This window comes from Actinobacillus equuli, assembly GCF_900636745.1.
GTDB classification, from domain to species: Bacteria; Pseudomonadota; Gammaproteobacteria; order Enterobacterales; family Pasteurellaceae; genus Actinobacillus; species Actinobacillus equuli.
In genome coordinates this window covers 1,866,887-1,924,557 of sequence record NZ_LR134310.1, presented here as the reverse complement: position 1 = coordinate 1,924,557, position 57,671 = coordinate 1,866,887, and the positions used below count along the sequence as shown (strand labels likewise).

Below are 57,671 nucleotides of genomic sequence, written 5' to 3'. Positions count from 1 at the left end.
AAGCCGAACTGATCGCCCAAGGTGTTAATGCACAACAAATCATTCATATCAACTTTGAGAGCTTTGCCTTTAGCGAGTACAAAACCGCCGATAAACTCTATGCATTCGTGAAGGAAAAAATTCAAACTACCGAGAAATACTATCTGTTGCTTGATGAAATTCAGGAAGTGGCTGATTGGGAAAAGGCGGTCAATGCGTTTATGGTGGATTTCCATTTGGATTTGTACATCACTGGTTCTAATTCGCACTTGTTGTCGTCCGAGCTTTCTACTTATCTTGCGGGGCGTTATGTGGAAATCCCGATTTTTACGCTTTCCTACAAGGAATTTTTGGATTTTAAAGCTGGCTATTCGCAAACAAATATTGAAAATTCAACCGCACTTTTCAATGAATATTTGCAAAAAGGTGGCTTTCCAATGGTGCATACAGCGGACTATCCACAAGAAGTTGCCTATAAAATCGTGCAAGATATTTATGCGTCCGTAATTTTACGCGATACCGTGCAACGCCATAAAATCCGTGATGTGGAGCTATTGGAGCGGATTGTGAAATATGCGTTTGACAACATCGGCAACACGTTTTCGGGCAAAAATGTCGCCGATTATTTCAAAAGCCAACAACGTAAAGTGGACTTAAACACCGTTTATAACTATTTGAAAGCCTTAGAAAGCGCATTTATTTTGCACCGAGTAGAACGCTTTGATGTGAAAGGTAAAGAAATTCTGAAAACCCAAGAAAAATTCTATTTGGGCGATGTCTCTTTGCTCTACGCCACTATGGGCTTTCGTACCAGTCTGATTGCAGGCATTTTGGAAAATTTGGTTTATCTTGAACTCAAACGCCGTGGCTATCAGGTTTACATCGGCAAACTCGGCACAAAAGAAATTGATTTTGTCGCCCAAAAACAGAACGAAAAGCTCTACATTCAAGTTGCCTATAAACTAGAAAGCGAACAAACCGTCCAACGAGAATTTTCGCCCCTGCAAGCCATTGCTGATAACCACCCAAAATATGTGATCACAATGGACGATTTTTGGCAGGAAAATATAGATGGTATTGTACATCAGCATATTGGGGCGTTTTTGTTGGAAAGAAATGAGTAAAGACTATATTCCATATTTTACCTGTGAGATAATTAGGTAATGTACATTTTTGAAGAATACTAAGGAAAGATAAATGACAATTCACATTCAAGCTGGGGTTATCCACCAAATAAAAAAACAACAAAATGCACCGTCAGCAAACGCTAGCCTACAATTGCAAGGACAGCTACATACAGCAAATCATCATTTATCTACTTTTGTTGATTACGCTGAGCAACAATTGCAGAAATCAGGAAAAAATAGTTCTATTAGTGGTGGTTTTGGTATTCAACACACCTTATCTAAGGTATTAGCAAGTAGCTATTTTTCATCACAAGTGCAGATAGATTATCTTCAATTATCGAAAGATTTAGCGCAAGGGCTATATCATTTTGTTACACAGAAAACAGCTACTACAGGTGAATATGTACCAATGGTCTTTTATCGTAAAGATGAGGTAGATTATTTACTAATTTCTCTAATCAGTTTGAATAAATACATCAATATTGATTCTCAAGGAGAATTTTCTGATACAAATGTAATTGATAATGATGCTCTAAAAATAGGAATTAAAATTAATCTAACCCAAATGGCAGCTCATTATGCTATGCCAAATGGTGATCAGCCAGATAATTATTATATTCAATGGATCCAAAGAGGAAATTCTAAACTGCCTGAATATATTCAAGAATTTATCCCAGTAGGTGAAAAAATTGATAATGGTAGAACAACATCTTCGTTATTAAAAAATGTAAAAAATTACACATCAGAAGTATTTAAAGATCCTAAAATTCGTCATAAAGTAGAAACGGATATTGTAACGTTAATGCGTAATAAATTTGAAAATGGCGAATCTGTACATATTGAAGAAGATATTGATGTATTACTTAATAGTGCATTAACTACTTATGGTTTAGATAATCAGCTTAAGTTCTCTGAGTATCGTCAAGAACATAATGTTGTATTAGATTCATCTTTTAAAGTAGATGCTGCCAAATTAAAGCCTTACGAAAAATTTGATTTATCTCTTTCCAATAAAGGCATTTTGATTAAAGGTGAAATGAAAGAATTAGGTAAAACAGTTTTTGTTGAAACAGATGAAACTAACGAGAAGAAATATCTGAAAATAGAACTAGAGCAAGATGAATTTAGTCAGATAACTCAACGTTATGAGAGTTTATTACAATGAATTTAAATGAGTTTTTTAGTTTAGTTACAGAAATGTCTGTCGGTTCAAATAAGCTGACAGGCTTTGTTACACCTAAAAAACAGCAAGATATTGATGAGTTGCAAGAATGGTCTGAGATCAGTGCTGAATTTGAGCTAGGAAATTCAGGATTAAATATTGGGGCGAAAACGTCATTTACTTTATTGCCACAACTACAAGATGGGTTGGGCTACGCAAGCTACCAACAATATTTCGATAGAAAACGAGAATGGTGGCAAAATCCAAATCTTGAAAATGTTGTTGAACACCAATGGTTGTTATATCAATCTTCAAGCAAACAAATTACATTAAATAATTTAGATAAAGTATCAACTCTATTAAAGCTCTTAACTGATAAAAAGCGTTTTTATGTAACTAATAATATCGTCGTCTTTTTTAGTAAAAAACCTTCTGAAGTAGCGTTAAAAGCACAAAATAGCACATTACTTGTTAAACTTATTCGAGAACTTAGTGAAGCCCAAATTCAGGCCATTAACGATATTTGTGAATGGTTTGGAACTGACACAGAAAATGAACATTTTCATTCGAAGAAGAATGCATTTTCCACTGCTTTAACTGATTATTTAACAGAAAAAGAAGGTAGAACTCAACACGATATTTGTGATCTTCTTGAAGATATTGTAAATATTAAAAATCAAGCATTAACACAGCATGATCTTTATCTTGAAGATTTTTCTTATGGTAAATTTGTTAAAAAAATTGAAGAAAATGCTTCTAAATTTACAACTAGAATAAATGATGCATTAGGTAAATCAGTAACTCAAGTTTTGGGATTACCTATAGCCACTGCTGTGTTTAACTTAGCTAAAATAGATTTACATTGGGGAAGTACACTTTCTCTAATGGTTTATACTTTGCTATGTGCATTAGTATTATGGATTCAGCAACGTAACTTATTCTATATTGAAGAAGAATTTAGATTATTTGAAGAAAAACTTCCTAAACAGTTAAAGAACGATTTATGGATTAAAAACAAAAATACAATTGTAAATCAACTTAAAAATCAGAAACTATTAACTAGATTTTTATGGGTTATCATTATTTGTACACTTTGGTATTCTTCTGGTTTGATTGGATATTTATTGGCTAAAACAGATTTTCAGTGGATTAGAGAATCATATTCTCTATTATTAGAGTAGATATTTTAAGAAATATTTCCCCCAAAGCGCAGTCAAAAATCTGCAAATTTTTCCCAAAATCCTACCGCTTGTAATTTCTCATTTTCTCTATCAAGTCAAACAAAAACAGCCTGAGAACATCACTTCTCAGGCTGTTTGCTATTTTACGATTTCGTTGTTTAATAATACCCACACAACAGGGTGCCTCTTATGCCGATAAGATCAGCGACAACATTCCTCCATTTAAAAATAATTAGTTCTATATCTCACACCATTTTGTTTTGACGGTGGGAAGAAATCCGTGCCAGCCATTGTGCCTTGTAGCATTGCTGGGGTGTAGCGGTAGTAATCCGCTTTTTCCCAGTCGAAGGTGCTTTCAATTTCTGCTTCTCGTCCAGTCTGGATCAGTTCCACGAGATTCGGGTTGAGCATAATGCTTTTACCGATTGAAACACTTTCCACCCAGCCTGTTTGGTAGGCATTAAGCATATCGTCTGCGGTGTACAAATTGCCCGAGGCAAAGAACGGCATTCGTCCATTGATACGGTCGTGTACCACTTGCACTCGGGTAAGATTGCTATCAGCCCCACGGCGAACTTTTTTGTAGAAATCCCACAATGAAATGTGCAGATATTGCAACGGTTTTTCCAATAATGCGTCCACTAATGCGAGCGTTTCTTTCATCGTAATGCCGTCTTCACCCGGTTCTTCAGGCGAGAAACGGTAACCAATGATGAAATCAGGGCGGTTATATTTTTTACGCATTTCATCAATTTTATCCACAATCGCGAGCGGAAAACGCATTCGTTTTTCCAAATTTCCGCCCCAGTAATCCGTGCGTAGATTGGTTGCTGCCGACATAAATTGTTGAATAAGCCAGCCATTTGCACCGTGGATTTCCACACCGTCAAAGCCTGCTTTCATCACTAATTCTGCGGCATAAGCGAAACTGTCCACCATTTCCCACACTTCCTGTTCTGTCATCGTGCGGAATCGTCCGTACAGATCACCGGTTGGAGCGATCACATCGTATCCTTGGGTCATCGAACGTTCGGCACGACTGCCAGAATGGGCAATCTGTACCACCGCTTTTGCCCCTTGTGCGTGGGCGATTTCAGAATATTCACGCAAGGTAGGTAAATGGCGTTCATCAAAAGCATTGGGGCTTTCAAAGCCAATGCCACTTGGGTGAACGTTGGTAAAGGGCATAATAAACAAGCCAAAACCTTCAAAACGATTTTGCCAAAAACGGCGACCCGCTTCCGTTATCTCGCCGTCTTCGCCAGAGTCGTAAATGGTTAAAGGCGCAACAGTTAGGCGATTTTTGATCTCTACGCCATTGTTAAGTGTGTAAGGGGTAAATAATGGACTATATTTAGGATTCATGTTAGTTCTCCATATATGATTGCTTTGTGGAGAACTATTTTATGGATTTATTTTTGATGAAAAAGCAACGAGAAATCAAATGAGTTTTGCTAAATTGGAAAATATGGCGTGACAAAAAAGCGGTCAAATTCTGCAAAACTTTTGCAAAAAATGACCGCTTTTAACGTACTAAATAATTAGTGTCGGAACACTTTTACATTACTAAAGCCATTCTCTTTGAGATAAAGCGCTTGTAATTTGCTCATTACCCCACGTTGGCAGTAAAGTAAGTAGTTTTTCGATTGATCCAACGAAGCGAACTGGCTTGAAAGTTTATAGAACGGCATTAATTTTACTTCTACACCGTCCAAACTAAACGGTGCTTCATCGGTTTCTTCCGGGCTACGAATATCTAAAATAATATCGTTTTCCGTTAATTCAGAAGTAGTTTCAACCGACACAACCTCTTGTTCCGTTTGTTGAGCAATCTCACGAATATCGAGGAACTGTGCGTTTGCCACTGCTTGTTCCAACACTTCAAAATTGAAATGCCCCTCTTCTTCCACAATTTTGCTTTCAATCGCTTTCACCGTCGGATTTTTCGAGATGACACCACAAAATTCCGGCATAGATTTAGCAATATCATCGGTGCCGATTTCTTTTGCCATGGCAATAATTTGCTCTTTATCATGGGTGATTAACGGACGTAATACCAATGTATCGGACGCTTTATCGATTAAACGTAAATTGGTTAAAGTTTGGCTTGAAACCTGACCTAGCGCTTCGCCGGTCACGATCGCTTGAATATCGAAACGCTCGGCGATTTTACTTGCGGCACGCACCATCATACGTTTTAACACCACGCCCATTTGACCGTTATCGACTTTCTCTAAAATTTCGCCGACCACATTTTCAAAATTAATCGCCACAAAACGGACTTTGTGTGAAGTGCTGTAACGGCTCCAAATATGGTACGCCATTTGTTTTACACCGATTTCGTGCGCTGCTCCGCCTAAATTAAAGAAGCAGTAATGTACACGTGAGCCACGACGAATCAGCATATAACTCGATACGCCCGAATCAAAGCCACCGGAAATAAGCGATAACACATCTTCTTGCGTTCCTATCGGATAACCGCCTAAACCCTCGTGACGAGCATTGATTAGCAACATTTTGTCACCGTCAATATCAATACGCACAGTTACATCCGGCTTGGTTAATTTCACCCGAGCCGATTCAATATGTTGATTTAAACCGCCACCGACATATTTTTCTACGTCTAACGAACGGAATTCGTGCTTACCTTTACGGCGTACACGCACGCAGAATGTTTTACCTTCCAATTCATCACGTACTTTTGCCAATGTATTTTCAAAAATATCGTGCATGGTAACAAAAGGCATTTCTTCCACTTCTAAAATGTGGTGAATACCCGGCGTACGTTTTAGTAATTCCAACACTATTGGTGCTTCTTCCGCCACTTTGGCACGTACTTCAATGAAGTCCCAGTTACGAATAACCGCCACATTTTCAGTTTCACGCAATAAAACATTGCGGATATTTGAGGTCAGAATTTTGATAAAGCGTTTACGAACCGAATCGCTTTTAATCATAATTTCAGGGAAAAGTTTAATAATAAATTTCATTTTTCGGTTTCACTACGGAAAATAAGTTGCCCAAACAAGCGGTTAAATTTCGCTAAAAATTTGCAAATTTAACTGCTTTTCAGACAAGTATCAAAAAAACAATTACCACGGAAAGCACAGAATACACAGAAAATTCCGTGAACTCCGTGTTTTCCGTGGTAAGAAAACAACTTAAAATTTAAACGAAATTACGCCGCAAATGGGTCACGTAAGATCATTGTTTCCACACGATCCGGACCAGTTGAAAGAATATCAACCGGCACACCAACAAGCTCTTCAATACGTTTGATGTAATCTAATGCCGCTTGTGGTAACTCTTCACGCTTAGTGACACGGAAGGTGTTTTCAGACCAGCCCGGCATTGTTTCGTAAATCGGCTCAACACCTTCCCAATCTTTCGCTGCCATCGGTGCGTATTCTACGATTTCACCGTTTGGCATTTTGTATGCGGTACAGATTTTTAACTCTTCAAAGCCGTCTAATACGTCTAATTTAGTCATACAGAAGCCAGAAATCGAGTTAATTTGTACTGCACGGCGCACTGCTACCGCATCAAACCAACCACAACGGCGTGGACGACCGGTTACTGCACCGAATTCATTACCTTTACGTGCGATTTCCGCACCAACTTCATCAAATAATTCTGTTGTGAACGGACCACTACCAACACGAGTACAGTATGCTTTGATGATACCTAATACATAATCAAGATTACGAGGACCAAAACCTGAACCGGTTGCAACACCACCTGCAGTAGTATTTGAACTAGTTACAAACGGGTATGTACCGTGGTCGATATCTAACATTGTGCCTTGCGCACCTTCAAATAAGATATTCACGCCTTCTTTACGTGCTTCGTGAAGTAAAGTTGTTACGTCCGCAACCATACCTTTAATCACATCAGCTACCGCAAATACATCGTCTAAAGTTTTTTGGAAATCTACCGGCTCAACTTTATAGTAATGTACTAATTGGAAGTTGTAGTAATCCAAAATATCTTTTAATTTTTCAGCAAACGCTTCTTTGTCAAATAAATCGCTTACACGTAAACCACGGCGAGCAACTTTATCTTCGTATGCCGGACCGATACCACGACCGGTTGTACCGATTTTATTTTTACCTAATGCCGCTTCACGCGCATGATCCATTGCAACATGGTAAGGAAGAATTAATGGGCAAGCTTCTGAAATTTTTAAACGCTCACGAACGTTAATACCACGTGCTTCTAATTCACCCATTTCTTTCATTAATGCTTCCGGAGAAAGCACTACACCGTTACCGATTAAGCAGGTTACATTATCACGTAAAATACCGCTTGGAATAAGACGAAGAACAGTTTTTTCACCATTGATAATTAAGGTATGGCCTGCATTGTGACCACCTTGATAACGAACCACGTATTTTACACGGTCAGTTAATAAATCTACGATTTTACCTTTCCCTTCATCGCCCCACTGAGCGCCGAGAATAGCAACACTTTTACCCATAGGAATTGCCTCTTTTTGTTAATATGAATGGATTTTCTACTACCGAATACACAAAAAACACTAAACAAGCGGTCTAATTTTTTGCAAAATTTGCAAATTTAACCGCTTGCACACTATGTCTCCTTCGGTGTTTTCGCTGTAGTAAATGAAAAATTAAAGACCCGATATAGATCGGGCCTTATAGATACAATTATTTTGTCGGTGCTTTCATAAAGCGGAAGAACTCGCTATCCGATTTAAGTAGCATCATATTGCTTTGATCTTTCGCAAAACTATTTTCGTATGCTTTTAAGCTACGAACGAAGCTATAAAACTCCGGCTCTTGGCTGAATGCGTCTGCATAAATTTTTGCAGCCTGTGCGTCACCTTCACCGCGTAAAGTTTCGGCAGTTTTCTTCGCTTGCGCTTCAATAAGAACCACTTTCTTATCTACTTCGGCACGAATAATTTCAGCTTTTTCTTCACCTTGCGAGCGATGTTCGCTTGCAACTGCAGCACGTTCCGCACGCATACGTTGATAAATTGAAGATGAAACTTCATTCGGTAAGTTGATCTGCTTCACACGTACGTCAACCACTTCGATACCAAGTTTCTCAGCACCGTCATCACCGTCATTTAATGCTTTTTGTGCGCCCGCCATCAATTCACCACGAGAACCCGATACGATATCTTTAATCGTACGCGAACCGATTTCAGAACGTAAACGGTCGCCCACTTTACGTTTTAAAAGATCCGAAGCACGTTGTGCATCACCGCCGGTTGCCGTATAGAATTGACCGAAGTCACTGATGCGCCATTTTACGTAAGAATCAACTAATAAGTCTTTTTTCTCAACCGTTACAAAACGATCTTCTTGACCATCTAAAATTTGAATGCGCGCATCCAACACTTTTAAGCTATCAATAAACGGCGCTTTAAAGTGTAAACCCGGTGCATAAACCACCACTTTTTGGTCTGCGTCACGATGCACTTTATTAAAACGTAACATAATGCCACGATAGCCTTCCGGCACAATCGTTACACAAGAAAGTACGATAAATCCCACAAATGCTAAAACAGGTAATAATAATTTACGCATTATTAAAATCTCCCTTTACGTACCGGTTCTGCATTTTGCGTACTAGTTTGTGAACTAGGTACAGAATGTGTTTGAGCCGGCGTAACAACTTGCGGTTGCTGAATAACGATAGGCGCGACCTGTCTTACTGATTCAGAAGCAGCCGGTTTAGCCAATAATTTATCCATTGGTAACACATTTAGATTATTGCCATTACCGTCCATAATCACTTTAGGCGTGTTTTTCATCACTGTTTCCATCGTTTCAATATATAAACGCTCACGCATTACTTTCGGCGATGATTTATATTCCGGTAAAAGTTTAGAGAAACGCTCTACCTCACCTTTTGCTTCTAATACAACTTGATCTTTATATGCAGTTGCTTGTTCTACGATACGCTGTGCTTGACCACGTGCAATCGGCTCACGACCACGTGCATAAGCCTCCGCTTCACGGATTAAACGTTGTTCGTCTTCTTGCGCTTTGATCGCATCATCAAATGCGTCTTTTACTTCTTCCGGCGGACGAGCAGATTGGAAGTTTACGTCAGTGACTAATAACCCCATATCATAAGTCTTGATGATATCACGCAAGGTTTGCCAAGTTTTCTCACGTACTGTCGCACGACCAGTGGTTAAAATATCGTCCATCGACATATGCCCGATCACATAACGTAACGCACTGTCGGTCGCTTGTTTTAAGCTATCATCCGCATCACGCACGCTAAACAGATATTTAGCCGGATCTTCAACGCGGTACTGAACGGTCATTTCAACCTGTACCATATTTTCATCTTGTGTCAGCATTGAGCCACTGGTTTTCAATTCGGAAACTCGCTCGATATTTACCGGCGTCACTTCATCAACTAAGGTTGGTTTCCAGTTTAAACCCGGCATTACGATGTTATGAAGTTTACCGAAACGGGTTACTACGCCACGCTCGGCTTCTTTAACCGTATAAAAGCCTGATACGCCCCATACAATGGCAGCGAAAATCAAAGCAAGCGGTAGAAATTTACCAAAATTTTGCGAAGGGGCAGAATTATTATCTTTATTACCACCCATTTTCTTTAATAAAGAACTAAAAGCTTCCTCTAAATCCGGCGGCTCTTGGCGATTATTTTGCTTATTTGGCTCTTGTTGTGAACCTTGCTGCTCAGGCTTCTTTTGACCCGGCTTACCCCATGGGTCTTGTTGATTGCCTGGTTCATTCCACGACATAAATTTCTCCAAAGAATGGGGCTAAGCCCTCGAATCTACTCTTACCAATTGTAAAAAAGTGTAACTTATGGATTGTACCTATTTGTGCTTGATATTGCTAGGCTTTATTAGCCTAAAGCGGTCTTTTTTAACAATTTTTTTGCAAATGAAAAAGGGCGAACCAAATTCGCCCTTTCTCGAAATAAAAATTAAAGCGCTTGCTCAACAAATGCACTTAATTGTGATTTTGGTAATGCACCAACTTGCGTTGCAACCACTTCACCATTTTTGAAAAGAATTAATGTCGGGATTGAACGAATACCGAATTGTGCAGGGATTTGTTGGTTCTCATCCACATTTACTTTAGCAATTTTTGCACGACCGGCAAACTCTTCTGATAATTCATCTAAAATTGGCGCAACCATACGGCAAGGACCACACCATGGAGCCCAGAAATCTAATAATACCGGAACGTCCGATTTTAAAACTTCTTGTTCAAAAGTTGCGTCAGTAACTTGTAATGTCATAATTTGTTTCCTTAATTGATAATCTAAAAAGAAAACGCCACTTGACCGTGGCGTTAAGTTATTTCGTAAGATAAGGCTTCACTTACCCAATTTCAAGTAAGTTTTTCCAATTACACTAATTATTTATTCCTTATCCTCAGGAAGAATCAGATTTAGCACTAATGCAAGTAGTGATCCGACCGTAATGCCCGAACCGAATACCTCTTTAAAGAAGCTCGGTAACTTATCTAATAATTCTGGACGAGTCGTCACCGCTAAACCGCAACCGATTGAAATGGCAATAATTAAACCATTACGTTTTGAACGTTCCACTTTATCCAACATTTGGATACCGGCGGCAATAATCATGGCAAACATCATTAAGCCCGCACCGCCTAATACCGGGCTAGGAATCGAAACGATTAATGCCCCTAACCATGGGAACACACCGGCTAAAACCAGTAATACGCCCATAATCGTTACCACATAGCGGCTTGCCACACCGGTCAACGAAATGACCCCGATATTTTGTGCAAACGATGAGAATGGCGTGGTTGACATAATTGCCGCAAATGCAGAACCTAAACCGTCACATAATACCCCGCCACGTAAATGCTTACCGGTAATTTCGGTTTGCGTAGCATTACCTAAAGCTAAGAAGTTACCGCTTGATTCAACAATCGTCACTAAATAAGCAATCGACATCCCGATAATACCTGAAATCGGAAATGCTAATCCGAAATGCAATGGCTGCGGAATGGCAAAAGTTTCTGCATTTTTAACCGCATCAAAGTTGATCCAACCTAATGCTAACGCCACTACATAACCGACCATCATACCGATCACAATCGCTGCCGCTGAGAAAATACCTTTACCCCATTGTACTAAAATCACAACCAGCACAAGTACAAAAGTCGCCATTGCAAGATTTGCCGGATCCGCATAATGTGCATCGCCTTTTTGACCGCCAGCGAACCAATCCACCGCAACTGGAATTAAGCTTAAACCGATCATCATAACCACCACACCGGTAACGACAGGCGGGAATAATTTACGCACATACGGCATAAAGAAACTACCGATAATCATCACTAATGAGCCGACTAACGAAGCGCCCATAATGCCAGCAACACCATGTTCGCTAAAACCAATCGCTAAAGCTGCCGCCACGAAAGTAAAGCTGGTTCCCATCACGCTCGGTAAACGTAAGCCAATCGGGCCGATACCTTGGCATTGAATGATGGTTACGATCCCTGAAACCAATAATGCCGCATTCACTAATACAATCGTATCTGGAGTCGGAAGTTTAAGTACATTACCGATAACAAGTGGCACGGCGATAATACCGCCAAGCGCCGCTAAAAGATGTTGTGCAGCAAGAAGAAGGGTTAATCCGAAAGGAGGTTTGGAATCAACAGGATAACGTAAATTTTGCATAAATGCCTCAAAGTAAAAAAATTGGGGCGAATTATACGCTTTTGCAAACGCTTGCGCAAACGTTTGCTTTGAATAAATGTAGTAAAAACAAGCGGTTAAATTTGCAAAAAATTCTGAAAATTCAACCGCTTGCTACTTAGTTATTTTGTAACGTATCAAAAATCACTTCGGCAAGTTGTTTTGAAATGCCGGGCACGGATTGAATTTCTTCTAACGTGGCGGATTTCACACCCTGCATACCACCGAGATATTTCAGTAACGCTTGGCGACGTTTTGCTCCCACTCCGGCAATTGACTCCAATCCACTCTCCGTAAAAGCTTTTTGGCGTTTTTTGCGGTGTCCGGAAATCGCATGATTATGAGATTCATCACGAATATGTTGAATCAAATGCAAAGCAGGACTGTCCGGCGGTAAGTGTATTTCTTTATCCCATTTGCTGATCAATAAGGTTTCTAAACCGGCTTTCCGCTCTACCCCTTTCGCCACGCCGATTAATAACGGTTTACGCTTATCCCAACTGACATTTAACGAAGCAAAGGTTTCTAACGCTCGATTAAGCTGCCCTTTACCACCGTCAATAAAAATAATATCCGGGATTTTTTCTTCTTCTAAATTACGGTCATAACGTTTTAATAAGGCTTGTTCCATTGCCGCATAATCATCGCCGCCGGTAATGCCTTCAATATTAAAACGACGGTAATCCGATTTTAACGGTCCGTTTTCATCAAACACCACACAAGACGCGACCGTCTGATTGCCCATTGTGTGAGAAATATCGAAACACTCCATCCGCTTGATTTCCGCTAAATTGAGCAATGCTTTGAGCGAGTCATAACGCTGGCGAATATGCGTATCTTGTTTCAGTTGTAAGGTCAGTGCCGCTTCCGCATTGGTTTTCGCTAGTGCCAAATAGCGGCTTTTATCGCCACGAATAGTTTTATCGACAATACTGACTTTATGTCCCGCTTGTTCCGACAGTACATTAGCTAATGCCGCCGCTTCACTTAACGGCTGATCAATAATAATTTGATTCGGTATCGTGCGATGTTGGTTCATTTGTAAATAAAACTGACCGACAAAAGTATCTGCCAATTCGGTTAAATCGGTATTGTTCGGTACTTTAGGAAAATAGGAACGATTGCCCAATACCTTACCGTGGCGCACAAATAAAATATGTACGCAAGCAATGCCGTGCTGATAAGCGATCGAAATAATATCCAGATCATCCAAACGCTCGTTAGACACAAATTGTTTTTCTTGTACCGCTCGCACCGATTGAATCTGATCGCGAAAACGAGCTGCTGCTTCAAAATCCAGCTCTTGTGCAGCACTTTCCATTTTTTGTACCAAATGCTCTATCACTTGCCCGTCTTTGCCTTGTAAAAATAAACGGACTAGATTTACTTGGTTATCATATTCCGCTTGTGAGTAATAACCTTCTACACAAGGGGCAAGACAACGCCCGATTTGGTATTGCAAACAAGGGCGAGAACGATTTTTATAGTAACTGTCTTCACATTGGCGAATCGGAAACAGTTTTTGCAGCAAGTTTAGCGTTTCACGCACTGCCCCTGCATTCGGATACGGACCGAAATATTCGCCGGCAATTTTTTTACTACCGCGAAACGAAGTAATTCGAGGGTGCTGATGCTTTGTGAGTAAAATATACGGATAGGATTTATCATCACGCAAAAGCACGTTGTACTTCGGCTGATTCTCTTTAATGTAATTATGTTCAAGCAGTAACGCTTCCGTTTCCGAATGGGTAATTGTGGTTTCAATATGATGAATGTTAGCAACTAACGCTTCGGTTTTCTTACTGGCGAGTTGGCTACGAAAATAACTGGATAAGCGTTTTTTAAGATCTTTGGCTTTACCGACATAGATAATGGTATTTTTCGCATCATACATGCGGTAAACACCGGGAAGATGAGGTACATCGGCAAGAAAGGATTTGGCATCAAACATAAACAAAATTGAGTATCGAGTTAAATAAGAATTTAAGTCTATGATAACCAATATTTGGCGATTAGGGTACTTGCTTATAAAGTACACTAGATAGAAACAAAAAAGCGGTTATATTTATAACCGCTTTTGCAAATGGATTTAGCCAAACACTAATTTCTTAGAAGCTATAGTTCATACCCAATTTAAATTCACGCCCTGGGCTTGGCGGTGTCACAGCATTATTTCTTTGGCTATGGCTACGATAGAACTTGTTACCAATGTTTTTAACCGTGAAATTCACATTAAAGTTATCTTGGTTAAGTGGCTGCCAGTTAACAAAAATATCATGTACACCGTATCCGATACGTTTTTTCGTTTCTGCTTTTGCACCTGAGCCAGTTTGATATTCTTTAGATTGCGCATAACGACCCAACCATCCAAGTTCTAAACTTGGCTCCGCAAATTTATAAGACACGCCTGTACTCCATTGGCGACCTTGAGGAATAACATTTAGCGGATCGTTAGAAAGTGCAAAATCTGCCTTAGGATCCGCATAAGCTACGCCGGCGGTTAATTTTAAAGCATTCCATTGATAATCTAATTCCGCTTCATAACCTTTAGTGTTTAACGTTCCCGCATTGCTAATGATGCTGTCTTTCGATTGATAGAAGTTTTTCACTCTTTGTTCAAACACACTGCCTTTCACATTAAAGTCAGCATATTTCCATTCAAAACCGACTTCCGCTAAACGTGCATCCTCAGTCTTCAAATTAGGATCCACAAAGCGTAATCCTCTTGCTTTATCTAATGAACCTCGGTTATCAGTAACTGTATAAGCGGAAGCTAAAATAGGGCTACGACTTGCATAATTTAATTTTGCATTTAAAGCAAAATTCGGCGTAACGTCCCAAATTAATCCCAAACTTGGGTTGAGTTTACTATCGGATACCGACTTCTTACCGGCAATTGGTGCCCCTTTTTTATCTACTTTACCTGCCGTATCTAAAGTATAGTGATCATAACGTAAGCCCGTTGTTAAAGTGAGCGCTTTGCCTAAAGACCAAATACCTTCAGCATATAACCCATATTCAGATTTTTGTTCACCTTTAATATTACCGAATGAGTTTTGACTACTCGTCTGCTCTTTACGAAGATTCACACCATACTTCAGCAGATGTTCATTATTTAACTCACTGGTAAGTGCTAAATTAGCACCACTAGTTTCTGTTTTAGAATGGCGTTGATAACCCGTCAATTTATCTTTTTGATAATCTTCACGTTGGTCTCTTCCATCAATATAAAACGCATTCGCCTGAATATCTCTCACTAAGCCGAAATCTTTCCCCGTATACTCTAAATTATAAGTACGCTTTGTCGTATTCGCATTGACAGGACGCCCATTAAAAATCATTTCAAAACGATCTTGTCCATTACCATAGAAGGTTTCCTGACGGAAGCTTGCTCCAATTCGGTGTTTTTCCGTAAGATCATAACCAAACTTGGCTAAATAATTACCTTGGCGGCGAGCGGTATTATTTACAACACGACTATTTGTATTCACCTTATCGGAATAACCTCGCCCGGCTTTATAATTTTTATCATTTCCCCAGCTTCCTAATAACAAGATATCTAGGTTATCCGCTTGTCCATATAGCGAAAGAGAGCCGTTAACCCCTCGGTTACTATTATATTCCGAACCGATTCTTGCCCCAAAAGTGTTGCCGTTTTTGAGTAAATCCTTAGCTGAAACGGTTTCAGCACGAATAACGCCATCCGTCATACCAATACCGGCACTCGCAGCCCCCGCACCTTTATCCACTTTAATTGATTTCACCATAGAAGGATCTAATTGGAAACGACCTTGGTGATACCACTGTTGAGTATTGGTTGAGGTATTATCAACGACCATACCAATACGATCTTGTCCGGCTCCTCGAATCGAAATATATTGTGCGGAAACACTACCGCCACCGATATTAACATCGGTGCGATTAGCTAATAATTCACGCAAATTACTAATATTTCGAGTATGGTTTACGGTAGGTTGTGCTTGAACTTCTACGGTATCTAAATTCGCTTGATTAGCCGATGCATAGCCACTAACAGCTAAGCTGATTAAGCTTAATTGAAAGATTGTTTTTTTATGTTTATGCATTATTTGTCTCCTTTAAAATAAAAATTTCAATTTTATTTTAAATGAAAATAATTATCATTTCAATTAATAACACATATAAACAAAAAGGCAGGATATTATCCTGCCTCAATTTCTCTAAATTATTATTATGACTTCAACAGACTACCCTTAGCCGCTTTCAGATATTGAATCATAGACCAAAGTGTAAGCCCAGCAGCAATATAAAGAAGAATCCAAGCGAGTATTTCCATCGCTAAATTAAACCTCCATAACATTCCGCCAAGCGCTAACATTTGTGCTGTTGTCTTAAATTTGCCCCACACTGAAACCGCTACACTCGCCCGCTCTCCGAGCTCCGCCATCCACTCTCTTAATGCGGAAATAATAATTTCTCGAGCAATCATAATCGCAGCCGGAATGGTAATCCACCACGTATGATAATATTCCACTACACAAACCAATGCCACTGCAACTAACACTTTATCCGCAACAGGATCTAAAAATGCCCCTAAGCGTGTAGTCTGGTTCCATTTACGAGCTAAATAACCGTCAAAGGCATCCGTAATAGAAGCAATAAAGAAAATAAGCGTTGAAATTTCAGGCGCATACCAACCGGCTGGTAAATAAAAAGCAATCACAAATAAAGGGATTAGAATTACCCGAAATAAGGTTAAATAGGTAGGAAAATTTAGTTTCATATAGAAGTGCTTGCAAAGTAAATGTTTGGTCTTTCAAGTGTACCACACTCATGAGAAAATTTTTAACTATTGCACAGATAAAGTCAATTGACTTTAGGCAAAATTGCCGCTAATTTACACTTGATTTATGGAAGTTTGTCCATACATAAATTGCAATTTTGTTCAACTTAAAGGAAACAATATGGAAAATCGTGTAATTAGCGGTGCAGCAAGCGGTGAATCGTTACTCAGCACTCACAAAGTATTACGTAATACTTATTTATTACTTTCAATGACATTAGCCTTTTCAGCAGTAATTGCTTTTGTGGCAATGTCAATGAATGCACCGGCATTACCATGGTGGGGATTATTAATCGGCTTCTACGGTTTATTATTCCTAACTAATGCGACTGCGAATAGCGGTGCAGGTATTTTAAGCGTATTTGCTTTAACCGGCTTCTTAGGTTACACCTTAGGACCGATTTTAAATCGTTATATCGGTGCAGGTTTAGGTGATGTGATTGCACTTGCATTAGGAGCGACTGCATTAGTATTTTTCGCTTGTTCGGCTTATGTACTTACAACTAAGAAAGATATGTCATTCTTATCAGGTATGATGATGGCATTATTTGTTGTCTTACTTGTTGGCATCATCGCAAATATTTTCTTAGCAATTCCGGCATTAAGCCTTGCAATGAGTGCATTATTTGTGGTGTTCTCAAGCGGTGCGATTTTACTTGGTACAAGCAATATTATTCACGGTGGCGAAACGAATTATATCCGTGCGACAGTGGATTTATACGTATCTCTATACAACCTATTCTTAAGCCTATTACAAATCTTCGGTGTATTAGGTAGTGACGATTAATCTAAAATAAATTTGAGAGAGTAAGTGCCACACCTGTGGCACTTTTTATTTTTTTATGTATTACATTGAATTAAACGAACAAAAATATCCGACAGATGCTTCAGGTTACTTAACTAACCTTGATGATTGGTCAGAAGCGCTTGCGATTGAAATTGCAAAGAAAGAACAAATTGTTCTGACAAATGAACACTGGGAAATTATCTTTCTAGTACGTGATTTCTATCAAGAATACAAAACCTCACCTGCAATCCGAATGCTAGTTAAAGCGATGGCACAAAAATTCGGCGAAGAGAAAGGAAATAGCCGTTATTTACAACGTTTATTTCCTGACGGCCCGGCAAAACAAGCAACCAAAATTGCCGGTTTACCTAAACCCATAAAATGTTTATAATTATTATTAATTGAGATTTATTCTCAATTTCATCATAAATGAAAATTCATGATAAAAGGAGAAACTATGAAACTTTCATTTTTAAGACACGCATTTGTGGCTGCATTAGGTTTAAGCGCAACACTCACTATGGCAGCACCATTCAAAGTCGTCACAACATTTACCGTTATTCAAGATATTGCACAAAATGTAGCGGGTGATAAAGCAATTGTGGAATCCATCACCAAACCCGGTGCTGAAATTCATGACTACCAACCGACACCTAAAGATATTGCTAAAGCACAAAAAGCGGATCTTATCTTATGGAACGGTATGAATTTAGAACGTTGGTTCGAGCGTTTCTTTGAAAACGTAAAAGGTAAACCGGCCGTTGTTGTGACCGAAGGCATCACACCAATTGCAATTACCGAAGGTGAATATAAAAACTTACCGAACCCGCATGCTTGGATGTCATCAGCTAACGCATTGCAATATATTGAAAATATTCGTGCCGCTTTAGTGAAATACGATCCGAACAATGCCGAAAGCTATAACCAAAATGCTAAAGCTTACGCTGAAAAAGTAAAAGCAATTGCAGAGCCTCTACGCCAACGTCTATCCGTTATTCCGGAAGCACAACGTTGGTTAGTAACCAGTGAAGGCGCATTCAGTTATTTAGCACAAGACTACCAATTAAAAGAGCTTTATCTATGGGCAATCAATGCTGAAGAACAAGGCTCACCGCAACAAGTGAAAAAAGTAATTGACGGCGTAAAAGCAAATCACATTCCTGTCGTTTTCAGCGAAAGTACCGTATCGGATAAACCGGCGAAACAAGTTGCTAAAGAAACCGGCGCATTATACGGCGGTGTGTTATATGTTGATTCACTTTCAACCAAAGACGGCGCTGTACCGACTTATTTGGATTTATTAAAAGTGACAATCAGCACAATTGTTGACGGTTTTGAAAAAAGCAAAAAATAATATGGCATCCATTCCAACCTCTATTTCTGTTGAAAAGCTAAGTGTCCGTTATAACAACGGGCATTTAGCCTTACATGATGTTTCTTTCCAACTGCAAAACGGTACGATTTGTGCCTTAATCGGTGTAAATGGCGGTGGTAAATCTACGCTATTTAAAAGTTTAATGGGATTAGTCAAACCTCAAACCGGCACAATCCTGTTAAACCAAATGCCAATTCAACAAGCTTTGAAACAGAATCTGGTTTCTTATGTGCCGCAAAGCGAAGAGGTCGATTGGCAATTTCCTGTTTCCGTTTACGATGTCGTTATGATGGGACGCTACGGCTATATGGGATTGCTACGCCGTCCTTCATCTCTTGATAAACAAAAAGTGATGCAAGCGATGGAACGAGTGGATATTTGCCATTTACAACACCGTCAAATCGGTGAACTTTCTGGCGGACAGAAAAAGCGTGTATTTTTGGCTAGAGCATTGGCGCAAGAAAGTCAGATTATTTTACTGGACGAGCCGTTTACCGGTGTTGATGTCAAAACCGAAAATGCCATCGTTGAATTGTTGCAGCAACTGCGTAGCGAAGGACATTTAGTTTTAGTTTCAACACACAATTTAAATAGCGTGCCTAGCTTTTGCGATCAAGTATTGATGATCAATCGTACCTTACTTGCTGCCGGGAAAACCGAAACCACCTTTACTACCGAAAATCTGGAAAAAGTCTTTGGCGGTGTACTGCATTATCTTGCTAAAGATATCGGATAGATTGATAAAGACCGCCAAAAGCAAGCGGTCTTTTTTTCGTATTTTTTAACATTATGTAATTGGTTACATAAAAGCGATTAAATTTAATCTAAAACCGAGTAGTTTCTATATATCTCTTTTCACAAAACTCACTAACATCGGCTGCACAATACGTGCATAATCTTGCGTATTTAAAATAATTGAACATTCTAACGTACCGGCGTTAAAAGCAAGTTCAGCATAGCGTTTAAGTAAACTAGGATCTGCAATAAGTTTAAGATCCGGATGAAAGCTAAAAGGTGGAATTGCACCAAATACACAATCTGTAAGTTCATCAACTTCTTTAGGGCTAGCAAGAGACGCCTTTGTACCACCTAAGTATTGGGCAATTTGATTTAAATCAGCCTGCTCATCGGCTGGTAAAATAGCGAGTACTGCTTGTTTTACACCATTTCCTTTGATTTTACATACCAAGGCTTTTGCCCCTTGCCCGATTTCCGTACCACGAATTTTCGCAACCTCTTCCGATTTACCGGCACTAGTATGATGGACTACTCGATAACGAGCTTGATATTGGTCTAAAAGTGCGGTCAAATTTTCGAATGTTTTTTCCGACATATTATTTCCCTCATTTAATGATCTGATTTCAGTCCAGCACCACACATCGTAATTAAGCAATCTTCTACTGTACCATATAGTTCACAGTAGTGAAGATAAGCCGCATAGTTGGCTGCGGTAGTATGTTCACAATAAATTCCTTTTTTGGCTAAAGCGTTTCGTGCCGCAAGAATTTTATCTTCCGGTGCATGAACAAAACGAATCGCATATTTTTCCGCATAAGCTAAAATTTCACTTGCTCGCATAGGCTGTCCAATGGCAATACCTTCGGCGATAGTCGGCTTAATCTCAACCTGTTCTGCAAATTTTTGCCCTTTTTTGACCGCTTGCAATAATGGATCACAATATTCGCTTTGTAATGCAATAATCGTTGGCATTTCATCAATAACGCCACTTTCCAACAAATGTTCTAGTCCTTTAATGACACCAATAAACAAAGTACCGTTTCCAACCGGAACGACAATATGTTTTGGAATCCGCCCGAGCTGTTCAAACGTTTCATAAATATAGGTTTTCGTACCTTCGTAGAAGAAGGGGTTATACACGTGATTAGCATAATAAACGCCCTCATTTTCAACCTTAGCACGACATACATCGGCACAATGATCACGGCTACCTTTAATCACATTAGCTTTAGCACCATGCGCCTCAATCATATTAATTTTTTTCGGCGATGTTCCTTCCGGTACAAAAATTTCACACTGAATACCCGCTTTAGCGCAATAGGCTGCGACACTATTTCCTGCATTACCACTACTATCTTGTACCACCGATTCAACACCAATCGACTTACAATGACTGATAAGTACCGCCGCACCACGGTCTTTAAAGGAAAGCGTTGGCATAAAGTAATCCATTTTTAATAATACATTTTCATCAAAGCGGACTATCGGCGTCATCCCCTCACCCAAGGAAATATCACGCCAACTTTCATCTTGCAAAGCGATAAATTTTCGATAACGAAATAAGCTCCACTCATGCTGATCAACCTGATTGAGATCAAATTTAGGTGGCTGATAATCTAATGACCATAACCCGCCACATTGACATTTTGCTTGGCGAGTAGATACCGGCGCAATTTGTTGGCATTGATTACAGATAAATTTCATATTGATTCTCCTAAGCAAATTCGGCAACCGCATCAATTTCGATAAGTGCGTTGTAATGCAAATTACCGCAAGGTACAACAGTACGAGCAGGTTTGTGTGAACCGAAAAAATCAGCATAAACTTGATTCACCGTATCCCAATAAGCTACATCGGGAATATACACACGGCATTGCACAACATCATTTCTACTAAGACCGGCAGCGGCGAGTACTTGAGCTAAATTAGCGAGAGCTTGTTTAGTTTGAGCGGCAATATCACCAACAATTTTCCCATCAGCATTAAATGGAAGTTGTCCCGATATATACAACATTCCGTTGGATTTTATTGCCGGTGAATAATGCCCTTTACTTTGATTCGGTAGAATAATTTCCATTAGCGTTTTCCTCTTACTTCATCTAAATAACTATAAATGGTCACTTTATTTACGCCTAATTTTTCAGCAGCTTTTTCAATACTGCCTTTCATTAAAAACAAGCCTTTTTGTTCCATAAAACGAATCTTTTCAATTTTTTCATCCCGAGACATTGTTTGAACAGATTGTCCGTTTAAAATTTTATCCATTAAATTTTCTGCCATTGCAGAAAGCGGAAGTTCTTCCGTTTCAGCTGTTTGCTCAGTTTGTTTTATCTGATTTAGGTTAGGCAATAAGGTATTTAAATAAGCGATTTGCTCAGTAATCGGTGTTGTGTCAATGTTGATACATAAAGCACCAACCAGCTGTTGGTTTTGGTCAAAAATCAGTTGAGTGGATGAACGAATAAGTTTACCCTCGACTTCAAAATAGTAATTGGCTACATAGTTATTATTCAGCTTATCCGATAACATCACTTCCTTAACCAAATGGTCAAAATTCTGCCCCGGTTTACGATGTGTAACATCGCCGGCAACATACACAACCGAATGCTCAGGGCGGTTTAAATCATGTAAAACCACTTCACAACTTTTTCCGAGCGTTTCAACTAACATATCTGCCATCGAAACATAAGGGATAAGAATTTGGTTCATAGTATCTCCGTAGAATTTTTTATACAGAATATATAACTTATTCTATACAATCAATAAATTTGTATAATTTTTTATATAAGAAATATACTAATCACATTGAAAATGATGCCGAATTGCTGACTTTCCTTAAATTTTCCTTGTAATTTTGCTCAGTTTTGCTAAATTCTTCAGGTTATTTTGCTATTTTTTAAGGTCTAACCATGAACCAATTAGATTTAATCAAATCATCTATCAAATCTATTCCTGACTATCCGAAAGCAGGTATTATTTTCCGTGACATTACCTCATTATTAGAAGTGCCGGAAGCATTCAAGGCAACCGTAGATGCGATCGTTGCTGAATTTAAAGATAAAGGTATTACTAAAGTCGTTGGAACAGAATCTCGCGGCTTTATCTTTGGTGCACCGGTAGCGCTTGCGTTGGGCGTACCTTTTGTATTAGTTCGTAAACCTAAAAAATTACCTCGTGAAGTTATTTCACAATCTTATTCTTTAGAATATGGTGAAGATACGCTGGAAATCCATTTAGATTCAGTAAAAGAAAGTGACAACGTATTAGTTGTAGACGATTTATTGGCAACCGGCGGTACGATTGACGCTACGGCAAAATTAATTCGTCGCTTAGGCGGTAAAGTAGAACATGCTGCATTTGTGATCTGGTTACCGGATTTAGGCGGTAAAGAACGTCTAGAAAAAGAAGGCATCAATTCATTCACATTAGTTGAGTTTGCCGGTCATTAATATTTCTTAGTACGGAATACTATTCCGTAACAAATAAGAGTCGCAATGAGTTATCAAGTTTTAGCCCGTAAATGGCGTCCGCAACGTTTTTCTGAAGTTGTCGGACAGCAACACGTTTTATCAGCATTAGAGAATGGTCTGCGTGAAGGCAGACTTCATCACGCCTATCTGTTTTCCGGTACGCGTGGTGTAGGTAAAACCTCGATTGCACGCCTATTTGCAAAAGGCTTAAACTGCGAAACCGGTATCACCGCCACACCTTGCGGTGAATGCGCAAATTGTAAAGCGATCGAAGAAGGTCGCTTTATTGATCTGATTGAAATTGATGCGGCTTCACGCACCAAAGTCGAAGACACCCGTGAACTGCTTGATAACGTTCAATACAAACCAACAGTCGGACGCTTTAAAGTTTACCTGATTGACGAAGTGCATATGCTCTCGCGTCACAGTTTTAATGCGCTACTTAAAACGCTTGAAGAACCGCCTGAATACGTGAAGTTCTTACTGGCAACGACAGATCCACAAAAACTTCCGATCACGATCTTATCCCGTTGTATGCAATTCCATTTGCGTGCGTTGGATCAAGCTCAGATCGCAAACCATCTCGAATTTATCCTGCAACAGGAGAATATTCCCTACGAGTCAGCTGCTATTGAAAAACTAGCAAAAGCGGCCCAAGGTAGTATTCGTGACTCATTAAGTTTAACTGATCAGGCAATTGCAGTAAGTAATGCAAATATTAGCTTACCAATCGTACAGCAAATGCTCGGTTTAATTGATGATCACCAGCCAATCGAATTAGTCACCGCACTTGCCCAAGCAGACGGTGAAAAAGCAATGTCAGTTATTCAATCTGTTGCTGAAAAAGGGGTTGATTGGTCACAACTACTCTCGGACATTGCCCAAACTTTACACCAAATTGCGATGCTTCAGTTGCTCAAAAATAGTGGGCAGGAACAAACTCAGCTGCATTTTTTAGCAAAACAAATTGCGCCTGAAGACGTACAATTTTTCTATCAGTTAATGCTCAGCGGTAAAAAAGAACTGGAATTTGCGCCGGAACAACGTGCCGGTGTAGAAATGACTATTTTACGTGCATTGGCTTTCCATCCTAAACGTACTGAAGAAATTAATCGCCAACCGGTAAGAGAAGTTGTTCAAACAACAGCGACTGTATCGCATACACCGCAGCAAAATATTGAACAGCTCAAAGCTCGTCTAACACAAAACCACACACCGCAAGCGGTTAATTCTGCTCAAAATTTTGCAACACAACCTGTTGCAAAAATGCCGGAAAATTCAACCGCTTATCCGCAACCCGCCGCAAGTGTAGTTGAAAGCGATTTAGCGCCAGTGTCACCGGCACTTGCAGCAATGCAAGCCCGTAAGCAATTACAGCAAACTCAGGCACAACTTACTCAAAACGAAAAAAAAAAGTCTGAGTTAGCTAAACCGGCTATTTCATCGGCGAGCAGACCAAATCCACAAAAAACGCCAAGTTTACAAGAGCGTTTTATGAATTTGGCAACTGAGCAACAAACGCAAGCTCGGCTTCAATCGGCAAAGCAACCAGAAAAACCGTTAAGCGATGAAGATTATCGCTGGACGTGGCTCAATCCCGAATTAGAAACCCAAAATGAAAGCACTAAACCATCCGATATCAAACAAGCGATCTTGCAAGAGCGTACGCCGGAATTAGTGGCAAAAACAATCGCATTATCTTGCGAGCAAGACGAATGGTGCCAAATTGTGAATGAATTAAAACTCGGTGGTTTATCTCGTCAAGTGGCATTAAATAGCTATTTAGCCGAAAAACAAGGTGAACAGCTTAAATTGATCCTCAAGCCAGCAATGGCACATTTGGATAATGCAGAATCTCGTCAAAGCCTAGCGACAGCCTTACAAGAAAAAGGCTTTAGCTATGAATTGAGTATTGGCGAAAGTGCTGAATATAAAACACCGCTTGAAATTCGCCGAGCAATTTTTGAAAATTTAACGCTCGAAGCGAAAAAAGCACTTACTAATGATGAAAAATTAATGTTGTTACGCCAAACATTTGATGCGGAAATCGACGAAAGCACGATTCGAGCTGTTGCAGAGAATAAAGAATAATGAAAGCTTTAGAAATCACGAATCTTATCAAAACCTACCCGACCGGTGTGCAAGCGGTAAAAGGTATCGATTTAAGCGTAGAACAAGGCGATTTTTACGCATTGCTTGGTCATAACGGTGCGGGTAAATCAACTACCATTGGGATCATTAGTTCTCTAGTGAATAAAACCGGCGGTAGCGTGAAAGTATTCGGTTACGATCTTGATACGCAAAAAATTCAGCTTAAACAGCAAATCGGGCTTGTACCGCAAGAATTTAACTTCAACCAATTTGAAAAAGTGATTGATGTTCTAACCCAACAAGCCGGTTATTACGGTATCTCACATAAAGAAGCCTTAATTCGAGCTGAAATTTGGTTGAAAAAACTCGATCTTTGGGAAAAACGAAGCCATTTTACCCGTGAGCTTTCCGGCGGCATGAAACGCCGAGTAATGATAGCCCGAGCTTTAATGCATAACCCGAAATTGCTGATTTTAGATGAGCCTACCGCTGGGGTAGATATTGAGTTACGCCGTAGTTTATGGGACTTCTTACGTGAACTGAATCAACAAGGTACAACCATTATTTTAACTACTCACTATTTGGAAGAGGCCGAAAATCTTTGCCGTCATATCGGGATTATCCAAAACGGTTTATTGGTTGAAAATACTTCAATGAAAGCCTTGCTTGCCAAATTAGAAACGGAAACCTTCGTGCTGGATTTGCAAAAAAAATTGGAAAATCAACCGCTTGTCATCAATCACTATCCATTTAAATGGCTCGATGAGAACACTTTAGAAGTTGAGGTGCAGCGAGAACAAGGTTTAACCAACCTGTTCCAACAAATTGCAGCACAAGGATTTGAAGTCTCAAGTATGCGTAACAAATCCAATCGTTTAGAAGAATTGTTTATGAAAATGGCGAATTAAAATGAATTTAACAGGATTCCTCACCCTTGCCGGCAAAGAATCACGCAGAGTGATTCGTATTTGGAAACAAACGCTTGTTCCGCCCATTATTACCACAACGCTCTACTTTCTGATTTTCGGAAAGTTAATCGGCGGTCGTATCGGGGATATGAGCGGCGTAAGCTATATGCAATTTATTGCACCCGGACTTGTAATGATGACGGCAATCACCGCCTCTTATGTTAATAGCGCATCGTCATTTTTCCTGAGTAAATTCACTAAAACCTATGAGGAATTGCTCGTCTCGCCACTCTCCAGTCATGATATTATTTGGGGATATGTTGCGGGAAGTATTATTCGAGGTGGATTGGCAGGCATTTTAGTCATGCTAGTTTCGCTCTTTTTCGTCTCCTACAACATTCATTCGTGGGCGATTATTTTATTAACATTATTGATGACAACTATTACCTTCGCATTAGGTGGTTTAATCAATGCGGTATATGCTAAGTCTTTCGATGATGTGGGCTTAATTCCAACCTTTGTACTCACGCCTCTCACTTATTTAGGCGGCGTATTTTATTCTATTTCGCTATTACCAGAATTTTGGCAAGCCATCTCAAAATTTAATCCAATTGTGTATATGATCAACGGTTTCCGCTACGGATTTCTTGGTATTACAGATGTTTCTGTAGTTTATACCTTTTCAGTATTGAGTAGCTTTATCGTTATTTTGTATTGGTTTGCTTTTTCATTGATAGAGAAAGGCACTGGCCTACGTTCTTAAAATAAATTATGTAGACTTGCAAAAAATACGAAAAATTAAACCGCTTGTTTTACATAATTATATAAAAGGAGACCTAATGAAAGCATTAACAAAACTTTTTCTAATCGGTAGTATACTTTTTTCATCAAGCTTGGCATTGGCAAAGGATATTACCGTTTTTGCAGCTTCATCAATGACCAATGTATTACAAGAAATCAATCAAGATTTTGCCAAGCAATATCCTGATGATAAAGTAGTATTTTCCTTTGCATCCAGTTCGGTATTAGCCAAACAAATCGAACAAGATGCGCCAGCAGATGTGTTTATTTCCGCCGACCTGAAATGGATGGACTATCTAAAAGAGAAGCAGCCCGCCAAAACGCAAAATATTCTCCATTTGGTTAAAAGTGATCTTGTTTTAATCGCTCCCAAAGATAGTCCATTAACAACAAGCGACATACAAGCGGTCGATTTTGACAAAATTTTAGCAAATAATTATTTATCGATCGGTGATCCGGCTCATGTACCGGCAGGCAAATATGCGAAAAAAGCGCTAGAACATTACGGCTTATGGCAGCAAATTGAGCCTAAACTTGCCCGAGCCAAAAATGTACGTGATGCACTTTCGTTTGTCGAACGAGGCGAATCGCCGCTCGGTATTGTTTACTCTACCGATGCGAAAGTTTCTAATAAAGTGAAAGTGATCGCCGTTTTTCCAACCGAAAGCTATGGTGAAGTTATTTATCCGGCTGCGACAGTGAGCGATAAAGTGCAAGCTAAAACATTTTTAGATTTCCTAAAAACGCCGAAAGCCAAAGCGAAATTTGAAGCTGCCGGTTTTTACCCGATTCATTAATTCGACAAAAGGGATAGATAACGCTATTCCTTTTCTGCTTATCTATGGTTGAAGCAATGTTCAATTTTACCCCTCAAGAACTTGATGCTATTTTCTTAAGTTTGAAAGTGGCTTTACTGGCGGTTGTCGTATCACTACCGTTTGCCATATTTATCGCTTGGTTATTATCTCGCAAACAATTTTGGGGTAAAAACTTATTAAACGGCATTGTGCATCTGCCGCTTGTATTACCGCCAGTGGTTATTGGCTATTTATTATTGGTTTCGATGGCAAAAAAAGGTGTAATCGGTCAATATTTATGGCAATGGTTTGAATTTTCATTCAGTTTTTCTTGGAAAGGTGCGGTTCTCGCCTCAATGGTTATGGCATTTCCGTTGATGGTTAGATCAATCCGCCTGACATTAGATGCGGTAGATCCGAAATTGGAACAAGCCGCACGTACCCTCGGTGCTTCGCCGTTAAAAGTCTTTTTTACCCTCACGTTACCACTTTCCTATTCGGGGATTATTGCCGGAGCGGTACTCGGCTTTGCCCGTTCATTGGGCGAATTTGGGGCAACAATCACCTTTGTCTCCAATATTCCGAATCAAACCCAAACCATTCCGTCCGCACTCTTTACTTTTATCGAGACACCGGGCGGAGAACTGGCTGCCGCACGTTTATGTGCCGTTTCGATTATGATTTCCTTAATTGCACTGTTTGCTTCCGAATGGTTTGCTGAAAAGCAGAAACGTTTACTAAATTAACTTATGCTTCAATTAAATCTACATCAGACACTCGGACAACTTGAGTTAGCGGTAAAGTTAGATATTCCGAATAAAGGCGTTACCGCTATTTTTGGACGTTCCGGTGCGGGTAAATCGAGTCTAATCAACTTAGTTGCAGGTTTATCTACACCACAAAAAGGCTATATCCGACTTAATCAACAAACCTTATTCGATAGCGAGCAAGGGCTCAACCTTGCTCCGGAAAAGCGAAAAATCGGCTATGTATTTCAAGAACACCGACTTTTTCCACACTATACCGTTGAAAAGAACCTCAAATACGGCTACAAGCGGTCGGATTCCACTCATTTTTTGCAAATCGTACAATTACTTGGTATTGAGCATTTACTCACTCGTTTTCCGGCTAGCCTTTCCGGCGGTGAAAAGCAGCGTGTCGCGATCGGTCGAGCGTTATTAAGCGAACCGCAATTATTACTGATGGACGAACCATTATCCGCACTTGATTTACCACGCAAGCACGAATTAATGAATTATTTGAGCAAACTTGCCGCCCAAATTGAAATCCCAATTTTATATGTCAGCCATAGCTTAGATGAAATCATTCGTTTGGCGGATAACCTTATTTTGCTCGAACAAGGTAAAGTTACACTTTTCGATAGTGTTACTAACGTGTGGCATCACCCTGCTTTTATGGCTTGGCAACCGGATTCACAAAAGGTTAGCTTATTAGAATTAACGATTCATTCTTACCAACCCACTTACAAAATGGTTGGCTTAAATCTTGGTACGCAACAAATTTGGATCAACGAAACACCGCATTATCAAATCGGTGATAAATTACGCATTACTATTGCCAGCAAAGATGTGTCTATCAGCTTAGAAAAGCCGAACCAAAGTTCTATTCGTAATATATTACAAGGCAAAATTATGCAGATTATTGAGCAAAGTGAACGAGTGGATATTGCCGTCTTAGTTGATAACTACACAATATGGGCGAGTATTAGCTTATGGTCATTCGATGAATTGGCATTAAAAGAAGGGCAAAATGTCTATTTACAAGTCAAAAGCGTTTCTTTATAGAAATGCAAAAATTTAGTAAAATACGACCGCTTATTTGAGAGAGAAATCATGCCAATAGTAAACCAATCATCCCTCGTCGCTTATAGCGCTGAGCAAATGTATCAGCTCGTGAATGACTACGAAAAGTACCCGCAATTTTTATCCGGCTGTGTAGGTACTAAAACTATCAGTCGTGGTGAAACCGAATTAGAAGCCGAATTACATATTCAGAAATTAGGTATTAGCCAAACATTTAGTACACATAATACCATGCGCCCGAATGAGCGTATTGAAATGAAGCTAATCAAAGGCCCATTTCGTTATTTACAAGGTGTTTGGACATTCCAACCCTTTGATGAACAAAGCTGTAAAATCAGCTTACAACTTGAATTCGAATTTTCGAATCCTGTTGTCGGTATGGTGTTTGGGAAAGTGTTTAACGAAATGACCATAAAAATGGTCAATGCGTTTAAACAGAGAGCCAAGGAGGTTTACGGTGTCTGAATCAGAAAAAATTATTGTTGAAGTTGCTTATGCCTATCCAGAACGTTTTTTCCTTAAAAAGCTCACACTTGATAGTGCAACCACAATTCAAAATGTGATTTTGCAATCTGGTATTTTAGAAAAATATACTGAGATCGATCTGCGTACCAATAAAGTCGGTATCTTTAGTCGTCCGGCAAAATTAACCGATATGGTGGAAAATGGTGATCGAATTGAAATCTACCGCCCATTAATTGCGGATCCGAAAGAAATTCGCCGTAAGCGAGCGGCAGAACAAAACAAAAAATAAGAAAAAAGCACGAAAAGTAAAATGCTCTTCGTGCTTTATTTTATTAACGCAGATATTTACCCGCCATTGATTGATACACCGTATTCTCACCTGAAAGAATCGTATATTTCTGATTCAAAATCGAAAGCTGAGAACTAAGTTCGGTGTTCATTGCACCAATCCACTCGCGGAATTCTGATGCACCTTGTTCATAACGATTTTTATAATAAGTGCTAATTCGCTTATCATGTTCATACGCTTTTTGTAAGGTTGCATAGCTACTACGAGCTTGCTCATAAGCATAATAGTGCGTATCGATTTCATTCAATGCGCTTGTTAACGTTTGCTCATAATTTAATTTTGCCGTCATATAATCAGACTCTGAAATTTTCACGTTATTTTTCACACGATTCCAATCTAAGAATGGTAGATCAAATGAAATCACACCATTACCAACCGGATTATCAGCAACATTATATGCTTTCGCGGCATTACCGGAAATTGAAGCACCTAAAGTAACGGTTGGGAACCAGCTTTTTTCCGTAGCGGTTAAACTATTAAATGCACTTTGTAAGCGGTTTAAACGAGCGGTTACATCCGGACGGTTTGCAATGGCAGAAACCGGCACATTTAAATCAACGCCTTGTAATTTCACGCTCAAAATACTTGGGTAGCGAGACGGTAATGATTGATCCGGTTTTAAATTTAATAAATTACGTAACGTTTGTTCCGCCGTTTTTAAATTCGTGCGATAAGCAATCAAGTTATTACGAGCATTTAATGTTGCTTGTTGTGCTTGTTCTACCGCTAAACGGTCAATTGCACCCGCCGCTAATTTATTATTTAAAATACGTGAAATTTGTTCGTAGTTTTTAATCGTACGTTCAATTACATTGATCGCATCTTTGTAGTAAGCAATTTGGTAGTAAGTCGTTACAACTGAGTTGATTAAGGAAAGACGCGCAGATTTTAAATCTTCAATCGTTGCTTTATGCTCCCACTCCGCAGCACTAGTCGCATCGGCTAAACGGCGCCATAAATCCAGCGTATAACTTAAATTAAATGCCGCATTATTCGAAACGGTAGAAATGCCAGTTGAGACTTGATTTGAAGTTGAACCTACACCTTTAGACGCTGATGTAGAACCTGAACCACTAAAAGTCGGTACTAAATTCGCACCGACTAAATTTGCGTTATAAAGCGCTCTATTCACAGCAATGGCGCTTTTAGCTAAATCTACGTTATTCGCAATCGCTTGGTCTATAACTGCGTTAAGTTGGCTATCATTATAACCTTTCCACCACTGTTCATTAATTTGAAATTGTTTTGTTATCTCTTGATATTGTTGATAAGTTGCTTGAGCTTGTTCAAGAGAGCCGTCTTTACTCATATTCGTTGAACAAGCTGACAATGCAAGTACAACTGAAAGTGTTAAAGCTAATTTTGAAAGTTTCATACAATTTCCTTGAAACGAGGATAATAGAGAAATGGATATTCTAAAGAAATCTCTGTTTCCTTACCAGTTACTATAAAGATCAATTCATTTTTGAAATCTTTTACAAAACTTGACCGCTTATTATTCCGAAAGTAATTGATCGATAAGTTGTTTATGTCGAAGAGTCTGAGTTTCAAGTTTCAAACGCTCTGCAGTTAAAATACTTTTTAACTCACCTAGGGCAGTCTGGAAATCATCATTAACAATCACATAATCAAACTCATCATAATGTGACATCTCTGAAATTGCTTCTGCCATTCGTTTTGCAATAGTTTCCGCAGAATCTTGTCCTCGTCCAAACAAACGTTTTTCTAACTCTGCACGAGAAGGCGGCAAAATAAAGATAGTCTTTACATTTGGAAGCTTTTGACGAATTTGACGCGCACCTTGCCAATCAATATCTAAGAAAACATCAATCCCTTTCTCTAAACTTTTCTCAATCATAGGCAAAGAAGTACCGTAATAATTCCCAAATACTTCCGCCCATTCTAAAAAATGTCCTTTTTCAATAAGCGCTTCAAATTCCGCATGATTAGTAAAGTAATAATGCACGCTATCTTCTTCACCAGGACGAGGATTACGCGTAGTATGAGAAATAGAAAGCTGAACTTCCGTGCGAGATAAGTCAGCTAATAGCGCATTAATTAGTGAAGATTTACCAGCACCACTTGGTGCCGAAAGAATATAAAGATTACCTAAGCTCATAATATTTAATTAATAATAGAAACAGAAAATGGAAAAATGGATAATTGAGTCATTATTCTCAATTATCCATTTTTATGACACTCTTAATTACTGACGTGCTAGAGGTGGAACGAATGTGATACCTAAATCCCAAGGTTGCTCAATCCATGTTTCTTGAGGGATATCAATTACGTAATCATCAACTAACGGCGCACCGGCAGGTTTAGCAAATACGGTTACAAATTTTGCTTTCGGGTACATTTTACGAATTTCTTTTGCGGTATTACCCGTATCAACTAAGTCATCTACAACAATAAAACCTTCGCCATCTGTTTGTGCAGCGTGTAATACTTTTAATTCGCCTTGTTCATCATGATCATAGCTAGAGATACATACGGTTTCAACATGGCGAATACTTAATTCACGTGCAAGTACCGCAGCTGGGAATAAACCACCGCGACTTACCGCAATAATGCCTTTCCATTGCGATGCAGGTAAAAGACGCTCTGCCAGTTTACGCGCGTGCATATGGAACATATCCCAAGTTACAACATATTTTTCGTTTGTGTATTTTTCGCTCATACAAAATATCCTAGATAAAAAAAAGCGGTGACAAGGCACCGAATAAAAAAATTACGTTATTTTAACCTAAAAAGCGCTTTCGTGCTATCATTTCCGTTATTCTTCATCAATAGTGGTCTATTTTTTGCAATTTTTTACCAAAACTTAAACGCTATATTATTTTCACGAGGTTATTATGTCTGAAATTTCAAATCTTTCTCCTACTCTACTATGGCAATGGTTTGATAAAGTGTGCTCGATTCCACACCCCTCATACCATGAAGAACAACTTGCGAATACACTCGTAGAATGGGCAAAATCAAAAAACCTATTTGCAGAGCGAGATGAAGCAGGCAATGTATTAATTCGTAAACCTGCAACAGCCGGCATGGAAAATCGCCAAGCTATCGCCTTACAAGCTCACTTAGATATGGTTCCACAAGCAAATGCCGCTACAAAACATGACTTTCTAAAAGATCCTATCCAACCTTATATTGACGGAGAATGGGTTAAAGCGAAAGGTACAACACTAGGCGCAGATAATGGTATCGGCCTCGCATCTTGTATGGCTGTATTAGAAGCAAATGACATTGCCCATCCGGAAATCGAAGTATTACTTACGATGAGCGAAGAAGTCGGCATGGAAGGCGTATTAGGCTTACGTCCGAATTGGTTAACATCAAATATTATGATCAATACCGATACGGAAGATAATGGCGAAATTTATATCGGCTGCGCAGGTGGAGAAAACATCAACTTAGCACTCCCGCTTGAATATCAATATCCGCAATTTGACAAAGCCCTAAATATTATCTTAAAAGGTTTACAAGGCGGACATTCCGGATGTGATATTCATACAACGCGAGTGAATGCAATCAAATTGTTATCAAGAATTCTAGCAGAGACACTCTCTCAGTCAGATTTTCAATTAGCCGATATCAAAGGCGGCTCAGTACGAAATGCCATTCCTCGAGAGGCTTCGGCAACGATTGTATTCCATGCAAATAATCAAGCAAAAATTACCGCTTGCTTAGCACAATTAACCGAAATTTTAAGCTCAGAACTAAAACTTGCTGAACCAAATCTCACTTTACTTGTAGAAGAAACTAACGTTCCTACACAAATTTTAACAAGTGAAATAACACAAAAAGCTATTCATTTACTTAATCTCTTGCCAAACGGCATTATCCGTAATAGTGATGTAGTAAAAAATGTTGTTGAAACATCTCTCAGCATCGGTGTATTGACTATCGAAAATAAAGAATTAGTAGCAACGATCCTTGCTCGCTCTTTAATTGAAAGTGGAAAAACTGAAGTTAGAGCAAAAATTAATTCTTTAGCTGTGCTTACTGGTGCTCATGCTGAATTTAGTGGAGATTACCCGGGTTGGGAACCTGATACTTCGTCTATCATTACACCATTAACGAAGAAAATTTATGATGAAGTTTTAGGCTATGAAGCAAAAATTAAAGTCATTCATGCAGGTCTCGAATGCGGATTAATTAAAAAAGTTTATCCAAATATGGACTTAGTCTCAATCGGACCAACCATCCGTAACGCTCACTCACCGGATGAGAAAGTACATATTCCTGCAGTTGAGATTTATTGGAAATTATTGACTAAACTGCTTGCTCAAGCTCCAACAAAATAATGAAGTAAGAAAATGAAACGGCTAGAAATTAATTTCTAGCCGTTTTTTTATCCTAAACAAGCGGTCAAATTTCCCTTCTGTTTTGCAAATTGCAGTGATGGAGGCTGTTGAAAGAAGGGAAAAGAGAGAAAGGAGAAGCTGAATAAAGATAAAAATGAGGTTGAGACTGAGATTGAGGCTGAAGATAAAACAACAGCGTTGTCCGTTGTAAAAAAGCAAAAACCCCGTGGTTATCGCTAACCACAGGGTCCCTAAATTCAATCTGGCGATGCCCTACTCTCACATGGGGAAACCCCACACTACCATCGGCGTTACTGCGTTTTACTTCTGAGTTCGGAATGGAATCAGGTAGAGCCACAGCACTCTGGTCGCCAGAATATTCTGTCGATGACTTCGGCTATCGCCTTCGTCTTTATCTATCTTTTTCTTTGTTCTTTATCTGCTTTTTATTCGCACTTTAAATTCGAAACAAGCTGCTACTGATTTTTAGTTTAGTTCTCTTTAGCATTTATTTGCTTCATGCCCAAAAACACTTGAGCGTTGTATAGTTAAGCCTCTCGGGTAATTAGTATCCGTTAGCTCAATGGCTCACACCACTTACACACCAGACCTATCTACGTCGTAGTCTCCAACAACCCTTACAGTCTTATAGACTGGGAGAACTCATCTTGAGGCAAGTTTCGTGCTTAGATGCTTTCAGCACTTATCTCTTCCGCATGTAGCTACCCAGCAATGCCTCTGGCGAGACAACTGGAACACCAGTGATGCGTCCACTCCGGTCCTCTCGTACTAGGAGCAGCCCCTCTCAATTCTCCAACGCCCACGGCAGATAGGGACCGAACTGTCTCACGACGTTCTAAACCCAGCTCGCGTACCACTTTAAATGGCGAACAGCCATACCCTTGGGACCTACTTCAGCCCCAGGATGTGATGAGCCGACATCGAGGTGCCAAACACCGCCGTCGATATGAACTCTTGGGCGGTATCAGCCTGTTATCCCCGGAGTACCTTTTATCCGTTGAGCGATGGCCCTTCCATTCAGAACCACCGGATCACTATGACCTGCTTTCGCACCTGCTCGACTTGTCTGTCTCGCAGTTAAGCTTGCTTATACCATTGCACTAACCTCACGATGTCCGACCGTGATTAGCAAACCTTCGTGCTCCTCCGTTACTCTTTGGGAGGAGACCGCCCCAGTCAAACTACCCACCAGACACTGTCCGAGACCGCGTTCCGCAATCTTCGTTAGAACATCAAACGTTAAAGGGTGGTATTTCAAGGACGCCTCCACAATCACTGGCGTGACTGCTTCAAAGGCTCCCACCTATCCTACACATCAAAATTCAATGTTCAGTGTCAAGCTATAGTAAAGGTTCACGGGGTCTTTCCGTCTAGCCGCGGGTACACCGCATCTTCACGGCGATTTCAATTTCACTGAGTCTCGGGTGGAGACAGCCTGGCCATCATTATGCCATTCGTGCAGGTCGGAACTTACCCGACAAGGAATTTCGCTACCTTAGGACCGTTATAGTTACGGCCGCCGTTTACTGGGGCTTCGATCAGGAGCTTCTCTTTCGATAACACCATCAATTAACCTTCCAGCACCGGGCAGGCATCACACCCTATACGTCCACTTTCGTGTTTGCAGAGTGCTGTGTTTTTAATAAACAGTTGCAGCCAGCTGGTATCTTCGACCGGTTCAACCTTCGAGAGTAAATCTCTACAATCTACGCCGGCGCACCTTCTCCCGAAGTTACGGTGCTATTTTGCCTAGTTCCTTCACCCGAGTTCTCTCAAGCGCCTGAGTATTCTCTACCTGACCACCTGTGTCGGTTTATAGTACGGTTTAGTATAACCTGAAGCTTAGTGGCTTTTCCTGGAAGCGTGGTATCGGTTACTTCGTCTCCGTAGAGACTCGTCATCACTTCTCGGTGTTAACGGAATTCCGGATTTGCCTAAAATTCCCACCTACCGGCTTAAACAGACATCCAACAGTCTGATAACCTAACCTTCTCCGTCCCCACATCGCAGTTATACCAAGTACGGGAATATTAACCCGTTTCCCATCGACTACGCTTTTCAGCCTCGCCTTAGGGGCCGACTCACCCTGCCCCGATTAACGTTGGACAGGAACCCTTGGTCTTCCGGCGAACGAGTTTTTCACTCGTTTTGTCGTTACTTATGTCAGCATTCGCACTTCTGATACGTCCACCAAACTTCTCAATTCAGCTTCATCCGCTTACAGAACGCTCCCCTACCCAACAGTATTTCTACTGATGCCGCAGCTTCGGTGACTAGTTTTAGCCCCGTTACATCTTCCGCGCAGGCCGACTCGACTAGTGAGCTATTACGCTTTCTTTAAATGGTGGCTGCTTCTAAGCCAACATCCTAGCTGTCTAAGCCTTCCCACTTCGTTTCCCACTTAACTAGTACTTTGGGACCTTAGCTGGCGGTCTGGGTTGTTTCCCTCTCCACGATGGACGTTAGCACCCACCGTGTGTCTCCTGAGTATCACTCTTCGGTATTCGCAGTTTGCATCGGGTTGGTAATCCGGGATGGACCCCTAGCCGAAACAGTGCTCTACCCCCGAAGGTGTCCGCTCAAGGCTCTACCTAAATAGATTTCGGGGAGAACCAGCTATCTCCCGGTTTGATTGGCCTTTCACCCCCAGCCACAAGTCATCCGCTAATTTTTCAACATTAGTCGGTTCGGTCCTCCAATTAGTGTTACCCAATCTTCAACCTGCCCATGGCTAGATCACCGGGTTTCGGGTCTATACCTTGCAACTCAAACGCCCAGTTAAGACTCGGTTTCCCTTCGGCTCCCTTATTCAGTTAACCTCGCTACAAAATATAAGTCGCTGACCCATTATACAAAAGGTACGCAGTCACCCCATTAAGAGGCTCCCACTGCTTGTACGTACACGGTTTCAGGTTCTATTTCACTCCCCTCACTGGGGTTCTTTTCGCCTTTCCTTCACAGTACTGGTTCACTATCGGTCAATCAGGAGTATTTAGCCTTGGAGGATGGTCCCCCCATCTTCAAACAGGATTTCTCGTGTCCCGCCCTACTTATCGTTAGCTTAGTACCACAATTGAAACTTCGAATACGGGACTATCACCCTTTATAGTCGAGCTTCCCAGCTCGTTCTTCTGTGTCTACTGCTATCACTAACAGGCTCTTCCGCTTTCGCTCGCCGCTACTTACAGAATCTCGGTTGATTTCTTTTCCTCGGGGTACTTAGATGTTTCAGTTCTCCCGGTTTGCCTTTACTACCTATGTATTCAGTAGTAAATACTAGATTCTTCATCTAGTGGGTTTCCCCATTCGGATATCTTGGATTAAACGCTTCTTATCAACTCATCCAAGCTTTTCGCAGATTAGCACGTCCTTCTTCGCCTCTGATTGCCAAGGCATCCACCGTGTACGCTTAGTCACTTAACTATACAACCTCAAATGTTCTTATTCTTTCAAACTTCGCATTTGACGTTAGTTTTTAAACTAAACACTTAGCTGCTTTTGTTCAGCTAAGATTTTTTAACTACTCAGACTTTCAATGTATTCGTTATCACTTCCGCTTTAACGAACTTGAAAAATCTCTCAGTTTTTCAGCTTGTTTCCAATTTTTTAAAGAACAATTTAAGACAATAATTTGACTTATCATCATGACTAAATAAACAAACATTCTATTTATTCACTTAGTCATGATGATTGGTGGAGATAAGCGGGATCGAACCGCTGACCTCCTGCGTGCAAGGCAGGCGCTCTCCCAGCTGAGCTATATCCCCATACATCATGACTGAACATAATCTCACCTTTCAGTTTTCACTCGTTTAGAGTGGTGGGTCTGAGTGGACTTGAACCACCGACCTCACCCTTATCAGGGGTGCGCTCTAACCACCTGAGCTACAGACCCAAAAGGATGCCGGATTATATCCGTTTTCGTCTTCTTTCTATCAAACAATCTGTGTGAACACTTGCAGTCGCTTAATCTTGGTAAGGAGGTGATCCAACCGCAGGTTCCCCTACGGTTACCTTGTTACGACTTCACCCCAGTCATGAATCATACCGTGGTAAACGCCCCCCTTGCGGTTAAGCTATCTACTTCTGGTACAACCCACTCCCATGGTGTGACGGGCGGTGTGTACAAGGCCCGGGAACGTATTCACCGCAACATTCTGATTTGCGATTACTAGCGATTCCGACTTCATGGAGTCGAGTTGCAGACTCCAATCCGGACTTAGACGTACTTTGTGAGATTTGCTCCATGTCGCCATATTGCTTCCCTCTGTATACGCCATTGTAGCACGTGTGTAGCCCTACTCGTAAGGGCCATGATGACTTGACGTCATCCCCACCTTCCTCCAGTTTATCACTGGCAGTCTCCTTTGAGTTCCCGGCCGAACCGCTGGCAACAAAGGATAAGGGTTGCGCTCGTTGCGGGACTTAACCCAACATTTCACAACACGAGCTGACGACAGCCATGCAGCACCTGTCTCATGGTTCCCGAAGGCACTCTCGTATCTCTACAAGATTCCATGGATGTCAAGAGTAGGTAAGGTTCTTCGCGTTGCATCGAATTAAACCACATGCTCCACCGCTTGTGCGGGCCCCCGTCAATTCATTTGAGTTTTAACCTTGCGGCCGTACTCCCCAGGCGGTCGATTTATCACGTTAGCTTCGGGCACCAGACTTAAAGTCCAATCCCCAAATCGACAGCGTTTACAGCGTGGACTACCAGGGTATCTAATCCTGTTTGCTCCCCACGCTTTCGCACATGAGCGTCAGTACATTCCCAAGGGGCTGCCTTCGCCTTCGGTATTCCTCCACATCTCTACGCATTTCACCGCTACACGTGGAATTCTACCCCTCCCTAAAGTACTCTAGTTGACCAGTATGAAATGCAATTCCCAGGTTAAGCCCGGGGCTTTCACATCTCACTTAATCAACCGCCTGCGTGCCCTTTACGCCCAGTTATTCCGATTAACGCTCGCACCCTCCGTATTACCGCGGCTGCTGGCACGGAGTTAGCCGGTGCTTCTTCTGTAGTTAACGTCAATTGATTGTTCTATTAAAACAACCACCTTCCTCGCTACCGAAAGAACTTTACAACCCGAAGGCCTTCTTCATTCACGCGGCATGGCTGCATCAGGGTTCCCCCCATTGTGCAATATTCCCCACTGCTGCCTCCCGTAGGAGTCTGGACCGTGTCTCAGTTCCAGTGTGGCTGGTCATCCTCTCAGACCAGCTAGAGATCGTCGGCTTGGTAGGCCTTTACCCCACCAACTACCTAATCCCACTTGGGCTCATCTCATGGCATGTGGCCTTGCGGTCCCACACTTTAATCCGAAGATATTACGCGGTATTAGCTACAGTTTCCCGTAGTTATCCCCCTCCATAAGCCAGATTCCCAAGCATTACTCACCCGTCCGCCACTCGTCACCCAAGGAGCAAGCTCCTTCGTGCTACCGTTCGACTTGCATGTGTTAAGCCTGCCGCCAGCGTTCAATCTGAGCCATGATCAAACTCTTCAATTCAAAAAGTTTAATCGCTCAATAAACTGCTTAGCTAAGTTTACATATTACTTTAAAAGTAAAAATGAATTTCTAGTTTAAGCACCTATTAAGACTTCAAAATCAAAAATATTTTTTAATTAAGTCAATCAACAAGTGCCCACACAGATTGTCTGATAAATTGTTAAAGAACAAAAAGAAACGACGCACTGGCAATCAATTTTAAATCGTTCACAACAGTGCGTCGTTGTGTGAGGTGCATTATAGAGAAATCTAAAATCCTTGCAAGTACTTTTTGCAAAAAAATCTTGAAAAAGTGATTGAAAGAACACATTTAATACAATTCGTGTATTAAATTAGCTAAACATGTTTTTTAATTGCTCTTGCAAGCCACTTTGGCGTTGTACATTTGCTCTTACCCCTATCTTCCAGACTTTTTCTTCACTAAATAAAGTAAATGTCTGTTTCGCTCGAGTGACTGCCGTATAAATAAGTTCTTTAGTGATAACCGGCGCACTGTTTAACGGCATAATAAAGAAAGTATGCTCAAACTCGGAACCTTGTGATTTATGAACCGTCATGACGTATGCAACTTCATGTTCAGGCAAACGACTAAGCGACAAACTTAAGTGGGTATTTTCTACTTTCGTATCAAAATAGACTCTTAGCTGATTATGTTCATCAGGCAAAATAATACCGATATCACCGCTATAAATATTATTTTGAGGAGAATTTTGCGTAATTAAAATCGGTTTTCCCGCATAACTATCACGGCTAAAAGCAAAATTAAGTAGACGGGCTTTTTTTAATGCTTCTGCAATGTTCTGATTTAAACGTTCGCTGCCTAATTCACTGACTCTTAGCGCCGATAAAAATCTCACTTTCTGAAATGCTTCAAAAATTTCATTCGCAGAGATCTTATTCGGATTACTCACGCGTTGTTGTACCAATTTTAGATACACCTGATAGTGCTCTACTGCTTTCTCAACCACTAAATTGACACAATGCTGAACCCACTGGCGTTTTTCTGCAAATTGAGTAGTACTAGGATATTTGATACAGACTAAATCCGTTTGGGATTTAGTAAAAATCCGCCAAGACTCATTCTCTTTCTGCTGATTCACTAATGCAGCCAATTGCCCGATACCAGAATGCTCACTAAAGCGATGACTTTTTTGCAAATGGCAAAGCGTATCGCAAATCGGTAATACGTTTGATTGTTCACTCAATGAATAGCCTGTCACCTTATATAGATACTCGCAATGTACCGAGCTATACCCTAGTTGCACAAACTCACCGAGTTCTCCCATAATTGCACCAGCTTCTACCGATGCGAGCTGATCTTTATCACCTAAGATGATCAAACGTGTACTCGGCTTCAATGCATTCATTAATTTTTCCATTAATGATAGGTCAATCATTGATGCCTCATCCACCACTAATAAATCGAGATGTAACGGATTTTTCACATGGTATGTCGGCGTATCTGAATTTGGACGCACGCCGAGTAAACGATGAATCGTTGAGGCATAGGTAGGAATCTCAAACGTAAGTTGCATCTTTTCAAAGCTATTACTAATTGATTCTTTCAAGCGTGCCGCTGCTTTACCGGTTGGAGCGACCAGCGCAATATTAAGTGCGGATTTCTGCTGACGATATTGACGAGCCTGTAAGGCAACTAATAATTTAGCGACTGTCGTTGTCTTTCCTGTTCCCGGGCCACCAGAAATCACACAAAAACGTTGACGCAATGCGGTGGCAACTGCAATCTTTTGCCAATCAATTTCCGTTGTTTTTTCTGGGAAAAGCTCAAAAAGAATTTGTTTGTCCAAATCAGTATTTTCAAATTCTTCCGGAAATTCGACCGCTTGTTGTAAATATCGGGCGATGTTATGTTCCGCCTGCCAATAACGATAAAAATAAAGTAAGCCATGCTGAAATAGCATTGGGGCAATTTGCATTGGAGAATGGCTAAATGCAATATGCTCATGCAATATATCTTGCCACTCAAACGGTGAGATTCCGCCTATTTTTTGCAAAATCTCACTCTGAAAATCACGCCCTAATTTTTTATGTTCTAATCCAAAAAAAGATTGTGCCGAATTTGAATCTAGTCGTAATGCGGTATGTCCTTGCATAACATGATATGAAAGCAATGCGGCTAATAAAATAGCGAGGTTTTGTTGCTGTTCATTATAGTTGTACGCCTGCTGCTTATGCGCAATCATTTTGGCAAATTGATAATTCAGTTCAGAGAGGTGATTTTCCGCTTTAAGCGTTTCGAGGAGTGTTAACATTGCTATTAGAATAAGAACGAATACATACTCAAATTATCTAATTTTCATTATCCGTTGTCCATTTATTCTCATCGGGCGTATAATTGCCACTCATTATTAACGATTTACCAATAAAAAGTGAAACAAATGAAACCTGCTACCGCTACCATTAGCCAGTCTGCACTTCGACATAATATTGAACTCATCAAGACTTTCGCCCCTCATCAGAAACTTCTCGCTATGATCAAAGCTAATGCTTATGGTCAAGGCTTATTACCGGCTGCCGGTGCATTAGCTGATTTAGTGGATGGTTTTGGCGTAGCACGTTTACGTGAAGCATTAGAAATTCAAGAAACTGGTTATACTGGCAAAATTTTACTGGTAGAAGGTTTCTTTGACCGTGAAGAATTGTTAAAAACTCTCTCTCGCCGCTTTGATACGGTTGTACATTGTTTAGAACAATTGGAATTGCTTGAACAAGTTGCGCAAGAATGGCAACAAGAACAACAAAAAGGTTTTTGGAAGCGCAAAGCGAAAATTTATTTTCCGGTCAATGTTTGGTTGAAGATTGATACCGGTATGCACCGTCTTGGCGTTCATCCCGAACAAGTCGATATGTTCTATCAACGTTTACAAGCCTGTCCTTTGGTTGAAAGTATTAGCTTTGTCAGCCATTTTAGTCGAGCGGACGAACCCGATTGCGGTTATACCGAAAAACAAATCGCTACGTTTGAAGCGGCAACAGCGCCCTATACAACACACGAACGTAGTATTTCTGCTTCAAGCGGTATTTTATATTGGAAACAAGCTCATTATGATTGGGTACGCCCCGGTATTATTATGCACGGTATTTCTCCGCACTATACGCCAATTACTGATTTAGGCTTCAAACCGGTTATGACGCTCGCTTCTTCTTTAATTGCGGTGAGGACGCATAAAGCAGGCGAAGCGGTCGGTTACGGTGGTGCTTGGGTGAGTGATAAAGATACGAAATTGGGCGTGGTAGCGATGGGCTATGGTGACGGCTATCCACGTAATGCACCGGAAGGTACGCCGGTTTTAGTCAACGGACGTATTGTGCCGATTGTCGGCCGAGTTTCAATGGATATGTTGACTGTTGACCTTGGTGCGGATAGTCAAGATAAAGTCGGTGATGAAGTAATTTTCTGGGGTAAAGATCTGTTGATCGAAGAAGTCGCACAACATATCGGTGTAATCAGTTATGAATTGATTACTAAGCTTACACCTCGCGTAATTTTTGAATATAAGTAATCCATATAATAAGCGGTCGTTTTTACAAAAAATTTTGCAAAAACGACCGCTTGTTTATTGTATAGCTTTGAGTAATTTACTCAATTATTTTGCACAACCGCAGTGTGAACCGTTTTCTTCGAAACGACGAGCCGCTTCATCCCAGTTTACTACGTTCCAGAATGCTTTAATGTAGTCCGGACGACGGTTTTGGTAATTTAAATAGTAAGCATGTTCCCAAACATCTAAACATAAAAGTGGGTAACCAGAAACGCCTGCAACTTCTTTACCCATTACCGGGTTGTCTTGGTTTGCAGTTGAAACAACCGCTAATTTACCGTCTTCAACCACTAACCATGCCCAGCCTGAACCGAAACGCGTTGCTGCCGCTTTTTCAAATTCTGCTTGGAATGCTTCTACTGAACCGAAATCACGAACGATCGCATCTTTTAATGCACCTTGTAAGGTTGTACCGGTTTTTAAACCTTTCCAGAAAAGCGTGTGGTTTACGTGACCGCCAACGTTATTACGCACTGCTGTACGTTTTTCTGCCGGAACTTGGCTTAAGTCTTTAATTAACGCACCCGGGCATTTTTCTAAAAGCTCAGGGTGAGCTTCTAATGCTGCATTTGCGTTATTTACATATGCTTGGTGGTGTTTTGAGTGATGGATTTCCATCGTTGCTTTATCGAAATGTGGCTCTAGCGCATCATAAGCGTAGCCTAATTCTGGTAATTGATATGCCATTTTAGGGTCCTTTTTGTTAGGTTTATTAAAATCAGATGCAATATACCAAAAAGCGTTTAGAAAAGCACCATTTTTTAATCTAAATCAAAAAAATGTTATTTTTTAATCTTTTTACTTCTTTCCTGTTATAACTGAACATTATTTCTGCAAAAAGCCATTGACAAAGCAAACGCTTTCCCCCATTCTCTCCATACATCACCGTTTTAATAACTATACAGAAACAGATAATATGAATCGTTTTATCATTACCACCGGCAGCACTATTACCATTATGTATAAAGCATAGTGCGGGTGTCTGTACCAGTAAAACGGAAAGAATCAACCAAACCCGCATTATAAGCGGGTTTTTTTATATCCAAATTTGCAAACATCAAACTAAACATCAGGAGAAACTATGCGAGTTCTTAAATTTGGCGGTACATCGCTTGCTAACCCGGGGCGCTTTATGCAAGCGGCCGATATCATCGAAAAAGCACACTTAAAAGACCAAGCGGCAGGTGTGCTTTCTGCACCGGCTAAAATTACCAACCACCTTGTGGCGATTGTTGATAAAGCGATTGCAGGCGAATCTTTTGAAACCAATCTCAAAGAAGCAACCGAAATTTTCCATAATATTATCAATGGTTTATATGCGGTAAATAATAATGTGGATCGTGAAGGCTTATTAGCACTAGTCGAAGCGGAACTGACCCAAATTCAAGGTGTTGCAAGTGAAGCGGCAAAAACAAAAGCATTGCCGGATAATGTAGCGGCAACCATTCACTGCCGTGGTGAAAAATTATCGATTGCCATGATGCAAGCTTGGTTTGAAGCAAAAGGTTACGATGTTACTCGTATTGATCCTGTTGAAAAATTATTAGCTCACGGTAGCTATTTAGAATCATCGGTAGATATTGCCGAATCAACCAAACGTGTTGATGCAAATTCAATTCCAAAGAAAAATGTCGTTTTAATGGCGGGCTTTACCGCTGGCAATGAAAACGGCGAACTCGTATTACTTGGTCGCAATGGCTCTGACTATTCTGCTGCATGTTTAGCTGCTTGTTTAAAAGCGGATTGTTGCGAAATTTGGACGGACGTGGACGGTGTTTATACTTGCGATCCTCGCTTAGTACCGGAAGCGATTTGTTTAGAATCAATGAGTTACCAAGAGGCAATGGAACTTTCATACTTCGGTGCGAAAGTGATTCACCCTCGTACCATAGGCCCGTTAGTACCGTTAAACATTCCGTGCTTGATCAAAAATACCGCAAATCCTGATGCAAAAGGCACATTAATTGATGGCAACGTAGCAACCGACGGCTTAAAAGTAAAAGGTATTACTAACCTTGATAACGTTGCAATGTTTAACGTTTCGGGTTCAGGAATGCAAGGTATGGTTGGTATGGCCGCTCGCGTGTTCTCTACCATGTCAAAAGCTGGTATTTCGGTCATCTTAATTACCCAATCTTCTTCTGAATACAGCATCAGCTTCTGTGTACCTGCAAAATTTGCTGAAAAAGCGACCGCTTGTTTAAATACGGAATTTGCTCAAGAACTTGCAAATGGCGATTTAGATCCGATTGATATGATTCGTGAACTTTCTATCATTTCTGTTGTTGGCGATGGTATGCGTACCGCGAAAGGTGTTGCGGCTCGTTTCTTCTCATCGCTTGCACAAGCGAATATCAGCATTGTAGCGATTGCACAAGGTTCATCAGAGCGTTCAATTTCTGCAGTTGTACCGATGAATAAAGCGATTGAAGCGGTAAAAGCAACTCACCAAGGTCTATTTAGCAACAAAAAATCAATTGAAGTCTTTCTCGTTGGGGTTGGTGGCGTAGGAGGAGAATTAATCGAGCAAATCAAACAACAAAAAGATTTCTTAGCAAAGAAGGATATTGAGATCCGTGTATGCGCATTAGCGAATGCGGACAAAATGTTACTGAATGAAAACGGTTTAAATCTAGATAACTGGAAAAGCGATTTAGAAACGGCAACTCAACCTTCTGATTTTGATGTTTTATTATCATTCATCAAATTGCATCATGTAGTTAATCCGGTATTTGTTGACTGTACCGCAGCACAATCTGTAGCAAACCTTTATACTCGAGCATTAAAAGAAGGTTTCCACGTAGTGACTCCAAATAAAAAAGCAAATACAGGTAGCTATCAATATTACCAAGAGCTTCGTGATGCAGCTCGCCAAGGTCAACACAAATTCTTATATGAAACAAACGTAGGTGCAGGTTTACCGGTAATTGAAAACTTACAGAATTTGCTGGCTGCCGGCGATGAAGTAGAAAAATTCGAAGGGATTTTATCCGGCTCACTTTCATTTATCTTCGGAAAACTAGACGAAGGCTTAAGCCTTTCAGAAGCAACTTTAATTGCGAAAGAAAAAGGTTTCACTGAACCAGATCCTCGTGATGATCTCTCGGGTGCAGACGTAGCACGTAAGCTGTTAATTCTTGCTCGAGAAACCGGTTTAGCATTGGAATTTGACGATATTGAAGTGGAAGGCGTATTACCGAAAGGCTTCTCTGAAGGCATGAGTAAAGAGGAATTCTTAAAAGTATTACCGCAAGTTGATGCGGAATTTGCGCAACGTGTTCAAGCAGCAAAAGCAGAAGGCAAAGTATTACGTTATGTCGGCTCAATTACCGGCGATAAATGCCGTGTAGCAATTGAAGCGGTCGATGAAAACCATCCGCTTTATAAAGTAAAAGACGGTGAAAATGCGCTTGCATTCTTAACCCGTTATTACAGTCCGATTCCACTCTTATTAAGAGGTTATGGTGCAGGAACTGATGTAACTGCCGCAGGTATTTTTGCCGATATTCTTCGCACACTTCAAGGAGGCGCAAACTAATGACAATGTTACGAATTTATGCTCCGGCGTCTAGCGCTAACCTTAGCGTAGGTTTTGATTCTTTAGGTGCAGCAATATCTCCGATTGACGGTTCATTACTCGGTGATGTAGTACAAATTGAAGATTGCGAAACCGCTTTTGAACTGGAAAGTGCCGGTTATTTCGTACGTAAATTACCGAAAGAGCCGCAAAAAAATATCGTTTATCAAGCCTACGTATTATTTAGCGAACGCTTGAAATTACGCGGCGGTTCAGTCAAAAACTTACGCCTTACCCTTGAAAAAAATATGCCGATTGGCTCGGGCTTAGGTTCAAGTGCTTGTTCAATCGTGGCGGCATTAGTCGCTTTAAATAAATTCCATGACGAACCGTTCTCGAAAATGGAATTGTTAGAAATGATGGGGGAATTGGAAGGACGTATTTCCGGTTCAATCCATTACGATAATGTCGCACCGTGTTATTTAGGCGGTTTACAGTTAATGACCCAATCGCTTGGTAATATTTGCCAAACAATCCCCTTCTTTGATGAATGGTATTGGGTGTTAGCTTATCCGGGAATTGAAGTTTCAACTGCAGAAGCTCGTGCAATTTTACCGAAGAACTATACTCGTCAAGATATGATCCAACAAGCACGTTATCTTGGCTCATTTGTACACGCTTGCCATACGCATCAAGACGTATTGGCTGCAACAATGATGAAAGATCTGATTGCTGAACCATATCGTGAAAACTTGTTACCAAACTTCCCTGTTGTTCGCCAAGGTTGTAAAGACTTAGGTGCATTAGCAGTAGGTATTTCAGGTTCCGGCCCGACAATGTATGCAATCGCTCCGGATCTTGAACACGCACAAAAACTGGTTGCTTATCTTGAAAAAGAATATCTGCAAAACAACGAAGGATTTATCCACATTTGTAAGGTAGATAATCAAGGCGCACGAGAGTTAAAATAATTATCTGTTAATTTAGTTTGTTACAAGCGGTCTAATTTTGCAAAAAATTTGTAAGATTAGACCGCTTTTTTATGTCCTAAAACCGCTCATTATTAGGTGATTCAAGCTATATATCTTTCTGTTATATTTAATGAATTTTCACCACTAACATCTTTATACAAAATAACGTATTCTCACTTTAACCACTTATTTATACTAACTAAAGGAATAACAATTATGACTATCTATGCAGATAATTCTTATACTATTGGTAATACCCCGCTCGTTCGTTTAAAAAACTTTGGTCAAAATGGCAACTTATTAGTAAAAATTGAATCTCGTAACCCAAGCTTCAGCGTAAAATGCCGTATTGGTGCCAATATGGTATGGCAAGCGGAAAAAGACGGTATTTTAACTGAAGGTAAAGAAATCGTAGATGCAACCAGTGGTAACACTGGTATCGCATTGGCTTATGTTGCAGCGGCGCGTGGCTATAAAATTACGCTTACCATGCCGGAAACAATGAGTACCGAACGTAAACGTTTATTACGTGGTTTAGGCGTTAACCTTGTGTTAACCGAAGGTGCAAAAGGTATGAAAGGTGCGATTGCTAAAGCGGAAGAAATTGTGGCAAGCGATCCGAATCGTTATGTTATTTTGAAACAGTTTGAAAACCCGGCTAACCCGGCAATTCACCAACAAACAACCGGTCCTGAAATTTGGAATGCGACCGAAGGTAAGGTGGATGTGATTGTGGCTGGTGTGGGAACCGGCGGTACGATTACCGGTATTTCTCGTTATATCAAGCAAGACCAAGGTAAACAAATTCTTTCTGTTGCGGTTGAGCCGAAAGAATCACCGGTTATCACGCAAACCTTAAATGGCGAAGAAGTAAAACCGGGTCCACACAAAATCCAAGGTATCGGCGCAGGCTTTATTCCGAAAAACTTAGATTTAAGTCTAATTGATCGTGTTGAGCAAGTCTCTAGCGAAGAAGCGATCGCAACCGCGCGCAGAATTATGGCGGAAGAAGGTATTTTAGTCGGTATTTCATCCGGTGCAGCGGTTGCAGCGGCTGATCGTCTTGCAAAATTACCTGAATTTGCCGATAAACAAATTGTTGCAATTCTCCCATCCGCATCAGAACGTTATTTAAGTACCTTATTATTCGAAGGTGTGGAAATTTAAGTTCTTCATACAAAATGCCGGTAAAATGCCGGCATTTTCTTTCTAAAGCTGTCTTACAAGCGGTTTAATTTTGCAAAAAATTTGCAAATTTAGGCATTTTGCTGTACAATCCTCCACCGTCAAATTACGGTATTCCGTATCATACAGATTTCCAATCTATTTTTTCATAATCAATATATTTCCTATGCATCTTACTCAATTAAAAAATACACCGGTTTCGGAACTTGTCGAAATGGGTGAAAATCAAATGGGCTTAGAAAATTTAGCTCGTTTACGTAAACAAGACATTATTTTTGCAATTCTCAAACAACACGCCAAAAGTGGTGAAGATATTTTTGGCCAAGGTGTATTAGAGATTCTCCCCGACGGTTTCGGTTTCTTACGTTCAGCTGATAGTTCATATCTTGCCGGTCCCGATGATATCTATGTTTCACCAAGCCAAATTCGTCGTTTCAATCTTCAAACCGGTGATAAAATCGAAGGTAAAATTCGCCCGCCCAAAGAAGGCGAACGTTACTTTGCATTATTAAAAGTTGATCTTGTTAATGATGACAAACCTGAAGTTTCTCGTAGCAAAATCTTATTTGAAAACTTAACGCCATTACACGCAAACTCACGTTTAAAAATGGAGCGAGGCAATGGTTCAACTGAAGATTTAACCGCACGTATTCTTGATTTAGCATCTCCAATTGGTAAAGGTCAGCGTGGTTTAATCGTTGCTCCACCGAAAGCCGGTAAAACCGTTCTTCTACAAAACATTGCGCAAAGTATTACGCATAATTACCCAGAATGTGAATTGATCGTACTTCTGATTGATGAACGTCCGGAAGAGGTTACTGAAATGCAACGTACCGTACGTGGTGAAGTAATTGCTTCAACCTTTGACGAACCGGCAACACGTCACGTACAAGTTGCGGAAATGGTAATTGAAAAAGCAAAACGCTCGGTAGAACACAAGAAAGACGTGGTTATTCTATTAGACTCAATCACTCGTCTTGCTCGTGCTTACAATACTGTTACACCAGTTTCAGGTAAAATCCTTTCCGGTGGTGTGGATGCAAACGCATTACACCGACCAAAACGTTTCTTCGGTGCAGCTCGTAACGTAGAAGAAGGCGGTAGCTTAACCATTATCGCAACCGCATTGGTTGATACCGGTTCGAAAATGGATGAAGTTATCTTCGAAGAGTTTAAAGGTACTGGTAATATGGAATTACACCTTTCTCGTAAAATTGCAGAACGTCGTGTATTCCCGGCAATTGAGTTTAACCGTTCCGGTACACGTAAAGATGACTTATTAATGTCACCGGAAGAACACCGTAATGCGTGGATGTTACGTAAAGTACTAAATCCAATGGATGAAGTAGCAGCAATGGAATGGTTAATCGATAAACTCAGCGTTGCAAAAACTAACGAAGAATTTTTCGAAGTAATGAAACGTTCATAAAAAACAAAGGCACTCTTTTGAGTGCCTTTTTCTTATTTGTGCTAGAACTTAGCTTCTAGGCTTAGAACATAATTTCTTCCCGGAGCGGCATAACTTGCATGCCCTCGATTGTATACCGGAATTACGCTGGTTACTGCCGTTTGACGAACTGCTTCCCAGGTACTGTATTTACGATTCATTAAGTTATAAATACCACCTCGAACGGTAAAATGTTTAGCGAATGTATAATACCCAATCACATCATAAATATACCAAGGGCGAGTGCGTTGATTTGTTACACCTTTTACTACATCGTCGGTGTAATAGGCCGTTCTACCGATTAATTCAGAGGCCTTTTTCGCTTTAGAGTAAGTCAGAATATAATTCATCCCCCATTTACCGTTTGGCTCATCATAACCTAAGCTAGCGACATAACGTTCCGGCTGTATCGCATCTAACACAGGGCTACGCACAAACACATAATTTGGTTTAGTATCTACGTTTTTCACTTTAATACGATTATAAGCAAGATTTGAATATAGACCGTCCGGCAACGCAGACCATATACCATGCCAATTTAATTTACCTAATAGGTTTACCCCATTAAGGTTAATCGATTGGAGGTTGTAAAATCCATGAATACCATCAAGCCCTTTTTCTTTTGCACTGACAATCAAATCTCTATAGCGGTTATCAAAATAACTCACTTCCAATACACCAAAATCACCGTTAAAAGCTACACCGACTTCTTGGTTAAGTGCCTTTTCCGAAGTTAATTTCTTCTTAAGCAATGCTCTACGCCAATATTTACTATCATTGGCTCCTGGAACACGGCGACCGAACATTTCATCAAATGACGGTACTCTAAAACCGTTTGAAACACGATAAGACAGTGCAATATGTTCTATCGGTCGCACAGTTAAACCGGTATTCCATGAAAAGTTTTTATGTTTACCTGCATCTATCCAATCATCATCCGATTTAAAGCGATGATAGTCATAACGTGCACCTAAACCTAAATCCAGTTTATCACCGATGAAAATACGATCCGATAAACCAATCGCATAATGCTGTCCTTTGGTAATATGTGCCGAACAATCGGTAAAATCTTTGCGTTTTTCATAATCCGTATCGGACTTACAATAACTATTGTGAACGACGATTGCTTGTCTTTTACCAATAATTCTCGGGTATTTATAAGTACCGCTATTGTAATAGCCGACATCTTTATCTCGATTTCCTACGTCATAATACGGATGTTCCGATCTATCCTCTTTAGAATAGACTAAATAAGTACGTTCGAATTGATCTCGCTTATGGTTAGAACGCATACGATCATAACTCATTGATAAATTAAATAAGTGTTGCGTTTTCCCGATTTCCAAATCCTTTTCAAAAGAAAGTTGGACTTGTTTATGACGTTCCTTATAAATATTACGTTCATAATTGGCATTAGAATCACGTTTATCCGGTGTTACCTTACAATTTTTATCGATATATGGATATCGACTGCAATTTAAATTATGCACCTTAGTCAATAAACGAATATCTTGTTGATCCAAATTGAGATTTAAGCGGTCAAAAATACCCTTATCGTTCTCAGATTTATATTGATAACCGACCCCTAAACGACGTTTAGTATGTCGTTCGTCAAAAAATCTTGCTTGGCTCCAATAAGCACTTTGTACTAAACTAGGATTAAGCGTATTTCCGTAACCAATCGCTTGAGTAGGATCATCCGGATAAAAGTTTCTACCGAATAACGAGTATGCTATCTCTGTTTTTCTAGGATCCAATTGTCCTTTACTATTTCGCTCTAAACCCGCATATTTCTCCTGCGTCATATCTTGTATATCATAACGTTGTTTAGTTTGCTCAAATACGGTGTTTACCGAATGTTTCGGTGAAAAATGGTAAGCTAATTTAAATAACCAAGAACCCGACTGATATTTCATTGGATTCGGTGGAATACGTCCGTCACCGGTATAATCTTTCGCATTAGTCGAATCTTTCACAACTTTCGCCCCTCGTACAATCGGACGCGGAACACAGCCGGGATTACTCCCCTGTCCGGTCGGACATTCGTCTTGAAAGACGAACCAGTTATCCCTTTGATTTTTATCTAAATTGAGATCCTTCGGTACAACGCGGTAGAAGGACTGCCTTACATTAGTGGCATCTTTATGGATTTCCGTTTCTTTGCCCTTTCGATGCGTATATTGCACCAGTGCTTCAAATCCACCGGAACGACCGGCAAAACTAAGCGATTCACTAAATTGCTTATTTTTACTCACATAAGCTGTTTTACTGTCTAATCCCCAATTTTGTCCTTCTTTGATAACATCATCCGGATTTTTAGTACGGAAACCGACAGCGCCACCTAAGGCACCGCTACCGTATTCTTGTGAGCTTGCTCCTTTACTAAATTCAATCGAACGAATATTTTCATATTCAATTTCATTAATTGCTCCACCTTGCGCAAGCGGTGAGATGCTTTTATAGGACTGAATTTGCGGTAATCCGTCCACCAGTAATGCCACACGGTTACGATCTACCCCTCGAATCGAATAACCGCTACTGGCTCCCCGTCCTTGCTCGACTACCGAAATTCCCGGATCATAACGAGTAAGCTCACGAATATTTTGTACCTGCTCTTTTTCAAGGTCTTTGCTATTTTTTGTAATCTTGCCTAAACCGGTAACCTCATTTTGTTGACGGTATGCCTCCTTTTTTGCCTTTACCGTTACTGTACCTAATTCTACACTCTCTTGCTTTGCATAAGCCTGTGTAGATAGTATAAAAAGGGCGGATTGAATTGCCACATAAGTTAAATTAAGGGTGAATTTTCTCACATTGCTCTCCTTTTATTTTTTCTCAATCTGACGTTTTAACCCAAACACCCCAGCAGCTTTATCTTGGCTATTTGTATTATTGATAAAGCTACCGCCAAGTTCTTGTGCATTAGCACCATAAAATGCACCTGAAGCTTTAGCGTCAATATGTAGCGTTTTCCCGTTTGCATTAAATCCTGCAGCAACCGTTTTAACTACACCGGAAAAGCCGTTTTGATCTATTTTTCCGTCATTAAAAAGTAAGACTGTAGGATTTTTCGTACCATCACCGAATCCCCCTTGCATTGTTTTTTGTGCAAAATCGACATAGAGTCTCGCAGTACGTTCCTCTGAAGGAGACCATTTTACGGAACCGTCTTGGCTAACTAACTGTCCCTGCCAACTTCCTTTATATTCAAACCCACCGGTTTTAGGAATCGCATTAACTGCTGTACGTTCTCCCGTTAAAAATAACTGTTCTGCTTGATTATCTATTTTATATAGACCAAATTTCGTATCTGCCAAGTTGTTACAACAAGCGGTTACTTTTACGGATTTATTTGCAATTTTATGTTCCATATTTGGGCTTAATAATGATATTACCTTGCCATCAACGACTAATTGAACAGCCTGACCAAATGTGTCCATTTCTGCCTGCTGCAAGTCACCTAAGCTAATTCGTCGAGCATCAAATTTAGTTTCCGTTGCTGCTTTTCCTTCCGCTTGTTTTGCTGCAAAAACAGCAAAGAGTGATTGGTCAGACGCTAAAAATTTTCCAGCTAACTCCTCCGCATTCGGTCCATAGAATCCGCCTTCTAAAGTATTTTTAGCATCTGCCCCGAAATAGGGTTCTTGTTTATTTGCTGCCGTTGCACTTCCTCGAAAACGGTTACCGTATAATTTGGCGGAAACATCATAGAGTTTCTCTTTTTTCGAAACTTCATCATCGCGATACGCAGGTTGATTAAAGAATAAACCGCCGGTAAGTTCTTTTTTACCAAAATCAACCGAGAATTCACTGCTATGCCCAACAGCACCTTTTTTAGGATCTTCATTCGCAGTTTTATTAAAAGAAGTAGCGCCATATCTATCGCCTAGCTGTGAAGCTTCGAATCCTTTCGCTGTACGTTTATTTACTGCATTAGTTGTAAAATCCCATGTCCCTACATAGTTTACAGTCTGACCGACCGGTAACGATTTTGAAGGATTTTCTCCTTTATAATAAACATAGCCGACATTACCAAAACGAACCGCATCAGATTCTCTAGCAAGTCCACCTTCAATCATTACCCAACCAGAACGAACAAATTGCATATCTCGTTTACGACTTTCTCTTTTTCCATCATGAGAATGGATTAAAGGTTCTCCAGAACTTTTCGCACCAGCATCATTTTTTATTTCTTCTTCATGTGGCAATGTATGAATACTGCCATTGATAGCACGAACTTTTTCAGGTGAAATATCCAATCTTTCTTCCAATTTAGTATCAGCTAACCCTGTTGCTCGTCTAGGAATCATGACTTCATAACCTAATGAAGGTTGCAACAATTCTGGTAGCTTCTCATAAGATTTCTCAGCCGTAATATCGTCACCATACTCAATTGGTTTAGCCTTTTTGGGCACATATTTCGGCACAACACTCTGGGTTGTATCTAAACCAAATCCGCCTTTATCACTAGAACAAGCCGAAATTAGAGTTGCGGTTACAATCAATGCAACTTGTGATTTTTTGAGCAACATTTTTTTCTCCTTTAAAAGATACAAATGAAAATAAGAACAATTATTATTTGTATTTTGATAATAACAATTTTTTATAATTTTTGTAAGAAAATTTACTAAGATATTTTGAAATAATTGAAAAAGCTGTAATTATCATCAATTAAAGGCGATATAAATAAAAAATCCCTTAAAAGTCATAAACTTAAAAGGGATTTATTTAAAAGCTAAGGAAAAAACTTATAGTGTCTCTAATACTTCTTTTAACACAGTAACACCTTGCATTATTTGTGTTTCTGAAATAATTAATGGTGGTAATAAGCGTAATTTGGTTTTCGCTGTGAGCGTTAATACGCCTTTTTCTATTGCTTTCGATACTACATCACCGGCTTTTACACCATCTTCAAACTCAATACCAAGCATTAAACCTAAGCCGGAAACCGATTTTACTTTTGGTAAGCTAAGTAATGCTGCGCGTAATTTTTCGCCTTTAGCCGTAACATCGGCAAGGAATTTTTCATCCATTTTGGCTAACACCGCATTCGCCGCCGCACAACAAACCGGGTTCGCACCAAAGGTTGAACCGTGATCACTTTTACCCAATGTATTTTGGCATTTTTCACCCAGTATAAAAGCACCGATCGGTAAACCGCCACCTAAACCTTTGGCAAGCGTGATAATATCCGGCTGTAAGCCGAAATGTTGATAAGCAAACAATTTTCCGGTGCGTCCGATACCGGTTTGTACTTCATCAATAATAAAAATAATATCTTTTGCCTGGCAAATTGCTTGTACGCCTTGTAAATATTCGGCATCTAATGCACAAACACCACCTTCACCTTGCACCACTTCTAAAATCACCGCACACACATCATTTTGTTCAAGGCGTGCGAGTAAAGCATCTAAATCGTTAGCCGGCGTATGTTCAAAACCTTGTGTAAATGGGAAAAAGTGTTGATGAAACACATCTTGTCCTGTTGCTGCAAGGGTTGAGATCGTACGTCCGTGAAATGAATTGACTAAACTGAGTACGGTCGCTCTGCCTTTACCATATTTGTCATGGCTATATTTACGCGCGGTTTTAATTGCCCCTTCATTCGCTTCCGCACCCGAATTGCAAAAAAATACGCGTTTTAGACCGCTTGCTTCAACCAAACTTTTAGCGAGTAAACCCGACGGCTCGGTAAAGAATAAATTTGAAGTATGTTGTAATTTACCCGCCTGAGTGGTTACCGCCGCCAACCAACTGTCATCCGCCCAACCAAGACTGTTTGTCCCGATACCGCTGGTAAAATCTAAATATTGATTGCCTTCAAAATCCCATACGTCACAACCTTTCCCGTATGATAGTGCGAGATTAAACCTGCCGTAAGTTTGAGCAATATAATCTGTATCTAATTGTTTGATGTCGTTGCTATTCATCTTGTCTTCCTAATTATTTTTTATAAAAAAGCGTGCCGTTTTTACCGCCGAATAATGAGACTAAAATGGCATGCGGTACTCGTCCGTCAATGATATTCGCTTCAATGCCGCCTGCATTAATAAAATCGGTACAACAGGCGATTTTCGGAATCATACCACCGGCAATAATGCCTTGATCAATTAAGTCTTGTACTTCACTTACTTCAACTTCAGGAACCAACGTACTTTCATCAAAACGATCACGTAATAAGCCAGCAATGTCCGTCATACTAACGAGTTTCGCTGCGCCTAATGCCATTGCAATTTCACTCGCCGCCGTATCCGCATTGATATTGTAAGCTACACCTTGCTCATCTACGCCAACCGTAGAAATCACCGGAATTAAATTTGCATTTAACGCAAGCTCCAATAATTGAGTATTTACCTTAACAATCTCACCGACAAAGCCGTAATCCACCTCAGCCTGTAATTTTTCACATTGCAGCATATTTGCGTCAATACCGCATAAACCGACACCTTTGCCTTTTAATAACGCTACCAAACTTTTATTCACTTTACCGGCGAGCATTTGTAATACCACATTAATCGTATCTTGGTCAGTTACACGCAAACCATTGATAAATTGCGGCTCTTTGCCCAATA

The 57,671-nt window shown here is 40.2% G+C and carries 45 protein-coding genes, 2 tRNA genes and 3 rRNA genes (2 of these 50 running past the window's edge); 22 read left to right on the top strand and 28 right to left on the bottom strand.

Annotated features, from left to right (window positions below):
• The 3 genes from EL121_RS09025 to EL121_RS09015 all read left to right on the top strand — a co-directional run.
• On the top strand, nucleotides 1-1,103 hold the 3' portion of the coding sequence (locus tag EL121_RS09025; protein ID WP_039196286.1) for an ATP-binding protein. Its footprint begins 115 nt before the window's first position; only the last 1,103 of its 1,218 coding nucleotides appear in the window; the start codon falls outside the window, past its left edge; the stop codon is at nucleotides 1,101-1,103.
• 73 nt (nucleotides 1,104-1,176) lie between these two features.
• On the top strand, nucleotides 1,177-2,271 hold the full coding sequence (locus EL121_RS09020; RefSeq protein WP_039196284.1) for a nucleoid-associated protein: 1,095 nt from the start codon (nucleotides 1,177-1,179) through the stop codon (nucleotides 2,269-2,271).
• Complete coding sequence (locus EL121_RS09015) at nucleotides 2,268-3,449, top strand: hypothetical protein (protein WP_039196282.1); 1,182 nt, start codon at nucleotides 2,268-2,270, stop codon at nucleotides 3,447-3,449. The genes EL121_RS09020 and EL121_RS09015 overlap by 4 nt, the downstream gene beginning before the upstream one ends.
• A 222-nt stretch (nucleotides 3,450-3,671) precedes the next feature.
• Here EL121_RS09015 and EL121_RS09010 read toward each other — a convergent pair whose 3' ends face one another.
• From EL121_RS09010 to pgsA, 10 genes are all read right to left on the bottom strand, one after another.
• The gene (locus EL121_RS09010; RefSeq protein WP_039196280.1) at nucleotides 3,672-4,814 is read right to left on the bottom strand and encodes an NADH-dependent flavin oxidoreductase; all 1,143 of its coding nucleotides are present in this window, start codon (nucleotides 4,812-4,814) and stop codon (nucleotides 3,672-3,674) included.
• Between the two features lie 176 nt (nucleotides 4,815-4,990).
• On the bottom strand, nucleotides 4,991-6,439 hold the full coding sequence (gene thiI / locus EL121_RS09005) for a tRNA uracil 4-sulfurtransferase ThiI (RefSeq protein WP_039196278.1): 1,449 nt from the start codon (nucleotides 6,437-6,439) through the stop codon (nucleotides 4,991-4,993).
• Between the two features lie 188 nt (nucleotides 6,440-6,627).
• On the bottom strand, nucleotides 6,628-7,926 hold the full coding sequence (gene purA, locus EL121_RS09000) for an adenylosuccinate synthase (protein WP_014991093.1): 1,299 nt from the start codon (nucleotides 7,924-7,926) through the stop codon (nucleotides 6,628-6,630).
• Nucleotides 7,927-8,116: 190 nt separating this feature from the next.
• On the bottom strand, nucleotides 8,117-9,004 hold the full coding sequence (gene hflC / locus EL121_RS08995; RefSeq protein WP_039196276.1) for a protease modulator HflC: 888 nt from the start codon (nucleotides 9,002-9,004) through the stop codon (nucleotides 8,117-8,119).
• Nucleotides 9,005-9,006: 2 nt separating this feature from the next.
• Nucleotides 9,007-10,203, bottom strand: a complete 1,197-nt coding sequence (hflK, locus tag EL121_RS08990) for an FtsH protease activity modulator HflK (protein WP_039196274.1) — start codon at nucleotides 10,201-10,203, stop codon at nucleotides 9,007-9,009.
• 188 nt (nucleotides 10,204-10,391) lie between these two features.
• On the bottom strand, nucleotides 10,392-10,709 hold the full coding sequence (trxA, locus tag EL121_RS08985; protein WP_005597935.1) for a thioredoxin: 318 nt from the start codon (nucleotides 10,707-10,709) through the stop codon (nucleotides 10,392-10,394).
• A 123-nt stretch (nucleotides 10,710-10,832) separates the two neighbouring features.
• Nucleotides 10,833-12,125 (bottom strand): nucleobase:cation symporter-2 family protein, encoded by a 1,293-nt coding sequence (locus EL121_RS08980; RefSeq protein ID WP_039196272.1) that lies wholly within the window; start codon nucleotides 12,123-12,125, stop codon nucleotides 10,833-10,835.
• A 136-nt stretch (nucleotides 12,126-12,261) separates the two neighbouring features.
• The gene (gene uvrC / locus EL121_RS08975; RefSeq protein WP_039196270.1) at nucleotides 12,262-14,094 is read right to left on the bottom strand and encodes an excinuclease ABC subunit UvrC; all 1,833 of its coding nucleotides are present in this window, start codon (nucleotides 14,092-14,094) and stop codon (nucleotides 12,262-12,264) included.
• A gap of 157 nt (nucleotides 14,095-14,251) precedes the next feature.
• Nucleotides 14,252-16,228 carry a TonB-dependent receptor domain-containing protein gene (locus tag EL121_RS08970; RefSeq protein WP_039196267.1) on the bottom strand — a complete coding sequence of 659 codons (1,977 nt, stop codon included), beginning with the start codon at nucleotides 16,226-16,228 and terminating at the stop codon, nucleotides 14,252-14,254.
• A 125-nt stretch (nucleotides 16,229-16,353) separates the two neighbouring features.
• Nucleotides 16,354-16,905, bottom strand: a complete 552-nt coding sequence (pgsA, locus tag EL121_RS08965) for a CDP-diacylglycerol--glycerol-3-phosphate 3-phosphatidyltransferase (protein ID WP_039196265.1) — start codon at nucleotides 16,903-16,905, stop codon at nucleotides 16,354-16,356.
• Between the two features lie 181 nt (nucleotides 16,906-17,086).
• Between pgsA and EL121_RS08960 the strand changes: the two genes are divergently transcribed.
• From EL121_RS08960 to EL121_RS08945, 4 genes are all read left to right on the top strand, one after another.
• Nucleotides 17,087-17,752: a Bax inhibitor-1 family protein gene (locus tag EL121_RS08960; RefSeq protein ID WP_039196263.1), complete on the top strand. Its 666-nt coding sequence runs from the start codon at nucleotides 17,087-17,089 to the stop codon at nucleotides 17,750-17,752.
• A 55-nt stretch (nucleotides 17,753-17,807) separates the two neighbouring features.
• Nucleotides 17,808-18,143 (top strand): TusE/DsrC/DsvC family sulfur relay protein, encoded by a 336-nt coding sequence (locus tag EL121_RS08955; RefSeq protein WP_039196261.1) that lies wholly within the window; start codon nucleotides 17,808-17,810, stop codon nucleotides 18,141-18,143.
• Nucleotides 18,144-18,209: 66 nt separating this feature from the next.
• Nucleotides 18,210-19,106 carry a metal ABC transporter substrate-binding protein gene (locus EL121_RS08950; RefSeq protein WP_039196259.1) on the top strand — a complete coding sequence of 299 codons (897 nt, stop codon included), beginning with the start codon at nucleotides 18,210-18,212 and terminating at the stop codon, nucleotides 19,104-19,106.
• Between the two features lies 1 nt (nucleotide 19,107).
• Nucleotides 19,108-19,863, top strand: coding sequence for a metal ABC transporter ATP-binding protein (locus tag EL121_RS08945; RefSeq protein ID WP_039196257.1), 756 nt, complete (start codon nucleotides 19,108-19,110; stop codon nucleotides 19,861-19,863).
• A 105-nt stretch (nucleotides 19,864-19,968) separates the two neighbouring features.
• Here EL121_RS08945 and EL121_RS08940 read toward each other — a convergent pair whose 3' ends face one another.
• From EL121_RS08940 to EL121_RS08925, 4 genes are read right to left on the bottom strand one after another with little or no spacing between them, the layout of a single operon-like run.
• Complete coding sequence (locus tag EL121_RS08940; protein WP_039196255.1) at nucleotides 19,969-20,460, bottom strand: YbaK/prolyl-tRNA synthetase associated domain-containing protein; 492 nt, start codon at nucleotides 20,458-20,460, stop codon at nucleotides 19,969-19,971.
• 14 nt (nucleotides 20,461-20,474) lie between these two features.
• Nucleotides 20,475-21,569 (bottom strand): threonine synthase, encoded by a 1,095-nt coding sequence (locus EL121_RS08935; RefSeq protein ID WP_039196253.1) that lies wholly within the window; start codon nucleotides 21,567-21,569, stop codon nucleotides 20,475-20,477.
• Between the two features lie 10 nt (nucleotides 21,570-21,579).
• Entirely contained in the window at nucleotides 21,580-21,942 is a 363-nt protein-coding gene (locus EL121_RS08930; RefSeq protein ID WP_039196251.1) for a RidA family protein, read from the bottom strand.
• Complete coding sequence (locus EL121_RS08925; RefSeq protein WP_039196249.1) at nucleotides 21,942-22,574, bottom strand: helix-turn-helix transcriptional regulator; 633 nt, start codon at nucleotides 22,572-22,574, stop codon at nucleotides 21,942-21,944. Before EL121_RS08925 ends, EL121_RS08930 begins: the two co-directional genes overlap by 1 nt.
• Before the next feature lie 200 nt (nucleotides 22,575-22,774).
• On the opposite strand from EL121_RS08925, the gene apt reads away from it, so the two are divergent.
• The 9 genes from apt (at nucleotide 22,775) to EL121_RS08880 (ending at nucleotide 30,509) form a co-directional block, all read left to right on the top strand.
• Nucleotides 22,775-23,314 (top strand): adenine phosphoribosyltransferase, encoded by a 540-nt coding sequence (apt, locus tag EL121_RS08920; protein ID WP_014991082.1) that lies wholly within the window; start codon nucleotides 22,775-22,777, stop codon nucleotides 23,312-23,314.
• Nucleotides 23,315-23,359: 45 nt separating this feature from the next.
• Complete coding sequence (dnaX, locus tag EL121_RS08915) at nucleotides 23,360-25,426, top strand: DNA polymerase III subunit gamma/tau (protein ID WP_039196248.1); 2,067 nt, start codon at nucleotides 23,360-23,362, stop codon at nucleotides 25,424-25,426.
• The gene (locus tag EL121_RS08910; protein ID WP_039196246.1) at nucleotides 25,426-26,334 is read left to right on the top strand and encodes an ABC transporter ATP-binding protein; all 909 of its coding nucleotides are present in this window, start codon (nucleotides 25,426-25,428) and stop codon (nucleotides 26,332-26,334) included. The genes dnaX and EL121_RS08910 overlap by 1 nt, the downstream gene beginning before the upstream one ends.
• 1 nt (nucleotide 26,335) lies before the next feature.
• Nucleotides 26,336-27,097, top strand: coding sequence for an ABC transporter permease (locus EL121_RS08905; RefSeq protein WP_039196245.1), 762 nt, complete (start codon nucleotides 26,336-26,338; stop codon nucleotides 27,095-27,097).
• Nucleotides 27,098-27,173: 76 nt separating this feature from the next.
• Complete coding sequence (gene modA / locus EL121_RS08900) at nucleotides 27,174-27,932, top strand: molybdate ABC transporter substrate-binding protein (protein ID WP_039196243.1); 759 nt, start codon at nucleotides 27,174-27,176, stop codon at nucleotides 27,930-27,932.
• Nucleotides 27,933-27,988: 56 nt separating this feature from the next.
• A complete protein-coding gene (gene modB / locus EL121_RS08895) occupies nucleotides 27,989-28,678 on the top strand; it encodes a molybdate ABC transporter permease subunit (protein ID WP_039198940.1) in 690 nt (229 codons plus the stop codon).
• A gap of 3 nt (nucleotides 28,679-28,681) precedes the next feature.
• Nucleotides 28,682-29,737, top strand: a complete 1,056-nt coding sequence (gene modC, locus EL121_RS08890; RefSeq protein WP_039196241.1) for a molybdenum ABC transporter ATP-binding protein ModC — start codon at nucleotides 28,682-28,684, stop codon at nucleotides 29,735-29,737.
• Nucleotides 29,738-29,785: 48 nt separating this feature from the next.
• Nucleotides 29,786-30,220 (top strand): type II toxin-antitoxin system RatA family toxin, encoded by a 435-nt coding sequence (locus EL121_RS08885; RefSeq protein WP_039196239.1) that lies wholly within the window; start codon nucleotides 29,786-29,788, stop codon nucleotides 30,218-30,220.
• Complete coding sequence (locus tag EL121_RS08880) at nucleotides 30,180-30,509, top strand: RnfH family protein (RefSeq protein WP_052190372.1); 330 nt, start codon at nucleotides 30,180-30,182, stop codon at nucleotides 30,507-30,509. The genes EL121_RS08885 and EL121_RS08880 overlap by 41 nt, the downstream gene beginning before the upstream one ends.
• Nucleotides 30,510-30,552: 43 nt before the next feature.
• On the opposite strand, the gene tdeA is transcribed toward EL121_RS08880, so the two are convergent.
• From tdeA to gpt, 3 genes are all read right to left on the bottom strand, one after another.
• The gene (gene tdeA, locus EL121_RS08875; RefSeq protein WP_039196235.1) at nucleotides 30,553-31,944 is read right to left on the bottom strand and encodes a toxin/drug exporter TdeA; all 1,392 of its coding nucleotides are present in this window, start codon (nucleotides 31,942-31,944) and stop codon (nucleotides 30,553-30,555) included.
• A 120-nt stretch (nucleotides 31,945-32,064) separates the two neighbouring features.
• Entirely contained in the window at nucleotides 32,065-32,688 is a 624-nt protein-coding gene (gene gmk, locus EL121_RS08870) for a guanylate kinase (RefSeq protein ID WP_039196232.1), read from the bottom strand.
• Nucleotides 32,689-32,775: 87 nt separating this feature from the next.
• Nucleotides 32,776-33,249, bottom strand: coding sequence for a xanthine phosphoribosyltransferase (gene gpt, locus EL121_RS08865; protein ID WP_018652559.1), 474 nt, complete (start codon nucleotides 33,247-33,249; stop codon nucleotides 32,776-32,778).
• A gap of 175 nt (nucleotides 33,250-33,424) precedes the next feature.
• Between gpt and EL121_RS08860 the strand changes: the two genes are divergently transcribed.
• Entirely contained in the window at nucleotides 33,425-34,879 is a 1,455-nt protein-coding gene (locus EL121_RS08860; protein ID WP_039196231.1) for an aminoacyl-histidine dipeptidase, read from the top strand.
• 260 nt (nucleotides 34,880-35,139) lie between these two features.
• Here the strand turns inward: EL121_RS08860 and rrf are convergent.
• The 6 genes from rrf to recD all read right to left on the bottom strand — a co-directional run bounded on the left by rrf (nucleotide 35,140) and on the right by recD (nucleotide 42,689).
• Nucleotides 35,140-35,255 (bottom strand): 5S ribosomal RNA (gene rrf, locus EL121_RS08855).
• Nucleotides 35,256-35,423: 168 nt separating this feature from the next.
• Nucleotides 35,424-38,323 (bottom strand): 23S ribosomal RNA (locus EL121_RS08850).
• A gap of 268 nt (nucleotides 38,324-38,591) precedes the next feature.
• Nucleotides 38,592-38,667 (bottom strand) — tRNA-Ala (locus tag EL121_RS08845).
• A gap of 51 nt (nucleotides 38,668-38,718) precedes the next feature.
• Nucleotides 38,719-38,795: transfer RNA gene (locus EL121_RS08840), tRNA-Ile, on the bottom strand.
• A gap of 81 nt (nucleotides 38,796-38,876) precedes the next feature.
• Nucleotides 38,877-40,416 (bottom strand): 16S ribosomal RNA (locus tag EL121_RS08835).
• The 16S, 23S and 5S rRNA genes sit together here with 2 tRNA genes alongside, the layout of an rRNA operon.
• 332 nt (nucleotides 40,417-40,748) lie before the next feature.
• Nucleotides 40,749-42,689, bottom strand: coding sequence for an exodeoxyribonuclease V subunit alpha (gene recD, locus EL121_RS08830; protein WP_039196229.1), 1,941 nt, complete (start codon nucleotides 42,687-42,689; stop codon nucleotides 40,749-40,751).
• 126 nt (nucleotides 42,690-42,815) lie between these two features.
• On the opposite strand from recD, the gene alr reads away from it, so the two are divergent.
• Nucleotides 42,816-43,940: an alanine racemase gene (alr, locus tag EL121_RS08825; RefSeq protein WP_039196227.1), complete on the top strand. Its 1,125-nt coding sequence runs from the start codon at nucleotides 42,816-42,818 to the stop codon at nucleotides 43,938-43,940.
• 84 nt (nucleotides 43,941-44,024) lie between these two features.
• Here alr and sodA read toward each other — a convergent pair whose 3' ends face one another.
• The gene (sodA, locus tag EL121_RS08820) at nucleotides 44,025-44,666 is read right to left on the bottom strand and encodes a superoxide dismutase [Mn] (RefSeq protein WP_018651690.1); all 642 of its coding nucleotides are present in this window, start codon (nucleotides 44,664-44,666) and stop codon (nucleotides 44,025-44,027) included.
• A gap of 394 nt (nucleotides 44,667-45,060) precedes the next feature.
• Here sodA and thrA point away from each other — a divergent pair, with 394 nt between their 5' ends.
• The 4 genes from thrA to rho all read left to right on the top strand — a co-directional run bounded on the left by thrA (nucleotide 45,061) and on the right by rho (nucleotide 51,081).
• The gene (thrA, locus tag EL121_RS08815) at nucleotides 45,061-47,517 is read left to right on the top strand and encodes a bifunctional aspartate kinase/homoserine dehydrogenase I (protein ID WP_039196222.1); all 2,457 of its coding nucleotides are present in this window, start codon (nucleotides 45,061-45,063) and stop codon (nucleotides 47,515-47,517) included.
• Complete coding sequence (gene thrB / locus EL121_RS08810) at nucleotides 47,517-48,467, top strand: homoserine kinase (RefSeq protein WP_039196219.1); 951 nt, start codon at nucleotides 47,517-47,519, stop codon at nucleotides 48,465-48,467. The genes thrA and thrB overlap by 1 nt, the downstream gene beginning before the upstream one ends.
• A 216-nt stretch (nucleotides 48,468-48,683) precedes the next feature.
• Nucleotides 48,684-49,634, top strand: a complete 951-nt coding sequence (cysK, locus tag EL121_RS08805) for a cysteine synthase A (RefSeq protein ID WP_039196218.1) — start codon at nucleotides 48,684-48,686, stop codon at nucleotides 49,632-49,634.
• Nucleotides 49,635-49,818: 184 nt separating this feature from the next.
• Entirely contained in the window at nucleotides 49,819-51,081 is a 1,263-nt protein-coding gene (gene rho, locus EL121_RS08800) for a transcription termination factor Rho (RefSeq protein ID WP_005624302.1), read from the top strand.
• 41 nt (nucleotides 51,082-51,122) lie between these two features.
• Here the strand turns inward: rho and EL121_RS08795 are convergent, their stop codons facing one another.
• From EL121_RS08795 to argB, 4 genes are all read right to left on the bottom strand, one after another.
• Entirely contained in the window at nucleotides 51,123-53,912 is a 2,790-nt protein-coding gene (locus tag EL121_RS08795; RefSeq protein ID WP_039196216.1) for a lactoferrin/transferrin family TonB-dependent receptor, read from the bottom strand.
• Nucleotides 53,913-53,924: 12 nt separating this feature from the next.
• Nucleotides 53,925-55,631 (bottom strand): transferrin-binding protein-like solute binding protein, encoded by a 1,707-nt coding sequence (locus EL121_RS08790; RefSeq protein WP_039196214.1) that lies wholly within the window; start codon nucleotides 55,629-55,631, stop codon nucleotides 53,925-53,927.
• Nucleotides 55,632-55,847: 216 nt separating this feature from the next.
• Entirely contained in the window at nucleotides 55,848-57,029 is a 1,182-nt protein-coding gene (locus EL121_RS08785) for an aspartate aminotransferase family protein (RefSeq protein WP_039196212.1), read from the bottom strand.
• A gap of 13 nt (nucleotides 57,030-57,042) precedes the next feature.
• On the bottom strand, nucleotides 57,043-57,671 hold the 3' portion of the coding sequence (gene argB, locus EL121_RS08780) for an acetylglutamate kinase (protein ID WP_039196210.1). 226 nt of this gene lie beyond the right edge of the window; the window shows 629 of its 855 coding nt (coding positions 227-855); its start codon lies off the right edge, out of view — the gene reads right to left on this strand; it ends in the stop codon at nucleotides 57,043-57,045.

Excerpts from the sequence above, each read along its gene's own strand:
- gpt (WP_018652559.1), bottom strand. The coding sequence starts at position 33,249 with ATGAGCGAAAAATACACAAACGAAAAATATGTTGTAACTTGGGATATG.
- EL121_RS08930 (WP_039196251.1), bottom strand. The coding sequence starts at position 21,942 with ATGGAAATTATTCTACCGAATCAAAGTAAAGGGCATTATTCACCGGCA.
- thrA (WP_039196222.1), top strand. The coding sequence starts at position 45,061 with ATGCGAGTTCTTAAATTTGGCGGTACATCGCTTGCTAACCCGGGGCGC.
- recD (WP_039196229.1), bottom strand. The coding sequence starts at position 42,689 with ATGTTAACACTCCTCGAAACGCTTAAAGCGGAAAATCACCTCTCTGAA.
- EL121_RS08925 (WP_039196249.1), bottom strand. The coding sequence starts at position 22,574 with ATGAACCAAATTCTTATCCCTTATGTTTCGATGGCAGATATGTTAGTT.
- EL121_RS08935 (WP_039196253.1), bottom strand. The coding sequence starts at position 21,569 with ATGAAATTTATCTGTAATCAATGCCAACAAATTGCGCCGGTATCTACT.
- purA (WP_014991093.1), bottom strand. The coding sequence starts at position 7,926 with ATGGGTAAAAGTGTTGCTATTCTCGGCGCTCAGTGGGGCGATGAAGGG.
- EL121_RS09010 (WP_039196280.1), bottom strand. The coding sequence starts at position 4,814 with ATGAATCCTAAATATAGTCCATTATTTACCCCTTACACACTTAACAAT.
- EL121_RS08880 (WP_052190372.1), top strand. The coding sequence starts at position 30,180 with ATGCGTTTAAACAGAGAGCCAAGGAGGTTTACGGTGTCTGAATCAGAA.
- EL121_RS08960 (WP_039196263.1), top strand. The coding sequence starts at position 17,087 with ATGGAAAATCGTGTAATTAGCGGTGCAGCAAGCGGTGAATCGTTACTC.
- EL121_RS08940 (WP_039196255.1), bottom strand. The coding sequence starts at position 20,460 with ATGTCGGAAAAAACATTCGAAAATTTGACCGCACTTTTAGACCAATAT.
- trxA (WP_005597935.1), bottom strand. The coding sequence starts at position 10,709 with ATGACATTACAAGTTACTGACGCAACTTTTGAACAAGAAGTTTTAAAA.
- thiI (WP_039196278.1), bottom strand. The coding sequence starts at position 6,439 with ATGAAATTTATTATTAAACTTTTCCCTGAAATTATGATTAAAAGCGAT.
- EL121_RS08885 (WP_039196239.1), top strand. The coding sequence starts at position 29,786 with ATGCCAATAGTAAACCAATCATCCCTCGTCGCTTATAGCGCTGAGCAA.
- uvrC (WP_039196270.1), bottom strand. The coding sequence starts at position 14,094 with ATGTTTGATGCCAAATCCTTTCTTGCCGATGTACCTCATCTTCCCGGT.
- apt (WP_014991082.1), top strand. The coding sequence starts at position 22,775 with ATGAACCAATTAGATTTAATCAAATCATCTATCAAATCTATTCCTGAC.
- EL121_RS09020 (WP_039196284.1), top strand. The coding sequence starts at position 1,177 with ATGACAATTCACATTCAAGCTGGGGTTATCCACCAAATAAAAAAACAA.
- rho (WP_005624302.1), top strand. The coding sequence starts at position 49,819 with ATGCATCTTACTCAATTAAAAAATACACCGGTTTCGGAACTTGTCGAA.
- modA (WP_039196243.1), top strand. The coding sequence starts at position 27,174 with ATGAAAGCATTAACAAAACTTTTTCTAATCGGTAGTATACTTTTTTCA.
- modB (WP_039198940.1), top strand. The coding sequence starts at position 27,989 with ATGTTCAATTTTACCCCTCAAGAACTTGATGCTATTTTCTTAAGTTTG.
- EL121_RS08905 (WP_039196245.1), top strand. The coding sequence starts at position 26,336 with ATGAATTTAACAGGATTCCTCACCCTTGCCGGCAAAGAATCACGCAGA.
- modC (WP_039196241.1), top strand. The coding sequence starts at position 28,682 with ATGCTTCAATTAAATCTACATCAGACACTCGGACAACTTGAGTTAGCG.
- hflK (WP_039196274.1), bottom strand. The coding sequence starts at position 10,203 with ATGTCGTGGAATGAACCAGGCAATCAACAAGACCCATGGGGTAAGCCG.
- EL121_RS09015 (WP_039196282.1), top strand. The coding sequence starts at position 2,268 with ATGAATTTAAATGAGTTTTTTAGTTTAGTTACAGAAATGTCTGTCGGT.
- cysK (WP_039196218.1), top strand. The coding sequence starts at position 48,684 with ATGACTATCTATGCAGATAATTCTTATACTATTGGTAATACCCCGCTC.
- EL121_RS08785 (WP_039196212.1), bottom strand. The coding sequence starts at position 57,029 with ATGAATAGCAACGACATCAAACAATTAGATACAGATTATATTGCTCAA.
- EL121_RS08945 (WP_039196257.1), top strand. The coding sequence starts at position 19,108 with ATGGCATCCATTCCAACCTCTATTTCTGTTGAAAAGCTAAGTGTCCGT.
- EL121_RS08970 (WP_039196267.1), bottom strand. The coding sequence starts at position 16,228 with ATGCATAAACATAAAAAAACAATCTTTCAATTAAGCTTAATCAGCTTA.
- tdeA (WP_039196235.1), bottom strand. The coding sequence starts at position 31,944 with ATGAAACTTTCAAAATTAGCTTTAACACTTTCAGTTGTACTTGCATTG.
- gmk (WP_039196232.1), bottom strand. The coding sequence starts at position 32,688 with ATGAGCTTAGGTAATCTTTATATTCTTTCGGCACCAAGTGGTGCTGGT.
- EL121_RS08860 (WP_039196231.1), top strand. The coding sequence starts at position 33,425 with ATGTCTGAAATTTCAAATCTTTCTCCTACTCTACTATGGCAATGGTTT.
- alr (WP_039196227.1), top strand. The coding sequence starts at position 42,816 with ATGAAACCTGCTACCGCTACCATTAGCCAGTCTGCACTTCGACATAAT.
- dnaX (WP_039196248.1), top strand. The coding sequence starts at position 23,360 with ATGAGTTATCAAGTTTTAGCCCGTAAATGGCGTCCGCAACGTTTTTCT.
- EL121_RS08790 (WP_039196214.1), bottom strand. The coding sequence starts at position 55,631 with ATGTTGCTCAAAAAATCACAAGTTGCATTGATTGTAACCGCAACTCTA.
- EL121_RS08980 (WP_039196272.1), bottom strand. The coding sequence starts at position 12,125 with ATGCAAAATTTACGTTATCCTGTTGATTCCAAACCTCCTTTCGGATTA.
- EL121_RS08955 (WP_039196261.1), top strand. The coding sequence starts at position 17,808 with ATGTATTACATTGAATTAAACGAACAAAAATATCCGACAGATGCTTCA.
- EL121_RS08950 (WP_039196259.1), top strand. The coding sequence starts at position 18,210 with ATGAAACTTTCATTTTTAAGACACGCATTTGTGGCTGCATTAGGTTTA.
- pgsA (WP_039196265.1), bottom strand. The coding sequence starts at position 16,905 with ATGAAACTAAATTTTCCTACCTATTTAACCTTATTTCGGGTAATTCTA.
- hflC (WP_039196276.1), bottom strand. The coding sequence starts at position 9,004 with ATGCGTAAATTATTATTACCTGTTTTAGCATTTGTGGGATTTATCGTA.
- EL121_RS08910 (WP_039196246.1), top strand. The coding sequence starts at position 25,426 with ATGAAAGCTTTAGAAATCACGAATCTTATCAAAACCTACCCGACCGGT.
- thrB (WP_039196219.1), top strand. The coding sequence starts at position 47,517 with ATGACAATGTTACGAATTTATGCTCCGGCGTCTAGCGCTAACCTTAGC.
- sodA (WP_018651690.1), bottom strand. The coding sequence starts at position 44,666 with ATGGCATATCAATTACCAGAATTAGGCTACGCTTATGATGCGCTAGAG.